Genomic DNA, 57,671 nt, shown 5'->3' on the forward strand with positions numbered 1-57,671 from the left:
CAAATGATGGAGGCTCCAGAGGTGGAAGAAGAGGAAGTTCAGATGAAGAAGGGGCCTATTCAAATGATGGAGTCAGGAGAGCAGGAAGAAGAAGAGTTGCAGATGAAAAAAGGTCCGGTTCAGAAGATGGAATCTCCTGAGGTTGAAGAAGAGGAAGTCCAGATGAAGAAAGATGGCGGTAATGCAAATGTTGCTTCTTCCCCTGCTGAAGTAAGCGGAAGCCAGATGCCTCATGCTGTGAAGGCTAAGATGGAAGCAGCTTTCAATGCGGATTTTTCCAATGTTAAAATACATGAAGGTGATAAAGCAGCTTCTATGGGTGCATGGGCTTATGCCCAAGGTGAAAATATTCACTTTGCACCTGGAAAATACAATCCGAATTCTACAGGTGGTCAGGAGCTATTAGGGCATGAGCTTGCTCATGTGGTGCAACAAAGAGAAGGAAGGGTAAAAGGTACAATGCAGGCAAAAGGTCCTACTGTCAATGATGATCCGGCTTTGGAAAATGAAGCCGATGAGCTTGGTTTCCTGGCTGCTCATTCACTTGAGGCGGAAGAAGAAGAGGAAGAGGTTGAACCATCACGTCCTGAATATGTGGTAAGTACATGGGGGGCTAACATACTTCAGGAGGCAGCGCCGCATAAGCCTACGGGAAAACAGATTCCGGTAGGTGAAAGACTTACTCTTTTAAGCACAGGTGACAAGGGAATTGGTAAAGTGAAAATCCAAAGTACTGGCGAAGAAGTTTGGACTTCAATGTCTAAAATGACTGAGGTGAAGTTGGAAATAGAAGATCAGTTATACAGAGTGTCAAAGGAAGGTACTAAAATTTATCCGAGTCCATTCAGCACCAAAGGCACCAGCGTTTCTTTAACACAAGTCCAATACCTTAAAATACGTGAATCCTGTGGGAAATTTGTAAGAGTAGAGGTCTCCCCAACTCAGTGGGGCTGGCTAAAGAAAGAAGAGTTACTCCATAAACCTAAGGATACAGAAGATAATTTCTCATCATTCACTGAAATTACTGATTGGACAACGCTTGATGAGGTTGATGAGGAGACATTTAAAAAAATAGAGGCAAATAGAAGTGCCATTAATGACAGAACTGATACGGAGACTTATGGAAAAGGTGGCGGGAACGTATTAAGCAAAAGTGGAAAAGGCTATATGTATACTGGTAAAAATCTTTATGATTCCCCTGTAACAGGTTCATCTGAAAAAGATACAGACGTTAAAACATCTATAAATACTGAGCTGAAAAGAGAAGGTGGTTATTCTTCCATCAATACCTGGGACGGGCAAGTCTTTACTTATGGTCGGGGTTTTGCAACAGGAGGTTCTCTTGTGAAGTTGCTTAAGATTATACTGGCGAAAGATCCTAAGTATAAGAACATTTTCCTGCAGGTGGGAATCGGCATTAAAGGAAATGATATCGTAGTTATTGGAAATGACAGAAAAGTTACCGCAAACGATGAATCGAAAAAGGCCTATGCAGCTTCTCAACTCATTCGTTCCGATGCAAGATTACAAAGCTTTTTTATAGAGCTTGGTGAAAAGAAAGAATATGGTCAGGATGTTGCAGATGCGCAGGTACAACTGCTCCAAACCAGTGGAGCATTCAATTATCCTTCATATGTAGTTGATACGGAAAATAATACTTATAAAGATAATTGGAATGCATCATCCGTAAGGTTGATGGCTCACCTGAAACATTGGGCTCCTGGAGGTGCAACCTGGAATACTACTGATTACAGCGATACCAAAGGTGACTTGATGCAGGTAATTTATAAATACATTACCGAAACCGCTAAAAAATCTGTTTTTGTTAAAGCTACTCATTCAAACAATGTTATAGAATGGTCGGCGTCTCTGCTTGTGTTAAGTAAACTAAAAGAGTTTTCCGAACCGCAGGGAATAGGTTATTCTACATTTATTTCCACCTATAATGATGATTATTATAAGGATCTTGAAATAAAGAATAAGAAGGTGTACCTGAAAGGGGAGAATAAAGTATTAAGCAATGCTATTATATTAAAGGATGGTAGTAAATACAGAATTGTGGTGCCAATGGGAGCTAAGCTTGATGCACATTTAACCGAAGAAAAATAAGTATGTCTCAGTTGAAGTTCCTTATAGTTTTTTTTATTGTCTGCTTAAACTCGTTAATTACTTTAGGACAGAATAATAACAGTCTTCCTTCAGATTCAAGGATACATAAAGATCTCAATACATTCTTTAGAAAATATTATTCAAAGCAGTTCCTTGATCCTAAAGTTTACCAGACCCAAGACCTGGATATGGTTGCCTTTGATTTTGAAAGAGAGGATACATTGCGACCGGATCAGATATCAGTTCAGAAATTTTCCGGATACTTTATGGATACCGTTTCCCGGGAATGTCTTGTGCTGATCTCTCCTGCAAACACCTACCCAACCGGCCCTATCTGGGGAGTTCCCTATTCGATGCTGTTTGTCTATAAGTATCAAAGTAATAAATGGAGGCTTATATATGCAGAGAATTTTTTTGGAAGGCTTGAACTCCTATCACTTAATAAGACTAACAAGCTTAACCAGATACACGTGAATATTGATTACTGCAATCAAGGCCTTTGTCAGTGGCTGACTTCTATATATAGTTTTCAAAACAACAAGTTGGATACAATCTTCTATAATAATTCCTATAATGATCTTATGTCACTTGCTTCGAGGATTGAGACTAAAGACGAATATCTCACCAGTCCTCTTCACGGAGATACCTTAGGAAATGAGATTCATCTGGATGAAATCAAAGATTTAAATGGAGATAATATAAATGAGGTTATTATGAAGGAAGAAATTACTTTGTTTAATGCAATAAGAAAGGATGGTTTGTATTATGAAACATTAACAAGAAAAAAAGTCTACCAATACCTCAATGGTAAACTTAAACTTTCAAAAACTTTTCCATATGTTAAAGAAGAGTTAAGTTATCAGTTTAATAATGAATAGCCGGATGAATATTGCTTAATTCACCCGGCGTATTTTATTTATTTTTTTACATCATCATCTTCGTCTGCGAAATCATCCTCATCAAAATCGTCTTCATCAAAGTCTTCCTCATCAAAGTTCTCGTCTTCGTCAAAGTCCTCATCTGTATCTTCGTCACTTTCTAAAATCTCAAGTCCATCAAAGCTGGGGGCTATAGTCTCAGCTTCAGAATCAAGATATAAAACAACAGATGGGTTTTCTTCATCTTCGGCTACATCCAATAGAAGGAGCCCTGCATGGCCCATTTCGGCATAACTGTCAATGTTGTGAGAAAGACCTAGTATTCCAAAAGGAACCCATTCTTTATTCTCAACTTTTTCAATACAATCGTCATCCATGTAGTAATCATAAATGTCCATAAGGTCACTACCATTATGACTTAAAAAATCACTCATCTGATCTTCAGTCATGCCCTTAGTCTGGGCAATTATTTTGTCATGTTCTTTTTCTAATTTACCCCAGTCGAATACGTGCAGGTTTTCATCTTCATCATTGATGATTACTGTTAAGGGCTTTCCAACAAAGGGTTTTAATAACTTTGATATAGCTTCCATTTTCTGTCAGGTATTTTTTTTGTGTAATGATAAGAAATATTTTACAATCAGAAATTCTTTTAAAGAGACTTTTCTTCTGTATAGCTTTTGGAAATTTTAGTATTGAATTGCTTTTTTTAACTCACTTAGTTCTAACATACAGTATCTTTATTAATTTTTCCTTGAAATTTAAGCTATATTTCAGTAGAGGCTACTGACATCCTGTTGTCACCTATCCTTATCTTCTTTGTTTACTATAATTTTAATACAGATACCATAAAGAAGAAGAATTTTGAACTATTCAGTCTGAAGAATTTAATATTAATGGATTCTGCTTAGTAATTTAAGTTTTCCCAAATGCCAGATGTTTGCACTGTATGAAGAGATCAGAGATTTTCAGAGCAGCCTTTTGAAATGATTATTTTTGAATACCTAAATAACTCATTTATTAGATATAAAAATTAAATTTGAATAACTCTTAACTATAAAAAAATATGGCTGAACTACTGGAAACATACGTATCTTCTCCTGATAGAGAGGTTTTGAATACCAGAATTGTAAAAGGGACCAGAGAACAGGTTTTTAAAGCCTGGTCCAACCCTGATAATTTAAAGAGATGGTGGGGACCAAAAGGTTTTACAAATACTTTTAATGAATTTAATTTTCATCCCGGAGGTAAATGGTCATTTATAATGCATGGTCCGGACAAGAAGGACTATCCAAATGAAAGTGTTTTTGTGAAGATTGAAGAACCTGGGCTGGTCGTATTGAATCATATTTCGCAACCAAAATTTCAGATAGAAGCAACATTTGAAAAAATCTCTGAAGATGAAACAAAAGTATACTTCAGGATGATTTTTAAAACGCCGGAAGAATGTAACAATCTTAAAGGGTTTGTTACAGATAAGAATGAAGAAAATTTGGATCGACTTGAAGTCGTGTTGAAAGATTTGCAATAAATGTTTACTCATGAAGAAAAGGAACTGATTGGGTTCAAATAATGAATTAGTATTATTTTAGAATGATTTTTTGAATCTGATTTATAACTTTTAAAGCTAAGTTTGTACAACTAAATCTTTATTTATATGGGCTGGAAAGCATCAGCAATCATTGTACATTCAGGTAAGGAAACAGATCATAAATCCTTATTGACTGAATTAGGTTTTTCTAATTTGTCGAAGATTAAAGCTAGGACGGTGGAAGAGGTCATAAATCCGAATGACAATGAAGTCTATATTGGCAGATATAAAAACAATCTTATAATATGTGCTCCTGATATGCCCATGAGTTTCTTTGAGGAAACACCAGGACACGCGGAGAAGATATTGATAGATAAATTCCCGGGTGCAGAAATATGCGCTATTGTTTTGCATAGTGTTGTAAATCTTTGGGGATATTCTGTAACCAAAGATGGACAGAAGATACGTGCCAGAGCAGGAAGCGCAGATGATGGGACTTTTGTGGAATTTGGTGAACCTTTGAAAGAGGAGCTTGAATTATTATCTAAATCTCAGATTAATGCAGAAGGGAGACGTGAGTATATTTTTGAAGACTATCCTGATGAGCCTATGTCTGAAGATCAGGTAGGAGAAGAGTTTGTGTTTGAGATAACTGGCAAGTACCTGGGTGAACCACTTGATAGTTGTGAAGATTTTTTATTCGAGACAAGGCTGGAAGGTTATAGTTATTCCAAAATCATAAATTCTTTTTCAGCAAGTGGGGGCAAGCCTTGGTGGAAGTTTTGGTAAAAAGGTATAATATTTCCCATTAAAACCAATCTGTTGATGGCTAAATCAAAAACTGAAATGCCACTTGTTAATGCTGATTATATTCTTGAGAAGATTTCCGGCAAAGGAGGGTGGACATACGTTGTCATCAATGAAATTCCACCAGACAAAAGGGCAAAATTTGGGTGGGTAAAAGTTAAAGGTAGTATTGATAACTTTGAGCTAAGTCAATATAAACTTATGCCTATGGGAAATGGAAAGTTATTCTTACCTGTCAGGGCCGAGATAAGAAAGAAAATCAAAAAACAGAAAGGAGATAAAGTCAGGGTAATTCTTTATCTGGATGAGCGTCCATTAGGCATTCCAGAAGAGATAATGGAATGTTTTAATAATGAACCTAAAGAAGTCTTTCAAAATTTCTCAGCTTTTACAGAAGGTGAACAAAAGGTTTATCTTGATTGGATTTACGAAGCTAAAAAGGAAGATACCAAGGCTGAAAGGATCGTGAAGATGATGGATAGATTAGCAGAAAATAAGAGGTTACATGACCTTTAAAAGTTGTGGCATATGAATTGTTAAGTTTGAAAAACACATTTATGTAAACCTAAATTAAACATGAGAAAATTACTTTTATTAGGATTGATTATTTTTTTAGGTTGTAAAAAGGACAAGGACGTTTCATTAAATACTTCCTGCTCTTCAATTCCAGCAGGCAGTGATACACTTTATGTTGATAAATATAAGCTTGATCTCATTTGTCTATTAAATGATAAAATGAAGGGATCATTGGAGATATTTGATGAAAATGGGAATAAGATTAATGAATCTGCGGGGTTTTCTTTTAGCCTGGTCCAGCTCAGAAATGGAAGCGATTGTTGGGAGACTCACAATATAAAAGAGATGAAGGGGCAGGATGATACATTTGTCAGTGTTTTTTCTGGATATCCTTCAAAATTTAACAATAGTAATACAGAAGTTACCATTGGCTTTAAAATTTATGATAAAGAATATTATCTGAAAGATGTCAGAGTTTATTAATTAATATAAATAGATGATTACCACAACAGAGAAAGTTATACTAATTACGGGAGCCAGCAGAGGTATTGGAGCTGCAACGGCGCTTCTGGCAGCTTCTCGTGGATACCATGTTTGCGTAAACTATGTCAAAAATGAAGTAGCTGCCAATGCTATTGTTAAAAGGGTAGAAGAGGGGGGAGGCAAAGCTTTTGCCTGTAAGGCAGATGTTGGAGAGGAAGAACAGGTTAAAGAGATGTTTAGACTGATTGATCTTAAACTCGGTCCAATAACCGCTCTGGTCAATAACGCAGGCACTCTGGAGCATCAATCAAAGTTGGAGGGTATAAGTCATGAGCGATTTTTAAGAACACTTAAAAATAATATCCTAGGAACTTTCTTATGTTCTAAAGAAGCCATTTCACGAATGTCCATCCGTAATGGTGGTAATGGAGGCAGTATTGTGAATGTTTCTTCTATAGGATCAAAAACAGGCTCTCCTGGAGAATATATTGATTATGCTGCTTCTAAAGGCGCTATTGATTCTTTTACAACTGGCCTTTCCAAAGAGGTAGCGCCCGAAGGAATAAGAGTTAATGCGGTAAGACCTGGATTTATTTACACAGATATTCATGAAAGTGGGGGCGAGCCTGGAAGAATAGACAGGATTAAATCAACAATTCCAATGTTGAGGGGTGGGAATCCCGAAGAGGTTGCGAATGCAATTCTTTGGCTGCTATCTGAAGAGGCATCTTATACTACCGGAGCATTTATTGATATTGCAGGAGGCAGATAAAAAAAGAACCTTCCGTAAAGCAATTGCCGGATGGTTCTATATATACGTAGTCTTCAAATATTATTTCAGCGCAAATACTCCATCATCCTGCAGCTGTTTCATGTAAAGCAAGCTTCCTTTTTTATTCAGGTGAAGGTAATCTGAGTAGCATGTTTTATCATTGGTGAAGCGGCAATAATCTCTCACCTCAACACCTGTATGATTTTTAACTGCAGCAAGAAAATCTTTGATGTTATGAATTTTGTTCAGCCATATAGAATGGTATGGTGCTATTACAAATTCAACTCTGGCATTGTGCTTCTTAGCTACGTCAGCTATGGCCTTTAGATTATCAAGTCCTATTTGTTTAATTACTACATCAAGGCTATCGTCGAGGTTATCATGCGTTAAAAGCTCTTCTTTTATTTGTTTATTCAGGATCCAGTCTCCTTCCTGCTTTCCCAGATAATACAATGCTCTGTGGAATAGTTCAGAATTGTACTGGTAAAGCTTTGATATCTGGCATCCTCTGGCAGTTGCAGGGGATACACCTTGAATAAGAGCAGACATTTTTTCTGACTTGCTTATATATGGCCTGAAACTGGTGATTACCTGATCTTCAGTTCTCATGACCAGACTAATATCAACTATAACAAGCTTTGCTTTATATCTTTCAAAATAGTCTTCAATAAGTACTTGCCCAACTTCTCCTGGCAAAGCATTATAACTTAAGTTGAGTGTAGTCATTCCTGTGATCCTTCTTATCTCAGGCTCATAATACCCGTTTCCTCTGGAGTTTCCAAGTATGACGATATCTGCTTCACCTTTGCCATTGTACAACTTTGAATAACGAAGGTTGCTTGTCATGGTAAGATATTCAAGGAAGGAACCTATGCAACGGTCTCCAAGAAATATCAGAGGAATCAATACTAAATAAAACCAAAGCCTGTTCTTTTCTTTCTTTACAGCTTCAGATTTTATCTCAACTTCAATGGAAGGAGCTTTTATCTCGCTAATATTTTCAATAACAGATTCTTTCATTGCCCGCTGTCGATTTAAAATTGAATATAAATGAATTGAGAGTCACTGAATGTACCGAACAGTGCAATCAACCAGAGTATTAATGAAAATGTGATGATTTTAAATGATGGAGATTTTAAAACCAGATCTTCAAAATCATAGCTTTGATGAACATACTCCAGAATCATTAAGATAGATACCAGTCCTATATTTTTGATAATAACAAACTTATTAGGCAAATGCCCGAAAGACATGTCATTAAAAGCGAATATCCCTTTTATCATTTCAAATGCACTTTCAAAGTCATTGCTTCTGAAAAATATTCTTGAGAAACAGGTTAGTAGAAATACAATTATCATTGCAGTAGGAACGAATAATTGTTTTGGGACTACCTTTGCAATTCTGTCGGTTGTTGGCAGAATAAGGCGTTGAGCCACAAGGTATACTCCATTTAATCCACCCCAGACTACGAATGTCCAGTTGGCGCCATGCCAGAGCCCTCCAAGCAGCATAGTGATCATAAGGTTTCTGTAGGCATTGAATTTACCATTACGATTACCTCCAAGCGGTATATAAAGGTATTCTCTAAGCCAGCTGGAAAGTGACATGTGCCAGCGACTCCAGAACTCTGAAAAGTTTTTAGCTAGGTAAGGGAAGTTGAAGTTCTGAGGGAAACGATATCCCAGTATTCTCGCAAGTCCTATTGCAATATCGGAATACCCGGAAAAGTCGCAGTATATCTGGAAAGAATAAAATATGATTCCGATGATGAGATACAGCGACGAGTATTTTTCAGGAAACGCAAATGCAGTTCCCACAAAAGAACCGAGGGAGTCAGCAATGATTATTTTTTTTGCAAATCCTAAAAGTATCCTGGCAAGCCCGGTTTCAAAATTGTCCCAGGTGAATTTCTGATCTGTTTTAAGCTGTGGTAAAAAGTCATGGGCTCGCAATATTGGGCCAGCTGTAAGCTTCGCAAAGAAGATTGAGTAAACTGAAAACGCCGCAAAGTCAGTTTCTGCTTTTATCTTTCTTTTGTAAATGTCTGTTGTGTAGCTTATTGCCTGAAAGGTATAAAATGAAATACCAATGGGCAGAATAATATGAAGGGTGTTGTGAATGGTCCCGGTTCCGAATAAACCTAATACTCCATTGGTTGATTCTATAAAGAAATTGAAGTACTTGAAGAAACCTAAAGTAACCAGATTGAATATTATGCTGGTAATCAGTAGTCTCTTTCTCTTTTTCTCATCTTCTGTCTTCTCCAGGTACAACGCAAGGTTATACTCAAAAATCGTCGATGCAAGAACCAGTGCCAGAAAGCGATAGTCCCAATACCCATAGAAGAAATAACTTGCGCCCAGGGTAAACCATAATCTTAACTTTCCCTTGAAAAAGTAATATAATGGTATGAATATAAGAATGAATTCTAAAAAGTGGATGCTGTTAAAAATCATGCTCTTTTTTGTCGATAAATGAAGACAATAATAATGAATTTTAACTGTATTTCCAATCGAAAACCGGTTGGTTGGCAGGAAATTTAATCTTGAATAAATCCTAAATTGATTCAGTCTTGGATGGATTCCGACCAGTGAATTCAATTGGGTGTTGAATTAAGTCGTTCGTCCTATAATCTGTTTTGTTTAATAATTGAAAGAATAATTTTTATTGCTAATATTGAATCATGCCACATATAGCCATCATCTCAGCAAGCGTAAGAAGAGACAGAAAAAGTCATCGCGCTGCACTTTACTTTAAAAGTTTTATAGAGTCTAATAATCTTGCCACTGTTGAAATACTTGATTTACTGGAATATAATTTCCCTCTCTTTGATGAGCGTCTCAGGTTTCAGCCAAATCCTACCCCCCAAATGCTTGATTTTGTTTCAAAAGTAAAAAATGCTGATGGAGTATTGATTGTGACGCCGGAATATAATGGTGGCTATCCTTCCAGTTTAAAAAATGTAATAGATCTCCTTTATGATGAGTGGTATAGAAAACCTGTAGCTATCTCAACAGTATCCGGAGGGAGTTTTGGTGGTACACAGGTAATTACATCCTTACAGTTCACTTTATGGAAAATTAGGGCCTGGACTGTTCCTGCAATGTTTCCCGTACCAACTATAGATAAATCATTTGATGAACAAGGTATTCCTGTTGACAAAGCTGGAACAGATAAAAGAGCTACCGGATTTATCAATGAGCTTTTATGGTGCATTGAAGCTAAAAAAAGGATGGAATCTTAATCCGATTTAGGTTTGTCTTTAATTATTCTCCATACTACTATCAATGCTCCGCTTGAAGTTTGTTTTGACTTGTCAAGAAGCATTGAACTTCATCAGATTTCAACAAAAAAATCTGATGAGAAAGTTATTGCTGGCAAAATGTCTGGTCTTATTAGTCTTCACGAAACCGTGACCTGGAAGGCCAGACACTTTGGTCTCTGGCTCCAGCTTACATCAAAGGTTACGGAATACAATGCTCCCAATTTTTTTGTCGATGAAATGGTCAGCGGTCCATTTAAGTCATTCAGACATGAGCATATTTTTGAGATAAAGGAAGGCCACACAATAATGACCGATCGTTTTGAATTTCAGTCTCCGCTTGGGTTTCTTGGTAAATTTGTGAATGGGTTATTTTTGAAATCATATATGGAAAAATTACTAACTGAGCGAAACCTGGTAATTAAAGAATCTGCCGAGGGAGATGCCTGGCGGGAACTATTATCCAGAGTTGAAGTCTAGAAGATATTATTCTTTTAATAAATCTTAAATTAATATCCGTATGAAAAAATTTTTTACGCTGGTACTGATCCTGACAGTATATAATTCAGGGTCACTTTTAGCTTGCAGCTGGTTTACCCAATCTTTTTGCGAAACAATTAATAATAAATCCTTTGTTGCAAAAGGGAAAATCGTCTCTTATCAAGAAAAGTCTATCAGGGTAAAATTATTACAAACTCTTATAGGCGAAGAAAGCGCAGATACAATTATAGTATGGGATGAGAAAGATGAAACCTGTATGGATGAGGTTTATTCCATGTCTGCAAGAAATATGGGAGAAATAGGAGATACAATATTTTTTACTGTTGAAAAAATAGCTGAAAAGAAAAATGACTGGGATCAGATTAACGATTACAGGTATTTGGGGCATTATATAAGTACTACCTTTCTTCATGTTCAAAATGATACGGTAAATGGATTTATTAGTGGAGTAGATTTGGCGCCTGTTGAATATAAAGTGTTAAGGTTAGCTTTAAATATTTTTTTAGAGAGGTTTCAAGATTGCAAAGAGAAGGGAGCTATAGTTATAACCTCAAATATAAATGCAGAAGAAGCTAAGGCATTAAGTCTATTTCCCAATCCTGCAGAAAATCTGCTCAATATTGATTTTAGCCCAAGTCAAAAAGTATATCAGTCAATTGTAATCAAAAATCAGTGGGGGCATCAGGTAAAAACTATTGATATATCTGCGTCCTCAAATATCATTCAGATAGATATGTCTGATATAGCTCCGGGAGTTGTATTTGTTGAGCTTGTTGGTGATGGATTTACAGATCGGAGAAAGATTGTTAAGGTTCAATAGCTTTAGCAAGAATGAAATTTTAAGAGGCTGTTCTCAAGAGGGGCAGCCTCTTTTTATATATTAGAATGAAGAATTTAAAATCAAAAGATTTTAAACCCAAATTTCCAATGTTCGGATCTTTAGAGAAAGTAGCTCTTTGTTAATTCCCGAATCGGATCTTTAGGCAGATGCTTTAAAGGAAATTTGGGCAAATTATGAGCTCCAAGCTCGAAATTATGAGCTTTTTGCTCAAATCTCTGGCTAGGTTATAAATTTTAGATTATGGTAGTTTCACCTTAGGTAAACTTGAAAGGTAATTTTCTAGTAAACAGCAATAGGTACATGTGTAAAAGTAAATTGGCAGGATATATGCGCTTGAATAGAATGTTACCTAGTTGCTCGAAATAAAAGTAATTATTAGCTGTTGATTAATTTAGCAACGAAGAATAAAAACAAATTTTTATGACTTCAAAATCGAAATGAAAAAATCAAATAACTGGACTGTTACGAAGTAATGATCAAATCAATGAAATTCAAACTTATTTGTCTCTTAATTTTTTCAATATTCAATGCTTGTTCCATGAAGCAAACCATTGATGATATGTCCAAAAGAAATGGGAGGTGGATCTGGTGGGTTGACAAAGGTAGTTCTCAAGGAGTGTGGATTACGGCTAGCTCGAATGAACCACAAGTAGAGAATGGTGATTTTATATCCTTTTTCCCGAATGGAATATACAGTCAGAAAGGCACTTTGGTGAATGGTAAATTAAATGGAACCCTTAAAGTATATGATATTGAGGGGAAATTTATAAAGCAAGAATTTTATAAACAGGACAGCCTTATAAATGAAAAATTTGAAGAAGGATATAATCGTTTTTATAACGAGGAGGGAATAATGATTGAAGAGGGCGAAATTGTTGGTGGAAAAAAGAATGGAAGGTGGAAATATTACTTTGATGATGGAGTGCTTAGGAGAATAAATGATTTCAAACTAGGACAAAAGACGGGTTATATTATTACCTACTATCCATCTGGTATTGTAGCTGACAGTTCTTATAGAATTGATGGCAAACAAATAGGGGTAGCTAAGTTTTGGTATGATAATGGGGCACTTGAACAAATATCAAACTGGAAAGAAAATGTTCAAGTTGATAGTATGATACAGTTTCATCAAAATGGAAAAATAAAAGAAATCTCCTATTGGAGGAATGGAAAACAACATGGTGAAACAAACGGCTGGTTTGAAAACGGTAAACCTCATTACAAAAGGCATTATAAAGATGGCATTGAAGAATGTTTATATAAGGCATGGTATGCCAATGGAAATTTAAAAGTTATAGGATATGTAAGAAATGATAATCCAGAAGGAGAGTGGAATCTATACCATGAAAATGGTAAACTTAACTCAAAAGGTTCTTTTTTGAGAGGGGAAAAAAAAGGAAAGTGGGTGCAATATGATGCAAACGGACATCTTCAAACTCTAGACAACTTCTGACGAACACCACCTTCCCAACCCAATAGACGCATACAGAAGAGCTTATTACTTATTTTAAACATAAACTTCAAGGTGCGAATTATGACCTTTTTGCTCAACTTTCCGAGCTCAACTTATGAATTTTATTATTTGTATTTTATACTTCAGATTGAATTTGAAAAGTTATTTTCTGGTAAATTGCAATTAGGTGCATATAGCATGACATACGCACTTTGTGGTTTATAAACTAGTGGTGGTAATTTTTAATATGGATAGGAGACTTTAAAAAATATTAATCTTCACGGTTTCAGCCGAGATAATGGATGACATTAAAAAAGTAAATTGACATAAGGAAATAACAAAAATCTCGCTTAACAGCAGTAGGTAACCATTTATTAATTAGAAAGACACCCATGAAAACGAAGTACGCTCCTAAACAGACAACCACTAGCGGGCATACCGTTCAAATCAACAATATTGAGATGTACTACGAGGAGTACGGAGTCGGAAAGCCGCTCGTGCTCTTGCATGGTTTTGGCGGTTGTGCGCAGAATTGGCATCCCTTTATTGCCAAATTCTCAGAGCACCATCGACTGATCGTAGTGGACCTGCGTGGCCATGGTTACTCCACCAATCCCGATAACAAATTCACACATCGTGAAGCAGCCAATGATGTTTTCCTCTTGCTTGAAAAGTTGGGGATTGGTCAGTTCTCAGCAATGGGAATGAGTTCTGGTGGGATGACGCTACTGCACATGGCGACAAGTCAACCCAAACGCATCGACGCGATGGTATTAATTAGTGCAACAACCTATTTCCCCGATCAGGCAAGGGCCATTATGCGCAGAGCTTCGTTTGCCACCATGCCACAACAAGTGCAAGAAATGTATCGGGAATGCGCAAAACGTGGTGACGAACAGATTCGTCAACTCATTGCACAGTTCAATGCGTTTCACGAAAACTATGACGATATGAATTTCACCGCACAAAATTTATCAGCCATTACAGCTCGTACGCTCGTTGTGCACGGTGATCGAGATAACTTTTTTCCCATTGAAATCCCTGTAAGTATGTACCGTTCTATACCGGATGCTGCTTTATGGATTATTCCAGGCGGCGACCACGTTCCTATTTACGATTCAACGGTTCCATTCACCTCAACAGCCCTGCGATTTCTTGATGGGCTTAGCTGCAAGTAGCAATAGAGATGAAAAGGCGTTTAACTTGGAAATAAAATAAAAACGGTTGAAACACAGGGCCTATTTTATTGTAATTTACAAGCTCGCATCTCTTCCTAACGGGTTGATTGCGATTGATAATGAATTGTTGACTAGTAATTTTTAAACACTACCTAATGATTAAAGAACGAATTTATCCCAATTATTTATGGATCATCATTTCATTAATTACTTCAATATTTTTTTGTTGTTTAACGATAGCATGCATAGTTCTTTTTATCCTTTCGATAAAGTATTTAGAGTTTAAGTTCATTTTGTTTTCACTCTTCTGTATTCCATTTTTTGGATATATAGCCTATTTGAATTTATATACAAATGTTAATTACATAAGCTTTATTAAAATAGAACAGGATGATGAACTGATAATTACACATCCGCTTAAATATCAAAAATTACGAATTCCTAAAAGGCAGATTAAAGAATTTGCTCATGATTCAATATCGATAGGTAAGGTTGGGTCAACAAAAACAATTATATTACATATGACCCATGGTGATTCAATTGAATTCGCAAAAATATATCATTGGAATTTCAGTAGTTTAAATGAATTTCTAAAGCGTAATAAGGTAAAATACAATAAAGATATAGGTGGACATTGGACACTTTGGAGAAGGAACTACTAAAAGCTATGAGCATAAACTAATCCGAACATTTACAGGTCTTTCTAATAGATTTAGTTTTTTGTTATGATTTGATTCGACGTTGTAAGCTATCATGATGTGCCTAAAATATTTTTACTCTTACATAAGAGCAGTGAAAATACTCAACTTACTTAAAATGTCAGCATTAACAGTCTTTAATCAAAATGAAAATTCAATTAATAGTTTTTGTTGCGAGCATTTTATTGGGTTGCTCAAATGACAAAATTGTTCGGGTTGGTATTCAACCGTTAGGCAACTTTGATTCGAAAATAGTTGATACGATATCAATAACGATTCAAAGAAAATATGGCTTTAAGACCTTCATCTTGCCTAGAGCATCGGAGCCACAGGAGGCCTTTATAAATATTAAGTCTCTAAGGTATAGAGCTGATGTCTTAATCAAATACCTGAAAGAGAATAAAGCTGATACACTTGACTATATTATAGGATTGACAGATTATGATATCTCGGTAACTAAAAGAGATGTATTTGGAAATGTTAAAGCTCCCAAAGAGAAGTATGCCGATTGGGGAATCTTTGGACTTGGCTATAGACCTGGCCCAAGTTGCATCATTTCCAGTTTTAGATTACACAGCAAATCGAAGACACTTTATCTTGAAAGACTTAAGAAAGTCTCAGTCCATGAATTGGGGCATAATCTGGGATTGGATCATTGTGAAAATACCGGATGTGTGATGCAAGATGCTGTTGAGTCAATTCATACAACTGATAAAGCAAAGTTAGATTTATGCTCAAATTGTAAAAGGGAATTAAAGTCATGGCTACATCAACTGTACTCTAAAGTTGTTAGGTTTCAATAATTCATGAATTAAAATATAATCTTGAATTGGAATATATTGTAAAGTTTCCAAATGCATCATTCAGGATTTAATAAAGTAAACAAGTAAAAGAAAATACAAATGTTTATTGTTTCATTATCATACAAAAAAGAAATCAGCGAAGTAGAAAAGTTCATTGATCTTCATATCCGATTTTTAGATAAATATTATTCTGAAAAGAAATTCATCTTTTCAGGAAGGAAAAACCCTCGGACTGGGGGTGTCATATTGGTTCGTAATGTAAGTAGGGAAGCTTTAATGGAAATTATCCACCAAGATCCTTTTTATCAAAATGAAATTGCGGATTATGACATCACTGAAGTAATACCGACTAAATATGATGAAGACTTTGCTTGTTTTACAGAATAACCATTGTTTGTCTTTTGTAATATTCAGATAATTAAATGGTTGTGAAGTTTATTCAGAATGAAAGTTTTTCCTGATAAATTCGTTAGTATTGTGACTAAAATCAAAACTGAAATTTTAAAATAAAATCATGTTTAGAAATATATCCCTATCTCTTTTCCTATTTGCGGGAGTTTTAGCGACTTCTTCATGTTCTTCACCTGAAAAGAAGGCTGAAAAAATTGCATTGGAGGTATCATCATTAGCCTTAGATACCGACCCTGTCTGTAAAATGCCAATTGCGGGCCATCTGGCTGATACCTTAAATTTCAATGGCAAAGTATATGGCTTCTGCAATACGGCATGTAAAAAGGAATTTGAGAAAAATTCAGAGACTTATCTGAAATAGTCAAAATATACAGATCAAAGAGGCTCGCGAACGCGGGCCTTTTTGATTTTAAAGGGTTCTATAAAAGAATTTATTCCTCCTGACATAAGGTTGTCACTAAACCACTTTTTCTTTACAGAGTTAATCAAAGAAAATAAAAAATGAAAACAGACCTGATAGCTCAAGCTTCCATTGAAATCAAGACAGATGTTAGAACTGTCTGGGATGCTCTCGTTAATCCTAAAATTATTAAAGAATACTTGTTCGGTACGGACACCTATTCCGATTGGAAAGTAGGTAGCAGAATCTCTTTCAAAGGTGTCTGGGAAGGTAAGCCTTATGAAGATGGTGGGATTATTACTGCCATAGAGCCAGAAGAAACTTTTAAATACACCTACTGGAGTTCCATGTCAGGTACACCTGATGTTGAAGAAAATTATGCCCATATCTCTTATGATTTGGAGGAAGTTGCTACAGGAGTGCGCCTGACTATTAGTCAGGACAATATAAAGACTGAGGAGGCTAGGGAACATTCTGAAAAGAATTGGGGTATGGTACTCGACTCAATGAAAAAGTTATTAGAAAAAAAGTAACAGTATCAAATGCAGAGGCAGTGAAAGTGTTAGCCTTTTGCGGGTGCCTCTGCTTCTGTGCCCATTTCTCTTAGTTTCCACTTGGTGGCGTTCATCAATTTTCTTATATCATTCCAGATATTGAACGAGTACAGTCCCAAGGCTAAGCCTATTATCAGACGAACGATAATGTCCGTCCTTTGGCCTTTGGTCATGTCCCAACACATTTTACCATCAGGGTAAAAGCCTCCATAGTTGTATAGTCTGAACAATTCAAAAGCGATAAGGGAAAAGGGTAAGATAACGAGAAATGCTTGTAAAATCTGCGCAACTATTCTATAAGATGATTTCTTTTTAAAGTCTATTGTATCAACATCCGACCCAGTGAGGAAAACAGATTGATTTACAATTCCGAAGTAGAGGTATCTCTTAATATGTAAATTGTCTGAATTCCGTGATCTCTCAAGTAATTCTGAAACAACGTGATGTTGCCTTCTTGCTGAAAAGTAATACCAGGTAGCGATTACAACAAACCCAAGCATACCAACAAGTATGATATCACTGACTGAAAACTGAATACCTATAACAGGAATTTCTATTAGCTCAAATTTGTCATAAATAATATTTTGAAAAGATTCCTGCTGTGGGTCTTTAGCAAGTTTTTCGTTTTCTCTGAAATAATGAAGCCAGCTAAAAACTCTGTTAAATTCCGCAATAAAAATGATAATGCCAGCGATATTGAGAATAAGAAAAATCTGTCGGGTTCTTTTAGACGCATCTATATATGCGGTGATAAGGCTTTCAAGGATCTTCTCTTCAAATTTGTTAATGCTTTCCTCATCTGGTTTTCCAAAAAGGGACGAGATTTTTTTTCTTACTTTTCTAAGCATAACCGGGAAAAGACAAGGCAACCCTTATCTTATCCGGTAAAACAGGCTTTTGCTAAAGATGTTTACCTCCTGTGTAAACATTTTTAAGTATACTTAAGTCAGCAACGGTTTTATCAACCATGATAATCCATTCTTCTCCTTATCTCCTTGGCAGCTTCATCTCCTGCCCATTTTTTACAGAGATAAAGCCCAAGGTCTATGGATGCAGAAACAGCTCCGGCTGTAATTACATTGCCATCTTCAACAATTCTTTCTTTACTTACGGTTTTGCAATAAGGCGCTAGAGTTTCATACTCCATAAAATTTACAGTGGCTGTTTTGTCTTTTAAAAAACCTGCAGCCCCGAGAAGCAGACTTCCTGTGCAAATAGAAATCTTATTCTTTACTTTTTCTGAGGTCTTTAGCCAGTTAATAAAGTCTTTATCAAATTGAAGTTTTCTTGTGCCAAATCCGCCAGGGACTATGATGACATCGTATGCTCCAAGATCACTGTTGATTTTGGTAGCCTTTACTTCAAGTCCAAAGTTATCTTTATTACTTTCCGTGTAAGAGCAGATATCCCATTCCAAATCTGGAATATATTTAAGTGATTTGAGTCTGCTTAATGGGTCATAGATGCCAATAAAGTCAAGCCAGGTAATGCCTTCAAAAATTACGTATGCTATTTTCATATTTATGTATAGGTAAAAAATTATTGTAAAAATAATAAATCTCCGGTCAATTATAACCGGAGATTCAAGGGGTGGTTTTAATTATTTGGGAATAGGTTTAATGGCCATATTTCGCCTCACCCTAATTCCGTCTCCTGAAGGAGAGGACTTTAATTTATCTATAAATAGCTACATTAGTTTCTCGTCGACTGTTCCCTTCTCCTTCAGGAGAAAGGTTAGGGATGAGGTCTTTTTGCTTTGAGACTTGAACTAAATAAATAACCTCATTACTTTATTTAACCTTACTGGTATAAGCAATCAAATCTACAAGTTTGTTTGAGAAGCCCCACTCATTATCATACCAGCTAACCACTTTTACAAAATGATCATTAAGCGAGATACCTGCTTTGGCATCAAAAACAGAGGTTCTGTCATCTCCAAGAATATCTGTAGAGACAATTTCATCTTCGGTATAACCTAATATACCTTTAAGCTTACCTTCTGATGCGTTTTTTACAGCTTTCTTAATGGCTTCATAGGATGCAGGCTTTTCAAGACGGCATGTAAGATCAACAACAGAAACATCTGCAACAGGCACTCTGAAAGACATACCGGTAAGTTTGCCTTTAAGGGAAGGTATTACCAGTCCTACTGCTTTTGCTGCTCCAGTGGAGGCCGGAATAATATTCTGATAAGCTCCTCTTCCGCCTCTCCAGTCTTTGGCAGAAGGGCCGTCAACTGTTTTCTGTGTCGCAGTTACTGCATGTACGGTGGTCATCAAACCTTCAACGATTCCAAATGCATCATTCAGGACTTTTGCAATAGGAGCAAGGGCATTTGTGGTGCAAGAGGCGTTGGATATGATGTTAAGATCTTTTGTATAGGTTTCGTGATTAACACCCATTACAAACGTGGGTGTGTCGTCTTTCGCAGGAGCAGAGAGGATCACACGTTTTGCTCCCGCCTGTATGTGCTTTTGCGCTGTTTCCTTGGTTAGGAACAAGCCTGTCGATTCTACTACATATTCAGCATCCACCTCATTCCATTTTAATGCAGCAGGATCTTTTTCTGCACTGATTCTGATAGCTTTACCATTCACAACAAGCTGGCCATTTTTTACTTCAATGCTTCCGTCAAATTTTCCATGAGTAGAATCATATCTGAGCATATATGCCATGTAATCAGCATCTATAAGGTCGTTGATGGCAACGATTTCTACATCAGATCTTTTAATAGCTGCTCTGAATACAAGCCTCCCGATTCTCCCGAATCCGTTGATTCCGATTTTTATCTTAGACATACATTTATGTTTTATATTGAAAATAAATCTTTGCTTCTTTTAGGCAACCGCATCTCTGAAAGCAGTTTTAAAGCTTTTGCGGTAATGTCCCGGAGTAATCTTAAGATGTTTCAGAAAGAGCCTTCTAAGGGAATCCTGACTACCTATTCCGCAACTGTCTGCTATCTGATCCAGGGAAAGGTTAGAGTCTTCAAGACTCCTTTTTGCTTTTTCAAGTCGTACCTTCTCTATATATTTTCCAGGTGTTATGCCAGTTTCTTTGAGAAATACTCTTGCAAAATTCCTTGGACTCATAGCGCAGTGTTCCGAAAGTTGTTCGACCTTTAACTCATCTTTGATATGCTCTGAAATGTATTCCTGAACATCCCTGATCGGTCCGCTTTCTGTATGTTGCTGGGCCAGCACTGTGCTGAACTGAGACTGGTTGCCTGGCCTCTGAAGAAACAGGACAAGTTCTTTGGCAACAGTAAGTGCAAGATCTCTTCCATAGTCTTCCTCAACCATCGCAAGCGCCAGATCCATGCCAGAAGACACCCCGGCGGATGTATAGATATTGCCCTCTTTAATAAATATCGGGTCCGGATCTACAATTATATCAGGATACTTTGCCTGAAGCTCATTACAAGCCATCCAATGAGTTGTGGCTCGTTTTCCATTAAGAAGGCCTGCTTCAGCCAAAGCAAAAGTCCCTCTGCAGATGGATGCAATCCTTCTTATTTTTCCTGAGTTTTGGTCCAGCCACCTATAAAAGTCTTTGCTAAGTCTGAACTGACTTTTGGAGGCATATCCGGCGATGATCAAAGTGTCTATTTTCTCCTCTATTGCTTTATAGCTGATAGGGGTATTTATGGTGATGCCTGATAGGGAAGTACATGTTTTCCTCCCATGCTCAGGAGAAATTGTTATTACTTTGTAGGGTTCTTTTTTAGGAGCATTAGCTTTCAAGAAAATAGAGGCTCTGCTAAATACATCTGCTGGTCCAGCTATGTCAATCAGCATTGTATCAGGCATAGCAACTATGGCAATAAGCCTCTCTTTGATACCGGTTACAGGAGTCATATATTTTCCTTATTTTTAATATATAAGTCAAATATAGAAGAAAAGGATCTTGGCAGCAATGACAATTTTGCTGCACTTTCTGCCAATTGAAAAAGTGTTGAAGTAAAGCGGTTTAAGTTTAGCTCCTTTTTAGAAATTGATTACTTACTAATCTTTGGGCAGATCAATTGTGAATTCTGCACCACCTCCAATTCTGTTGGCGACTTTAATTTTTCCATTAAATTTTTCGACAATGCTTTTTACGATATAGAGTCCGAGTCCAGAGCCTTTGGAATTGACATCGCCTCTATAGAACATGTCGAATAGTTTGTCTATAATTTTTTCATTGATACCCTTGCCTCTGTCGGAAAATATTATTTGGATACTTTTTTCAAAATTATGGATACAAATATCTACCTCGGGAGGCTGAGAGGGTTGAAAGTATTTTAATGCATTGTCAATGAGTTTTTGAAAAATGGTTTTTAACATTTCTTTATCGGATGTTATTATTAAATCATTCGGAATATTTAAATGAAATTGTGCATGATAGGTGAAGTCTGCAGTGTACGAACCTTGTATGACTTCGCTTACGAGTTGTCCGACATCGACTTTAGTATAATAGAATTCATTGTTTTTGATTTGCATAATTCTCACAAGACCCATCAGTGATGTGTCCAGTTTGCGAGTGCTGCGTTCAATTAATTTGAAATAATCCAAAGCTTTGGAATCCTTGATGTCTTGCTTTGCGATCAGAGTTAACCCGATAATTGTGGCTAATGGTCCTTTTAGATCATGAGATGTCATGTATAAAAAAGTAGATAACTCTTTGGTTACTTTATAGGTTTCTTCTTTACTTTTCCTGAGCTCTGTAATGTCAATAGCAAAGGATACATGAAGATGAAGCATCCCATTGAGCTTTGCACCTCCTTCCAATACAGGAGTTCTGCTTCCGTCCTTACATACATATTCTCTTTCGTAGGGAGCCTGCCATTTGTTTTGTGCGGATTCATCGCTGGTTGTTTCGTCGTTAAATTTAAATTCATCCGGAGTTATTTTATCCCATGTGATCTTTTCAGTTTTAAGGTCTTCATTTGAATATTGAATTATGTTCAGAAAGCGTTCATTTGCATCAATGATTTTTTTATCATCATCAGAAAAAGCAATACCAATAAGATTTGAGTTAAAGATGCCACTGAATTTAGCCTCACTTGCAATAAGCGCTTTTTTGGAATTTATCTTGTCTGTTATATCTTTAAGCGAGAGGAAAAAAGCCTTCCCGTCAGATAGCTCAATTATTGTTACGTCATTTTCAAGATAAAAAGTTGAACCATCTTTTCGTCTGCCTTGAGATATATATGAACTGGGGACTGGTTTACCTTCATTTATTCTTGAAATTCTTTTATTAATAATCTGCACACTCTCCTCTGTATATAGCTGGTCAATGGAGACTTTCATAATTTCTTCAATTGAAGAATAGCCAAAGATTTTAGCAAAAGCTTCATTTGCTATGAGGATTTTAAAGCCCCTGGAGATAGCATTGGCTCTGTATGATTTCTCAAATAAGTTCCTGAAGCGATGTTCTGAGTTGATCAATTCCGCTTCAATTTTTTTCTTTTCAGTAATATCTATGAAGGCGCCGACAAGTCCGATAATCTTGCCAGACTGATCTGATAAGGGAGCACCATTAATCAGTACATTTCTTTTCTCTCCTTTGGCAGCTATTATTTCAGCTTCATAGTTGGAAGATATATTTTTAGATCTTTTTTGGTGTTCCTCATTCATTCGCTTAAGACTTTCTTTTGTAAAAAAAGAATGATAGGTCTTCCCTTTAAGATCATTGACGGATTCAATGCCCAGAATATTGCACATTGAAGGATTAGCAAATCTTGTAAAACCTTCTGTATCTATTTCCCATATTCCTACATCCGTATTGTTTGAGAATGTTCTGTATTTGTCTAATTCCAGCTTTTCTTGCGGAAGCATTTGAGAATTCAATTCTTTGATTTGAATCAGACACCCTGTGCTTTCCTCAGCTTTATTAGTTGATGTCGGAGAATATGTAAATTCAAAGCTACCTTTTAAGTCTATGTTAAGTGGTGATAGATTACTGAACACCTGAACAACCTTTTGACCAGTCAGGCATTTTTTTATGTTTATAAAATGGTCTGACGAAATAAGTTCGGGGAAGCTTTGAAAAATATTTTTCCCCAGAAAAGATTGCTCTTCTTTGCCAGTTAAATTGCTCAATCCTCTTGACCAAAAGGTACAGAGATAATGCCGGTCAATCGATAGCAGAATAAATTGATCAGAGTCTTTTATTGCATTTAGGATGTCATAATCTGTTGACATGTTATATGCTTGTATTTTAAGCTCTTTCTTAAATAAGAACAATTATGGGGTTGGTTTTCATTCAATAATCGAAAGCGCAGGAGTAATTCATTATCAGGTTTTTATTGATTCTGAAGTCTCTTGGGGGATGCAGATTTTTTTTGTATTTTAGATAAAGTTATAATGGTTCTTCTGAAGTGGAGTTCCTCTCAATATTAAATTATTACTTAAATGAATACCTGGGAGCATAGCCTGTTAGGTCAGCGAAAATTCGGAGGAAGACCGGAAGATTATCATTCTATACATAAATTTATTGACAGCAGTAAATTATTCTGTTATCATCTCAAACACCGTTTGCTCTTGCATAATCTATATGGGGTAGAGCTTGCAATCAATTTGTTCGGCGAGGCAATAAAAAATGCGGACGGAGCGATAATACTAGTCAGGGATATTGCTGTGGAACATGTGAGAGAAGATCTTGATGGTAAAATACCAACATTGACAGAATGGCTTGAAGAAGATAAAAGTATTTATCCCTTTGAGATTCCTGATCTTGAAGATGATAAGTTAAACAGTTTTATCTGGAAACCGTATCTCAGAAGTGGTCACAAAGCCGCATTGCATATTACCTGCAGTGATTTTGGAGTATTTCTCACAGAGCTTTTTTATGGGCCAGAGACAGCACTGAAATTAAGATCGAAGATCAATTCAGATTATAAGGTTAGCAGTTTCCTGGAGCGCTTTACGTTTACAAAATCCTGGCAGTACAGCCCTATGAAAGAAGAAATTGAATGGCTTAAAAATCAAAATAAATCCAAATGATTGCAAGATTTATAAAATGGATTTTCGGTAAAAAAAATAATGAACAGTTATCATGGCCAGAAATTCCTGAAAGAAATCCTGAAATTATCAGGCAAACTATGCTTGTTTTGAAAACTCTTCTGAGCGAAGGGAAGGAGATTAAAGCAGAGTGGAATGCGGGAGGTGATGATACATGTTGTGATGTTTTTATAAACGGAGAGCCTTCTTATAAGCATCAAGATTTTGATATTTGTGAAGTCGTAAGGCTCAGAATTATAGATCTGCTAAATCTTCCAAATGCAGGTGAGGAGTATCATATGGGCAAAGGAACTATTTGTCTAAATGAAAAGGAGGAAGTGGGCATGCGGTTTACATCACGGGAACATGCATTTGGGCATCACATTAATGAATTTACTCAGTGGAATATGGAAGAAACCCCTGAGTTAAAAAATAATCTTCACAAGGTAGAGGTATCTTTCAGTGGAAGTGTTGATCTAGAAAGTGAAAGAATTGCTGAAACCAAAATTGAAACTATTTATGGTGAGCCAATACTATTGAATGCAGAACAATTGGAGCCAATAAAGAATAGACTAAATGACCTTCTTGATAAATATGAATCTCAGTTAGGGGCAAAAGTGGATGGCCAGGAGCTTTCAAATATTTATGTTAAGGGGACGTTAGGGGCTGAACCTTTGACGTCTTTTCAAATTGAAAAATACTACGACAAGTCATTTCATCATAAAGATGAGTTTATTTCATTAATGTAGATTGATTTTGAAAATGAATTATTATGATAAGTAAATTTTTAAGGAAGTTTTTTTGGAATAAAGGTAAAGATGCCGATATCGTGGAAGCAGGAGAGATAGATAAGAAAGTTATTAAAGTGATAAAGAATGAGAGAGAAGTGTTATCGACATTGCTTAGTGATGGCAAAGAGATCAGAGCAACATGGGATGCAGGAGGAGATCAGACATGCTGCAATGTTTCCATTGATGGAGATTATGAGTTTAAATATAAAAATTGGAATCTTAGTGATTATTTAAGAGAGAGAATCATAGATGTATTGAATCTTCCTAACGCCAGTGAAAATTACCACAAAGGTGAAGGCGTTATTAGCCTGACAGAAAAGGGAGAAATCGGTATGCGTTTTACATCAAGAGAGCATACATATGGCGATAACATTGAGGAATTTATTCAATGGGATATGGGTGATATGCCTGAGTTGAAAAAGAATCTTCATAAGGTGGAAGTGTTCTTTTCCGGAAGAGTTGATTGGGGAGATGATAGGTGGATGAACTCTGGTGTTAACACTATTTATGGTGAACCTATCATTTTAAATGATCAACAGAAGCAGGTGTGCGAGAAAAAACTTAATGAGCTGTTGAATAAATATGAAGCCCAATTAGGCTCTGTTGAAGACGGCCAGGAGCTTTCAGGAGTTCATGTTGACGGAATCCTTGGACCTGATCCTTTGACTTCCTTTAGAGTGGATAAAAGCTTCGAAAAGACTATTTATCATAAAGATGAATTTGTAGTATTAATATAAAAGATGGATATATATTTTCATAAGATAAAATTTGATGATCTTGATCTCGTTCTGCGACTCTTCAAAAAAGAAGGAAGAAGTCTTGAACTGGTATTAAGCTATTTTGAAAATCCGGAAACGATAGCAAAGATAAAGGAAGTTTATCCTTCAGTTGAAGCAGTGAATGTTAGGGATATATTGAAGCTTACGAATGCTGAGCAAAGAATGATCGCACTAAGTACCATCCCTCATGAAGAAATTCTCGGACAGCTTGATGCTAAGTTGGTAAATCGTCAAACAGTAAAGAAGAAACAAACCCGCTGGGATGAGCAGTTAAAACCATATGTTTATGAATATGATGATTGTTATGAACTGTATTCATTTTCCGGTGAGGCATTAGGAATAAAAAGCAATCGGATGGGATCGAATAAAGTCCCTGAAATTTATATGGTCAAATGTAAATGCACTTCCACCGGAAGGACATATTACCAATATGTGCCGCATTATATCGGCGAAGAGAAGGATGCTATAAAAGCTATCGCATGGACTTTCAGTATTGGGTATTCCCATTTGACAAAGGAACAATATCTTCATTTTATGTACAGTGAAACCTAATTATTATGATAGACTTCGAACGCATATATCGTCATGGTGACGTAATACTTTTCAAGCTAAAAGAGGATGACAAACGGGCAAGTCAGAATGCCATAAAAAAGATGGATAACCTTGTGCTCGAAGAGGGTGAAGTGACGGGTCATGCACATAGATTAAGTGGTTCTATAGAAGTGCTTGAAGAAAATTTATCTGAAAGGCAAATTCTTTTCAGGATAGAAAAGAATGCTTTGCTAACTCATGAAGAACACGATCGTATGGTCCTTGATAGAGGAGTTTATCTTAAAGTCTCTCAGGTAGAATATGACCCTTTTTCTAATATGATACATTGGATAAGAGATTAAACGAAAAAAGGACTGTCTAATCGGATAGTCCTTTTTTATAATAAATGGAATGGACTTGCGTCTAATTTGGTGTTGTAAAAAAAGAAGTTAGCAAAGTGTCTTCATTCAAGGAAGTTCCTTCGTTTTTTTCATCTTTCAGCGTGTATATAGCAATGGTAGAAGCTGAAGGTAAAGATGGGACTGCTTGAAGTATTTTTTCTTCATGAACTATATTTTGTTCTTGTTTTAAAGTTTTTGTTAATTCTCTACCAATGGAAGTGTTTAGAATAGTGTCTTTAATATCGTCAAGAATCTCAGTTTGCTTGGCTTCTTGATTCATCTCTTTAGGCAGTGGTGCTGGTGATTGTGCAATTTGTTTTTTCTGGCCATTCTGATTATTAATGAAGAAATAAGCCAGCAGCATCAGTACAAAGGCCAAAGCAGGCTGATATGCAGGAATACGGTAATTCAGAATAGAAGCAAGAGAAAATGTAAAGCTTGGTCTCTGGTTTTTCTCTCTGAATTTTTCAATTAGAAATCCTTTTATTTCTTTATCCGGATTTATGTTTTGTCTATCCTGATCAAACTTTCTAGTCAAATTTAATGAGCTTTTACGAAGAGCATTAAATTCCTCCTCTGTAATGTATTGAAGTACTAATGACTTTTCTTCCAGGTTAAGTTCTTTGAAGTCTTTTTGGATTAATTGTTCCAATAGATCAGACTCTTTTTCTTTATGATTCATATTACTGAATTTTTATGGCTTGAATACTTTTAGTCTTTCTGATAATTTTTTTAACGTATAGAAAATCCTTGATTTTATTGTTCCCTCAGGACATCCAATTATCTGACTTATTTCTTTTACGGATAAATTTTCCTGAAATCGGAGAATGATAATTTCGCGCAGCTCATCATCAAGCAAGGATAGAGCCTCATTCAGATTGCTCTCTAACAGATCTTTGTCAATTTGAAAAGAAAAGGTTTCATCTTCTTTATAAAGCTCTGTAATATAGTCACCAGTTTTAACTTCCTTTCGGGTAGCAGATCTCCGATATTGATTCTTGCACATGTTAGATCCTATGCTGTAAATCCAGGTAGAGAACTTTCTTCCTTCTTCAAATGAGTGAGGTTTTTCTATAACTTTCAAAAACAAATCTTGCAGAAAGTCATCTGCAAGATCCGAATCATAGTTAAGCATTCTAAAGAAGTAGAAATGCATTTTCTTTTTATATCTTTCGAAGAGTTCCTCAAAGGCTTTCTCCTTGCCTTTTTTTATGAGTTGCATAAGCTCCTCGTCCGAATGATTTTTATATGTGCTTCTGAAAAAATGCATTGAAAGCTATTTTAACATTTCCGACACTTCTTTTTCTCTGTTGCCGTCAGCGGCTAATTTTAGAATAAGTTGTTTAAGCTCTTCAGCTTTTTCAGCTTCTTCAGTTGTCCGATAATGTTTATATAAAAGGGTAAATGGAGCAATATAATTCTGATTACATAAAGTTACGATGTTCTGTGATTTATCTGTTTCAAAGGATGCTTTTATGTAATCTAGCAGAAACTTCTTTTCGTAATTCTTTCTTATGAAAGAAATGTTATCCATCTTTTCTTCAGAGTATTTCATTCCAAGTCCAGTTATATAGAGCTTATCTTTTATCCCAGTGTAGGATTCTGAATTCCCCATTGTTAATGCCAGATATACTGGCTTGCCTCCCGAGTTCTCAACTATGGTTTCAATCAAACGTTTTTCCCAGGCCTTTTTGCTCTCAGCTGTAAATGGTTCAATTACTTGTAGCGCATTTGATTTTGCTGTGTTTTGCACTATGCCTGCTTTATTGAAAAGTTTTACTCTGTATTCATTTAAACCAACGAGACTTGTATTAATTATAGTCACATCCGTTCTGAATCCAAGTGCATCCTGTATCATCCAGGCAGGGTAAGTATCATTATCTCCAACGGTTAACAATATCGCGTCTTTTTCAAGAGAAGCAAGAACATTGTAGTTGTAATTCAGGAGGCCTTGTGATATATCACTTTTCTCGAACATTTTGATATGAAATTCTTTTCGCTTCTCATAATTCAGATCAACTTCGTATCGGACAGAAAGCTCATGGTAAGTAGCAGGGTTTTCTGGTTGCAGTTGATATGCTTTTTGTATATACTTCATTGATGCAGGATCCCAGCAACCCAACAGCCATCCTTTGGTCAGGTTGAATGTAAATGTTTCAGGAATGGCTTTCTCCATCCTATCTACTACCTCAGCTACCTTTTTATTTGTGGCTTCACTGTATTTATTAACTACCCACAAGGAACGATAGGCTGTGTATAGATTGAGCCAGGAGTCTTCATTCTTAGGATCTTTTTTTACTTCTGATTCCCAAAGTTCAGCTTGTGTATTATACCATTTTTCATCATGGATCTCCTGCGTGTACCTTGGAACTTTTTCAGGCTTGGATTGAGAAAATCCTTTAGAATTTGCTAATAGCGTAAGTAAAAGAAAGATCAGTTTTAAGTTTTTCATAATATAAAAAGTAAGTGTTTTGAAGAATGATACACGAGGAAGAGGTGGACGTTCAGGTTGGATGGTGAAATTTCTGAAAATAATTTTAAGCATAATAAGTTGGCCCGAGACTTTCAGTTATTTCATTATCTGTTTTAAAATATTAAATAAATTCTTCAACCTTGGAATGGGGGCTTAGATCCTTCCTTGAAATTTTTCGTTATTTTAGCAAAGCTTTCTAAATTTAAGATCTATGGCGACAAAATCTAAAAAAGGCAATTCAGGTAAAAAAAATGAAGATTTCAATGCCCGTTCCTATACAAAATTTTTGAAGGAGGTAGGAAAGCAAAGTGCACAGCGCTCTATTAGAGAGACAAAGGCATTGGGATTATCAATCACATATGTGGAAGGTGGCGAAATAATTAGGGAAGATGCTAATGGCAGGAAAGAGGTCATTGGGAAGATTTAATTGAATGGCTTCTAAAGAAAAGCGGTTAAGGATTTTTGCTGGACCAAATGGATCCGGAAAATCATCTTTATTTCATGATTTTTCCAATAAGGCAGATTTTAAAGTTGGATATTTTTTAAATGCTGATAATGTTGAAAAGGAGCTTCGTGAAAAAGGATTTATCAATTTATCAGAATTAAACCTGGAAGTTGATAAAAAGTCGTTCCAGGATTTTAATAAAAGTTCTTCACTCAAGAGGAAAGCAAAAAAAGAAGGGTATAAGATAGATATAAAGTTTAAAGATAATATTCTTGTTAACCTTCCCAAAGAAACTAATTCGTATGAAGCGGCATTTGTTACAGCTTTTATCAGACAGGAATTTATAAAAACAGGCATTTCTTATTCATTCGAAACAGTAATGTCCCATCCTTCAAAATTGGATGAAATGGTTTCTGCAAAAAATGCAGGTTATAAGACTTATCTGTATTATATCTGCACTGAATCTCCCATCATAAATAAAGATAGAATTGATAACCGTGTTGAAATGGGAGGACATAATGTTGATGAAGATAAAATCAGATCTCGATATTTCGCTTCTCTTAATTTGTTATATAATGCTATAAAATTGGTAAGAAGGGCATATATATTTGATAACTCAGGAAGGGAGTATAAATTAATTGCTGAGTTCTTTGAGGGTGAAGTTAAATATCATAATAAAACGTTTCCAAAATGGTTTCTCCGGGACGTTATTGAAAAAATGGATGTCTAATCTAAAAATAAATAGAAGAGGATTTTGAGAGTTTCCATTCATAAAATCAAAAAAGCCTTGCAATTTAAAATTGCAAGGCTTTCAAATTTAAGGGTGGCCAATGGGACTCGAACCCACGACCCTCAGAACCACAATCTGATGTTCTAACCAGCTGAACTATGGCCACCGTTTTACTTTAGGTGTGCAAAGATATAAGAACGAAATTTAATTTACAACAAAATATTTCATAAAATTATATTCTATTGAAAGATAGTCGTTTGCCAAAATTGCTTTCGTCAAATTTACCCTCTTCATACACAAGATTTCCACTTACAAGGGTATGAGTGACCTTAGAATGGAAGTTTACTCCTTCAAAAGGAGACCAACCGCATTGGTATAAAATGTTGTTTTTAGCTACTTCATAAGATGAGTCCAGGTCCACCAAAACAAGATCCGCCCAATAACCTTCCCTGATATATCCTCTTTTTTCTATTTGGAAACAAATTGAGGGATTGTGGGACATCTTTTCAACTATTTTTTCAAGACTGATTTTACCTTGTTTGTAAAACTCCAGCATGGCATTAAGACTATGCTGAACCAAAGGTCCTCCCGAAGGCGCTTTCCAATAGTTCTGACTTTTCTCTTCGGTTGTATGAGGAGCATGGTCTGTAGCAATTATGTCAAGATGGTCATCAAGCATGGCTTTGAAAAGAGCTTCCTTATGTCTTCTTTCCTTTACAGCGGGGTTCCATTTTATCTTGGTTCCAAGTCTGTCATAATCTCTGCTGTCAAACCACAAATGATGCACACAGACCTCAGCAGTAATTCTTTTTTCACTTAATGGTTTTGTATTGTCAAAAAGGCTGATCTCTTCTTCTGTAGAGATATGAAGTATGTGCAATCTTGAATTAAACTTTTTAGCCAAAGCCACAGCCATAGAAGAGGACTTATAACAAGCCTCCTCATTCCTTATAACAGGATGGATAGAAGCAGATGGATTTTCTCCATATTTTTCTTTTGCCAATGCAGTGTTTTTCAGAATAGTTTGTTCATCTTCACAATGCGTTGCGATGAGCATGCCTGCATTTTTAAAAATTTCTTCCAGCGTCTTTTCATTGTCAACCAGCATGTTGCCTGTAGAAGATCCCATGAAAACTTTTAATCCACATACATTTTTAGGATCCGTTTTCAAGGCTTCTTGTAGGTTGTCATTTGAAACACCCATGAAAAAAGAATAATTGGCTAAAGAAGTTTGTGCAGCTCTTGCATATTTTTCTGCCAATAATTCCTGAGTTAATGTATTCGGAACAGTATTAGGCATTTCCATGAAAGAGGTAATCCCACCTGCAACAGCTGCTTTAGCTTCAGAATAAATAGTTGCTTTATGAGTTAAACCCGGTTCTCTGAAATGCACTTGATCATCTATAACGCCTGGAATCAGATACTTCCCCTTCGCATCGATTATTTTATCCGCCGGTTTGGAAGATAGGTTTTGCCCAATTTCTGCTATAAATCCGTTTTCTATAAAAACATCACCTGAAGAGATACGCCCTTCATTTACTATATTTGCATTGAGGATAAGTATTTTTTTCATTCTTGAAAATATTTGTCACAAGATACAACCTGCTTCATCTTGGGGCAACAATAATATTGCTATAATAGATCATGTCCAATTTATTTGAAAATTTAAAGCTTAATAAGCAACTACTCAACGCCATTGAAGATGCCGGTTATGAGAAACCAACTGAAATCCAGGAAAAGGCTATTCCACAGATTATGGCAGGGCATGATATTCTTGGTATTGCCCAGACCGGCACTGGAAAAACAGCCGCATATTTATTGCCATTGCTGATGAAAATAAAATATGCGCAGGGAATGAATCCTAAAGCATTGATCCTTGCGCCGACCAGAGAGCTTGGAATTCAGATCAATGAGGAAATCAAAAAGCTGGCAACGTATACTGACATCAGAACTGTGGCGGTTTTCGGAGGTATTGGTCCTAAGCAACAAATTGAAGAACTCAGAAAAGGAGTGGATATCATCGTAGGTACACCAGGACGGTTTATGGACTTGTACAGGGCAAAAGAGCTGATTGTAAAAGAAATCAAGACGCTCATACTGGACGAAGCCGATAAGATGATGGATATGGGATTTATGCCCCAGATCAGGCAGATTCTTGAAGTGGTACCGACCAAGCGTCAGAATTTATTGTTCTCTGCAACAATGCCGGCAAGGGTTGAAACATTAACAGCAGAGTTTCTGGAGTATCCTATGAAAATAGAAGTCGCCCCACAGGCTACTACAGTAGAGGCTATCGAACAGGAACTATATAAAGTCCCTAATTTTAAAACCAAAATAAACCTTCTTGGGCATTTACTCAGGAATCAGGAGTTGAACAGGGTCATTATTTTTGTCAAGACAAGGGAAACGGCAGAGAATGTTTTCAAATTTATAGAAAGAAAGATTTATACTGAAGTTAAGGTTATCCACGCAAATAAAGGACAGAACACGCGAATTAATTCAATAGAAGCATTTAAGGAAGGCAATGTAAGGATACTTGTGGGAACTGATGTGGCGGCAAGGGGGATAGATGTTTCTAAAGTAAGCCATGTAATCAATTTTGACGTTCCTCTGATCTATGAAGACTATGTACATAGGGTAGGAAGAACAGGAAGGGCGAGTGAAAGTGGTGTTGCCATTACTTTTGCATTGCCTAATGAAGCTTATCATATCGAGCAAATTGAGAAACTGATACGTAAAAATATTTCTGTCAAAGAAATTCCGGATAAAGTTCTTATAGAAGAAACTCCATTTGAAGAAAAGCAGACTATGGATCGGGAATTGGATGATCTTAAAAAGAGACTCAATCCAGAATTTAAAGGTGCATTTCATGAGAAAAAACATCCCAGAAAAGAATTTCCCGGAAGAAAGGATTCCGGTAAAAAAAGCCCTGCGCAGAAAGGGAAAAAAGATGTTAAAAGTAAATCTGCTGGCCCAAGAGATAAAGCAGGACCTAAAGGTAAGTCTGCTTCAAAAGGGAAGTTTAAAAAATGATTTTTTTAAACTTGACTAATAAAATTTTACAATAATCGAGATTATGTTTTTATTAATCTAAAAAGATAGCGTTGTAAAAGATATTTGTATATATTAGTATTATAGTTTTCTGGTTGAATAATTATTAACAACTTTCCATAGCTGGTTGAAAGATCTTGGGGTTGAGTCGGGGAGCCCTCCTCGCTTGCCCCAAGTTTCCTTTATAAGGAATCCTAAAAGCCACTTCTTTAATTTCCCTCCGATTTTATTACTGATATTGGTTTTAAGCATTGCCAACCTGAATATATTAGCTATGAAATGTTTCTTTTTCGATTCGGTAGCAAAGACATCTTTCCTTTTCATTATTAACAAGGTTTGAAGGTCTATTTTAACGGGACAGGCAAGTGTGCAATTTCCACAAAGTGTGCATGAATAAACAGGATGTTGTACATTTACTTTGTCAGGCGTTATAATAGAATTTACTGGGAACTGTATTACTCGACCATCCTGATTTATCGGGCAGACTGAAACACATTGCATACAATCTATGCAAGAGGCTAACTGCCTTTTTAGCGGATCTGGCAAAAGATCTGTTTTACCTCCATCTACCAGAATGACTATTAGTCGTTGGGCTGGAGATAATGGACCCGACAAAATTTGGAAGGGTTGAGGTTTTTCAGCTGAATGGAAAAAATCAAGGAAAAGAGGAAGGTCTTTGCCTGACGGGATTACCTTGTTGATGTCAGCTATAAGTATGGTAACCTGACCGGCTGCAAAGAAATTTAAAGCATCACCCGTAGTAATTGCATTTCCGGATTCAGAAATTAGAAAGCTAGCTTCTGAGATACTCAATACCCGTTTTTCTTCTGTTATAGGATTTTTTTTGCCAATTATTTCCAGCCCAAGATTTTCAAGCTTGCCGGAAAGGCTTTGAGGAAGCTTGGTAGCAGCTTTTCCAGAGATATTAAACTTCTTAAGAGAAAATTTTTCTGCAAGTCTTATGATTTCATTCTGGACATCATCATATGTAGCGGCCCAGATCACATGGCCGCCTTTTTTTGAGAAATTCGTTTCAAAATCTTTGAGGTGCTTTTCCAGATTTGAGACAGTAATCTCTCTGATATAAGACGCTCTTTTCCTGGCCAGCGAAGGATTGCTGAAGTTTGTTAAATACGAAGCTCGCGTCATTGTTTATTTCTTTCCTCCGTCAACTTTGATTGTTTCCTCTCTGTTCGCAAGTTCCCATGCAGTTGCAAAGATCAACCTTGTGATTTTGGCAGCTTTTTCAAAAAGAATTTTATCTACTGTATCTGTAGGCTGGTGGTAGTCTTTGTGCACTCCGCTAAAATAGAATATCACCGGAATGTTGTTTTTTGCAAAATTATAGTGGTCAGATCTGTAGTAAAATCTATTTGGATCATCAAATCTGTTAAACTTATAATCCAGGTCTAGTTGAACGCCATTTTTATTGGCATTTTCATTGATTGTATGAAGATCGGTTGAAAGGCGGTCACTACCAATAATATAGACATAGTTTTCATTGTTGGCATGATCTTCATCTAACCTTCCGATCATATCAACATTAAGATCTGCAACAGTTTTATTAAGAGGGAAAACGGGATGATCTGTATAGAACTCAGACCCCATAAGACCTTTTTCCTCTGCTGTTACAGGCATTATCAGAATACTTCTTCTCGGGCCTTGTCCGTTTTTCTTTGCAAGTGCAAATGCCTCTGCCATCTCAAGGAGAGCAGCTGTACCACTGCCATCATCATCTGCTCCATAGTAAGTCTTGCCACCTTCAATTCCAAGATGGTCATAGTGAGCAGTAAGAATTATTACCTCATCTTTTTTGTCGGTGCCTTCTATTAAGCCAAGGACATTTTCTGTCTCCACTGCGGACTCAATGACATCGGCCTTGTATGAAAATTTTGCAGACTTGAATGAAGGTTTATAATCATTACCTGCTTTTGCTATTTCTTCCTTCTGTGCCAGAAGTTCTTCTTCAGTAGTTTTAAGCATTTCAGCAGCAAGTTTGGTGCTGATAAACAGGGCGCTTCCGCCTCTTAACTTATCTGAGAAACTAAGATATGGCTGAGCGATGTGGCTTTTCAGCTGATTCAGTCTTGCTTCATAATCATTGAAGTTATTTCCCACAATAATGAATACTTCCTGAGCTCCAAGTTTTCTGGCTTCTGAAGCTTTTTTTCTCCAGTCATTCCCCCAGTCAGAAGCTTGTGAAGTGCCTGTCACTAAGGATTTCCCATCTCTCACAGGTTCTCCCATAAATATTATTACTGCCTTTCCTTTTAAATCTTTATTCCTGTAATCCGAGTATTCAGAAGTGTTGATTCCATAGCCACCAAAGATTACGGGAACTTTTATCTCTTTAGGAACTTTTATATCTCCATAGGCATAGAAGTCTTTCAGGAAGACTTTCTTTTCCTTTCCGACTTTCAGATATACATCCCCCCAGGACCTCTTTACCAGGATAAATTTCTGAAAATAAGATTTTTGTCCATTGTCGGTGGTTACAGGGGCTTGTAATCCAAGCTGTTGAAAATGGTTTTTAATATATTCAGCAGCCTTCTTTTGACCAGACATTCCGGTTTCTCTTCCTTCGAGGCTGTCTGACGCCAGAATATGCAGATGTCTGGAAAGGTCATTGGCTGTTATGGTTTTTTCATATGTGGCAACCTGGCCAATGGCCTGGTGCATGAAGGAAAAAAGACTGAAAATAATGAGTAATCTGTTCATTCGGTAAATTTAATTATAGGCATGGCGTAAAAAAAGAAACTAGTGAATATAATTGACAGAACAGCAAAAAGGTTCTTTCAAATTAGTGTAAATATTTAATTGTTGATAATCAGTAAGAAATTAGGAAAGCGACTCTGTAATAGTTATCCACACCCTTTTCTTTTACTTATTATCTCACTTTAAATTTGAGTACTTTTGTAACATAGAAAAGCATAATTGGAATCCTTTTTATGAAAATTAACCTTAACCAAAAATCAGGCTTTAACGAAAGACATATAGGACCTTCTAAAAATGATCAGAAGGAGATGCTGGATCTGATAGGCGTTAAAAGTCTGGATCAATTGATCAACGAAACCATCCCTGAGTCTATTCGTCTGAAAAAAGAGCTTAGCCTTCCTGAGCCGCTAACCGAATTTGAGTTCCTTAAGCATTTCGGTGCATTGGCAAATGAAAATAAAATTTTCAAATCATATATTGGTTTAGGTTATTATGCATGTATTACACCTCCGGTCATTCTGAGAAATATTCTGGAAAATCCGGGCTGGTATACAGCTTATACTCCATATCAGGCGGAGATTGCACAAGGTAGACTTGAAGCATTGATCAATTATCAGACAATGGTTACTGATCTGACTGGAATGGAGCTCGCCAATGCATCTCTTCTTGATGAAGGCACGGCAGCTGCAGAAGCAATGAACCTGATGCATGCAGGCCGCGCAGGTTCAAAGAAGAATGCAAATACTTTTTTCGTTTCGGAAAATTGTTTTCCTCAAACTATAGATGTACTTAAAACAAGAGCAACTCCTCTTGGAATAACTCTTAAGATCGGTGATATCAATACAGCGGAAGCCTTAGGTGCTGATATCTTCGGTATTTTACTTCAATATCCTGACGCTAACGGAGAGGTTCTTAATTATAAAAATCTTACCGATACTGCACACAAGCAGGATATTATGGTAGGTGTTGCTGCAGATCTTTTAAGTCTTACGCTTTTAACACCTCCAGGTGAGTTTGGTGCTGATGTTGTTGTAGGCTCTACTCAACGATTCGGCGTACCAATGGGATATGGTGGTCCTCATGCTGCATATTTTGCTACTAAAGATGAATTCAAAAGAAGTATTCCAGGAAGGGTAATAGGAGCGTCGGTAGATGCTCAAGGAAAGCATGCCTATCGTATGGCATTGCAAACAAGAGAGCAACATATCAGAAGAGAGAAAGCAACTTCAAACATCTGTACAGCTCAGGTACTCTTGGCTGTAATAGCAGGAAGCTATGCTGTATATCATGGACCTCAGGGCCTAAAAAACATAGCATTAAAAGTTGCAGGATTGACTAAGGTTCTGAATAATAGCATTGCAGAGCTTGGGTTTAATCAATCTAATAAGCAGTTCTTCGATACTCTGAAGATTGAAACAGGCAATCAAACGGAGGCTGTAAAGAAGGCGGCAGAATTAAAAGAAATTAACTTCCGTTATTCCGGAACCAGCACATTTATTACGTTTGACGAAACGGTTGATATTGCGGCGCTTAAAGATATTATCACTGTATTTGCAGAAGTAAAAGGGAAGAAGGTTGAAGATGTTCTTTCAAAACTTTCAGTAGACGTTGATATTACCTTCCCGGGATTAGAAAGAACTTCAGCTTACCTTCAACATCCTGTTTTCAACTCTTACTATTCAGAGCATGAAATGCTGAGATATCTTAAGAGATTGGAAAACAAAGACCTTTCTTTAGCTCATTCCATGATTTCATTGGGATCATGCACAATGAAGCTGAATGCTACTACTGAAATGATCCCAGTAACCTGGGAAAAGATAGGACAGATACATCCTTTTGTTCCGGCAGCTCAGGCTGAGGGATATAAGAAGATATTTACAAACCTTGAGAACTGGCTTTCTGAAATAACTGGGTTTGCTGGTGTTTCCCTGCAGCCAAACTCCGGTGCTCAGGGTGAATATGCGGGTTTGATGGTTGTCAGAGCTTACTATGAAAATAAAGGGGAGACACATAGAAATGTTGCTCTGATCCCGAGCTCAGCTCATGGTACTAACCCAGCTACTGCAGTAATGGCAGGTATGAAGGTAGTTACTGTGAAATGTGATGAGAAAGGAAATATTGATATCTCTGATTTAAGAAGTAAGTCCGAGCAATACAAAAATAATCTTTGTGTGCTGATGGTGACTTATCCTTCTACTCACGGTGTTTTTGAAGAGGGTATCAAAGAGATTTGCCAGATTATTCATGATGCAGGCGGACAAGTATATATGGATGGTGCAAACATGAATGCACAGGTTGGTCTTACCAGTCCTGCAAATATCGGAGCAGATGTATGCCATTTGAATCTTCATAAAACATTCTGCATACCGCACGGTGGTGGTGGTCCAGGCGTTGGCCCGATTGGTGTAGCTGCCCATCTTAAACCGTTCCTTCCAGGAAATCCCGTAGTAAAAACCGGAGGCGAAAAAGCAATACATGCAGTATCAGCAGCTCCTTGGGGTAGTGCTAGCATATTGCCAATTTCATATGCCTACATTGCAATGATGGGAGCAGAAGGTTTGAAAAGCTCTACTCAACATGCAATACTTAATGCGAATTATATAAAGGCAAGACTAGAGAAGTTCTTTCCGATATTATATACAAACACTAAAGGTCGCTGCGCTCACGAATTTATTCTTGATTGCAGAGAATTCAAGCACACAGTGGGAGTTGAGGTAGAAGACATTGCCAAAAGGCTAATGGACTATGGTTTCCATGCTCCGACAGTTTCATTCCCTGTGCCAGGAACATTGATGATTGAGCCTACAGAAAGCGAGTCTAAAGAAGAGCTTGATAGGTTCTGTGAGGCTATGATTCAGATCAGAGAAGAGATCAGAGAAATTGAAAACGGAAAAGCTGATAAAGCAAATAACGTTCTTAAACATGCTCCTCATACTGCAGAGGTAATTATGGCTGATAATTGGACAAGGCCATATTCAAGAGAGAAAGCCGCATTCCCCATAGAGTGGATCAGACTTAGAAAGTTCTGGCCTTCTGTAAGCAGAGTAGATAATGCTTATGGTGACAGAAATCTTGTTTGCACCTGCCTTCCGGTTGAAGATTATGCTTCACACGAAGAAGTGGTTCAATAAATTATTTAGCTCTTTTTTTAGAGAAGGATAAATAAATAAAGGGAAGTTTTCCATTGGATAACCTCCCTTTATTGGTTATTTGCTGAAGCTATTTACATTTTGAATTATAGAACTTGACTATCAAATCCATATCACTTTCACTAAATTCTTTATTTTCTATTTTCTCTACCAATTTTGTACAATCGCTAAAATATTCAGGCATATCTTTTTTAAATCTTTTGATTTTTTTTAATTCAGTATTCTCTTTCTGAAGAATAAATCCCTCTGAACTATATGCAGATCCGCTACTTACAGTACCCGTTCCTGAATTATATCCCCCGCCAATATGCTGCGTATGGTAGTACTTAAACAACTTTAATCTTCCATCGATTTCAAGTTTAAGAAATATATGAGAACCTCTTGAGAATGGATTTCCTAATAAAAGGGAATTTTCTCTGGATAACATTCTGATATTTTCAAACTCATATTTGAACCTTATTTCTTTTGCATCCTCAGGGTGTAGGACTTTTTTATTTCCGGTAGAATCAATGTATTTAATTCTCTGTTGGAGGCTTTCATAATTAATCTCTAGAGAAAAATAATCGACTGGAATATCAAAAGTTACATCAATGGTATCGTTCTCCAATATGATTTTTCCTTTAACCTTTTCGGCTAGTAGTTTTGATGATAATATCAATGCGAAAAAAACTACTAAGAATATCTTTTTTGTCATGATGTTTAAGGCTTTGAGCCTTATTTTAATTGAATGTAATGAAACTATGTAGCGACTAAGCTAATTTACTTTGGATTTAATTATTGGAAACGTTATTGTTTAAGCCTTTCTTACATGAAAAAAAAATAGAAAAAGCTTCGAGGGCAAAAGGATATTTCTTCAAAAGTAAAGTTGATTTTATAGTTAGTTTATCTGTAATGCATCACTTTTGGGCTTTGTATAAATACTCCATAATTGTTGTTGTCCAGTTTTTATCATTTTCATGAATGATGATCGTTCTAAACTGAAATCTTTCCCCTTCAATTTTCAAGCCTGGTGAATCATCTATATGAATGTCTATATTAAATGCAGGTGGGAACTTTGAGGCCATTGTTCGTTGCTCTCTCAGTTTACTGTTATGCCTTTGTTGGTTTATTATTTTATCTACTGGAATTCCGTACGAGATAAACATAAGTTTTATTCCTGTAATTGATCGCAGTGATGTTGTATAAATATATATTGAATGTCCTCTTTTACGTAATTCCTTGAATAGAATAAGCGTTCCTAATCTTATTTTTTCCTGACCTGTCAGCTGCTGAAATATATTTTGCTTTTCCGTTTCAAATTGTTTGGCTCCGGGAATCAGTGTGTCATCCAGATCAAATGATATTATCATATAGTTGCAGGTTCAATTATAAACATCAGTCTATAGTTGAATATGCACTGGATTTTGTGAAAATGCAAAGTGTTAAAAAATGGTATGAAGTTCAAATATCAAGGCATATTTGATAGATATCTTAAGATGAGTGTTACAGCATCTAAATTTTTTTTGTTGTACTTTTTAATGAATTTTATTTTTTGTACAAAACCTGGAATAGGACTCTGCCGCCCTTTATTTTTCGAGTTATTTAAGCTGTTGAAAAAATAAAATAAAATATTTCTATAATTATAATTTTAACAATTCGGGCGGTTGTTGAGTTTTTTAATTATAATTTTTTATAAAAATATTTATATTTTTGGTTTGATGATGCATACGAAATAAGTATTGTTCAGGTTTCGGATTTTGCATTTAAGTAATAGTTTCTTTACCGCATGAAAAACACATAAACTATGAAAAGAAAAATTTTACTCTTTTTATCGCTGGCCATTCTGGGGAATGTCTGGAATGTTAATGGGCAGAATATGCCTTTCCCCCAAAATAAAATTTACCCCAATGGTATAATGCCTACAAACAGAAATGCCTCCGACGCTTCATCTAACTATAGCGTCTGGAAGTCCAACTGGACCGCAGCCTGTGGAGATGGCAAATACAGAGTGAAATTTGATACTCCAAACCAAACAGTTTCTGAAGGTATTGGCTATGGGATGTTGATGGCAGCTTATGCCGGCGATAAAACTTATTTCGATGGTTTCTGGAATTATTATAAATCATTTAGAAATTCCAATGGTGTCATGCATTGGAAAATAAACGAATGTTCTTCAATAATAGGATCCAATGGAGCTTCCGATGCAGAATTTGATGCTGCAATGGCACTCATTGTTGCTCATAGTCAATGGGGAAGCTCTGGTAGTATTAACTATCAGAATGATGCTAAAACTCTTATCTCAGCTATTAAAACTCATGAACTTGAGATTGGTACTAAAGTAGTAAAGCCAGGAGATCAGTTTGGTGGAAGTAACCTGACTAATCCTTCTTATTTTACACCAGGGTATTTCAGAGTATTTGGAAAGTTTACCAATGACGAATCATTCTGGAACTCAGCTGCTGATAAATGTTATGAGGTCATCAATGCAAATCTTTCAAAAAATAATGCTGCCGGTGGTTTTGTTTCTGACTGGTGTAAAGCTGACGGAACATATTCCTCTAATGCAAGCGGATATTATTCAGGAGGAACCAAGTTCCACTATGATGCAGTAAGGACTCCCTGGAGGATCGCTGTAGACTATTTGTGGTTTGGTACACCAGAAGCAAAGGCCTATGTTAAAAAGACTTCTGATTTTATAAGAAATAATGGTGGTACCAAAAATATAAAAGACGGCTACAACCAGAATGGTTCTGCTTATGGAACTGCCCACAATTGTACCTTCGTTGGGACTTTTGCATGTGCAGCGATGGGTGGTGAAAATCAATCTCACCTGGATGATTCTTATTCTGACTTGAAAGGAATTAACGAAGCAAGCTGGTACTTCAATCAGACTTTAAAAACACTCTATCTTTATTTGCTGTCAGGAAATTTCTATAATCCTCTTAGTACTGAAAGTGTAAATGTTTCTCCAACAGTTTCATTAACAGCTCCGACAGGTAATGCTGTATTTACGGTAGGAGAAACGATCACTATTAACGCTAATGCCACCGATTCTGATGGCTCAGTTTCCAAAGTTGAGTTTTATCAGGGAACCACCAAACTGGGAGAAGATGCAACAAGTCCATATTCATTCAGCTGGACAAATGCTGCAGCTGGTTCTTACGTAATCACAGCAAAAGCGATAGATGATAAAGGCGCTTCAACGACTTCTTCTTCAGTGACGATTACAGTTAATGTAAAAGAAAATGTTGCTCCAACAGTTTCATTGACAGCTCCGACTGCTAATGCAGTATTTATGGTAGGAGAAACGATCACTATTAACGCTAATGCCACCGATTCTGATGGCTCAGTTTCCAAAGTTGAGTTTTATCAGGGTGCCACTAAACTGGGAGAGGATGCAACAAGTCCATATTCATTCAGCTGGACAAATGCTGTAGCTGGTTCTTACATAATCACAGCAAAAGCCACAGATGATAAAGGAGCTTCAACGTCTTCTTCTTCAGTGACAATTACAGTTAATGTAAAAGAAAATGTTGCTCCAACAGTTTCATTGACAGCTCCGACTTCTAATGCAGTATTTATAGTAGGAGAAACGATCACTATTAATGCAAATGCCACGGATTCTGATGGCTCAGTTTCCAAAGTTGAGTTTTATCAGGGAGCCACCAAACTGGGAGAGGATGCAACAAGTCCATATTCATTCAGTTGGACAAATGCTGCTGCTGGTTCTTATGTAATCACGGCAAAATCAACAGATGATAAAGGAGCTTCAACGACTTCTTCTTCAGTGACGATTACAGTTAATGTAAAAGAAAATGTGGCTCCAGCAGTTTCATTGACTGCTCCAACCGCCAATGAAGTATTTACTGTTGGGGATGTTATTACTATTAGCGCAAATGCATCAGACGCAGATGGTTCTGTAGCTAAAGTTGAGTTTTATCTTGGAGACCTTAAAATAGGGGAGGATGTTTCAAGTCCTTTCAGCATAAGTTGGACCGATGTGGCTATAGGTGGTTATACCATTACAGCAAAAGCATTTGACGATAAAGGTGCTTCCACAATTTCTGCTGCAATAAATTTTACAGTTAATGCTAAAGATAATGCATTACCAGCTGTTTCAATTGTTACACCTGTTTCGAATGCTGTATTTGGAGAAGGAGAAGTGATTAATATCTCAGTAAATGCATCGGATGCAGATGGCTTTATTTCAAAGGTTGAATTTTATCAAGGAACAACGAAGATAGGTGAAGATGCTTCAAGCCCATATTCATTTAGCTGGACTGGTATTGCTGCAGGCAACTATTCAATTACAGCAAAAGCAACAGATGACAAAGGAGCTTCAACTACATCTTCTATTGTCTCAATATTTGTTCAGGAAAAAGAAAATCTATCTCCTGCAGTCTCAATTATTTCTCCTGTTGCCAATGCTTCATTTGATGCAGGAGCTACAATTACTATTTCGGCAAATGCTTCTGACACTGATGGAAGTATTTCTAAAGTTGAGTTTTATCAAGGAACAACTAAGATAGGCGAAGATGCTTCAAGCCCATATACATTTAGCTGGGCAGAAGTAGCTGCAGGCAACTATTCAATTACAGCAAAAGCAACAGATGACAAAGGTGCTTCGACTACATCTTCTATTGTCTCAATATTTGTCCAGGAAAAAGAAAATCTATCTCCTGCGGTCTCAATTATTTCTCCTGTTGCCAATGCTTCATTTGATTCTGGAGCTACAATTACCATTTCCGCGAATGCTTCTGATGCAGATGGAAGTATTTCTAAAGTTGAATTTTATCAGGGAGCAACAAAGTTAGGTGAAGACGCAACAAGCCCATATTCTTTCATCTGGACTAATGTGGTTTCGGGGAATTATTCTATAACAGCAAAAGCGATTGACAATAAATATGCGGAGACTACTTCTTCTGCTATTAGTATTGTTGTTAAGGCTCTGGATGGAAAGGCTCCTGTAGTTGTTATAACTTCGCCAGCTAACAATGCGTCATTTGTGAAAGGTAAAACAATCACTATCAATGCAGATGCTTCTGATGCAGATGGAACAATTGCCAAAGTTGAATACTATGAAGGCAATGTTAAAATCGGAGAGGAATTACTTGAGCCTTATTCACTATTGTGGAATAGTGCTCCTGTAGGAACACATACCATAACAGTAAAAGCAATAGATAATTCAGGACTGTCTTCTGTTGCAGGGCCTCTTACAATCATTGTTTCAGAAAACACAGCTCAAAAGGAGCCTTATAAAGGTTCACCGGCGATAATCCCCGGAAAAATTGAGGCTGAGAATTTTGATCTCGGAGGATTGGACGTTGCTTACTATGATGATACAAAAGACAATAAAGGTGGCCAGTATAGAACAGATGAATATGTTGATATAGAAAATTGTTCGGAAGGTGGTTATGATATTGGTTATATGGATATCGGTGAATGGCTGGATTATACTGTAGAAGTAAAGGAAAGCGGAACATATGAACTGGGCGTGAGAGTGGGTTCTCCGAATTCAGGAAAAGTACTGCATGTTGAGATGAATGGTATAGATATTTCTGGTCCTGTAACAGTAACAAATACAGGAGACTGGCAGAAGTATGCGACAGTGAAGGTCTCCAATATTCAACTTACCGCTGGTGTTCAAACTATGAAGATCGTAATGGATTCTGCAGAATTTAACCTTAACTATGTTGAATTTAAAAAGACATCTTCTCCGACAGTATCTTCTCCATACAAAGGAGTTCCAGCTTTAATCCCTGGAAAAATCGAAGCAGAGAATTTTGATCTTGGTGGATTGAATGTTGCTTACTATGATGATACAAAAGACAATAAAGGTGGCCAGTACAGAGCAGATGAATATGTCGATATAGAAAATTGCTCTGAAGGCGGATATAATATTGGTTATATGGATATCGGTGAATGGCTAAACTACTCAGTAGAAGTAAAAGAAACAGGAACTTATGAACTGGGAGTGAGAGTAGCTTCTCCGAATTCAGGAAAAGTTTTGCATGTAGAGATGAATGGAGTAGATATTTCTGGTTCAGTTACAGTGCCAAATACAGGAGACTGGCAGAAGTATACAACAGTGAAGATTTCAAATGTTCAACTTACTGCAGGCGTACAATCTATGAAGATAGTAATGGATGAAGCAGAGTTCAACCTAAACTATGTTGAGTTTAAAAAGACAACTTCCCCGACAGTATCTTCTCCATATAAAGGCACTCCAGCTTTAATCCCTGGAAAAATCGAAGCAGAGAATTTTGATCTTGGTGGATTGAACCTTGCTTATTATGATGATACAAAGGATAATAAAGGAGGCCAGTACAGAACAGATGAGTATGTCGATATAGAAAGTTGTTCTGAAGGTGGCTATGATGTCGGATACATGGATATTGGCGAATGGCTGAACTATTCAGTAGAAGTAAAGGAAACCGGGACATATGAACTGGGAGTGAGAGTTGGTTCTCCTAATACAGGAAAAGTACTGCATATTGAGATGAATGGTGTAGATATTTCAGGTCCTGTAACAGTGCCAAATACAGGTGATTGGCAAAAGTATACAACAGTGAAGATGTCTAATATTCAGCTCGCTGCGGGTCTGCAAACTATGAAAATAGTGATGGATTCAGCAGAGTTTAACCTTAATTATGTAGAGTTCAAAAAGACATCAACTTCGACAGTATCTTCTCCATATAAAGGTGTTCCAGCTATAATCCCTGGAAAAATCGAAGCAGAAAATTTCGATCTTGGAGGATTAGATATTGCTTACTATGATGATACCAAGGATAATAAAGGAGGCCAGTACAGAACAGATGAATATGTCGATATAGAAAATTGCTCTGAAGGCGGTTATAATATTGGTTATATGGATATCGGCGAATGGCTAAACTACTCAGTAGAAATAAAGGAAACAGGAACTTATGAACTGGGAGTGAGAGTAGCTTCTCCGAATTCAGGAAAAGTATTGCATGTTGAGATGAATGGTGTAGATATCTCTGGGCCTGTAGCAGTGCCAAATACAGGAGACTGGCAGAAGTATACAACAGTGAAGATTTCAAAAGTTCAACTTACAGCTGGTCTTCAAACTATGAAGATAGTATTGGATTCAGCGGAGTTTAACCTTAACTATGTGGAGTTCACTCCTGCATCAACTCCAAGTGCACCAGTCGGAGATTGCCAGTTTACTGCAGTTCCTGACGCTTCAAAATTTGTGGTAAGAAATCAATTTACGGATCAATACCTCGGAGCTGTTGTAAGTAATGAAAATGACGCTCTGAAAATAACTCAGAGACAATGGGGGCAATCATACCTATATGTTATTGAAAGTGGATCAAAGCATTCTGTTGAAGCAGGAAAGTCATACACTGTATCATTTGATTTTAAAGATGATGCTGCGGTTGGTATTGCTTCTATAGAAACAGGATTTGCAAAGTCTATCGAATGGTATGGTGCAGAAAATATACAGCCACTAGCAAAGATTGAAGGTGATTTTTCTTCAACTGACTTTTCAAATAAGTCAATTAGCTTTAATGCACTTTCAACAGGAAGTTATTATCTGGTACTTAAGTTAAATTGGAATGGACAACCAAATAATCAAGTTGTTAATTATGTCAAAAATATCTCTATATGCGAAGAAATAGCTATGCCTTCTGCAGCCAGAGCAGCACTTGGCATGACCATTGCAGGCCCTAATCCATTTAATGATGAAACATTGATTTCAATTCCTTTCGCTGGTAATGGTGTATCTGAAGCAACAGTTAGTATTAATGATGTATATGGGAAGCCGGTAACAATTTATGAAACTAAGTTTGAAGGCCAATTATTGCCAATAGGCAAAGGGCTAGCAATAGGAACTTATATTGTTACAGTGACTTATGAAGAGAACAGTTATACTACAAGAATTATAAAGAATTAGTGTTTTAAGTAGGTTACAGTAAGGTTAATTTTTTTAGTGAAACACGGAGAGCTGCTCGAAAGGGCAGCTCTTTTTTTAAAGCGTAAAGCTCAAAGTAAATGGTATTTCCTATAAAGACGATGTACATAAGCTTTCCGCTTTTCGCCTTGTGCTTTATGCTTAAAAAGAACCTAATTAAATCAAGCCCGGTTATTTGAAGAGGATATAAAGAATTGAAAATATGATTGATCAGATATTAAAACTGGCCAAAGACAATCTGGGACCGGTACTTCAGCAAAAGGAACAGTTGAATTCGCAGCAGGTAGATAAGACTATGGAAGTTGCAGGTGAGTCTTTTAAAGGTGGTTTGCAAAGTATGGCAACATCAGGAAATGGAAATCAACTATTGAACTTGTTTAACGGAAAAAGTGATCCGGAAGGAAAACAGGAATTCTCAAATTCAATCATGAAGAAATTCGTTCCTTCAATAGCTTCCAAGTTAGGTGTTGATGAATCCAAAGCTCAGTCTATAGCCAATTCTGTAGTACCGTTTTTGCTGGAAAAATTTTCTTCTGAAGGTGGACAAGCAAAAGATAGTGGAGATTTACTAAATAAGCTAGGTATAGGAGGAGTGAGCTCGATTACAGAAAAAATTGGAGGGTTCTTCAAATAAGAAAAGATATTCCGGATGTCTAATAAAAATGAATGTTGAATTTCAGGTAATAGATATTCAACATTCATTTTTTATACAATAATCAGATATGTTTTTCAGCATGGTAAGAAGACCTTACCAATGGTCCGGATTCAACATAGTTAAATCCTTTTTGAAGGCCTACTTCTTTATATTTTTTGAATTGATCCGGATGTATAAAGTTAACTACACCCAGGTGCATCTTGGTAGGCTGAAGATATTGTCCAAGTGTTAATACGTCAAGTCCATGAGCAAGAAGATCATCCATCGCTTCATAAACTTCTTCTTCTGTTTCACCTAATCCTAGCATTATACCGGACTTAGTTCTTTTTCCAAAATTCTTTATTCTTTGTATCTGTTCAAGGCTTCTTTCATATTTGGCTTGTGGTCTCACAAGTCTGTACAGCCTCTTTACTGTTTCCATGTTATGAGATACAACTTCCTGACCTGCGCTGATCATTCTTTCAAGCGCTTCCCAGTTGCCTTTTACATCTGGAATAAGTGTTTCAATGGTTGTCTGAGGAGAAACTTCTTTGATTGCTTTTACTGTCTGGTACCATACCTCAGCACCGCGATCTTTTAGCTCATCTCTGTTTACCGATGTGATCACGCAATGCTTTACAGTCATCAATTTTACTGCTTCAGCAACCCTTCTTGGTTCATCGATATCATATTCGGTGGGTCTTCCCGTTGCTACGGCACAAAAAGAACAACTTCTGGTACATACATTACCAAGGATCATAAACGTGGCCGTTCCTGCTCCCCAGCATTCACCCATATTTGGGCAATTTCCGCTCTGACAGATTGTATGAAGTTTATGATCATCAACAAGCTGCCTTACTTTTGCATACTCTTTTCCAACAGGAAGCTTTACCCTCAACCAATCGGGTTTGCTTTTTCTCGTTGGTTCTGAGTTATTTACAACTTCTTCGGCCATTCTATTACTATTTGAAATTTACGAAAAATAAGAAAGATTTTTGCCAAATCCTAAGCACAGACCTGCTTCTCCCTAACAATGCAGAGAATCAATTAATTTGGTAAAAAGTAATTATTTTCTTCTTCCGTAAAATATTGTCACGTATAAAGACGTGAATACAGATTTATTTTGATAGGAATGATTGATGTCGTCAAGTATGATCATTTTCTGGGGATAAGCCTCTATCAACGTTCCTATTTCTATGCCTGATACATTGCTGATAAAACTTCCGAATTCAAAGCTGATACCTGCTTTTACATTCAATCCGGGAATTATTTTCATTTGATCAAAACCTGAGAAAATCCCCCCGGTACCCAGAATTTTATTAGTATTGGTATGCTTTTCAGGGTCATATGGCTCTATTGCAGTGTAGGAATCATAATCATATTCAATTGTATAAGGCTTTAGGATTCCAAGTGTGAGACCTCCTGAGAACACTGCATCGACTTGCACACCTTCTTCAGGAGCTTTATGGAATAAAATTATAGTTCGGCCATATTGTAATCTCACAGGAAAAAGATAGTTTTTCTTTTGCTGCACGTAAGGACTACCATTTGAGCTTGCATATTTGGCCTCTTTGGGATGTTTTACATTTACAATTTCAAGTCCGAATGTTTCGTATATGTTGTTCTTTTTTAACCTTGAAAATCTTCCATTTAATCCACCTATAAATCCGGCATTGGTATTAAAATTCAAGCCAATAAGAAATTCCCTTTTATAGGGTGGTTCCAGCACCTGAGCCTTAGTTTCTGATATACAAATAGAAACAAGCATTAGGATATAAAAAACTACCTTTATAAATTTCATTTTAATTAATTTTCTATTTTTAAACTTAACTTAAAAATCAAGTTTTGGTCTGATGTTTTCAATAAAAAATAAATATCTGGGAGATTTGAGAACCGAAGCGGTTCATCTGAAGTCTGGTAATACGATTATTACTGATGCTCCTCTTGACAATAACGGAAAAGGGGAAGCTTTTTCACCCACAGATTTGGTTTCTGCTGCGCTTTGCAGTTGCATGATGACAATCATGGGAATTACTGCAAGAAAGGAAAACCTTCTTATTGATGGAGTGCAAGCGGAGGTAACCAAGGTTATGACTGCCAATCCTAGAAAGATTTCCGAAATTCATGTAAACTTTACTTTCCCTGCTGGATTAAGCCTGAGCGATGAATTCAAAGGAAAACTTGAATACGCCGCTCATACCTGTCCGGTTGCATTAAGCTTAGATCCTGCAATTAAGCAGATAGTTACTTTCAATTACTAAGCGGAAAGCTGTTTTTTAATTTCCTCGTAATTTATTCCCATATGTGAGGCATGGTACACGCAGTTGCCATTTTTAATAATCAGCAATTGTGGTGATTCATGCCTTACTTTGAACACATCCTCAATTTTATTAGAAATATTTCTGAAAGATATCAGGTCAAGATAAAATGGTTTAATTCCTTTTACTTCCTCTGATTTCCAGGATCTTTCCAGTCGGTTCAAAGCCGTTGAGCTTATTGAACATCTGGTACTATGCTTGAAAATAACCACAGGCTCTCCTGAGGATAAATCCTTAATATGGTTTAGTTGCTGCTCTTCTTTTAATTCCTGCCATTCCATAATTAATACCAAATTTCGCCTTCTTTTTTATCGTGTCTAGGTTTTCTATCCTTCTTCTTCATGTAATTCGCATCCTCGACACCGCTGTTTCTTCCATATTTTTTCAACATGCGTTTTCTATATCTTTCTTTGGCCTGGTATGAATTTTTAACCTTGCCACCTCTATACACAGAGCTTGGATGCATTCCTTTTCTCTTTCCTCTTACAACAATGTCTCCCTGGTAGTTAGCAATATCCTTTTGCTTCTTCCTTATTTTTCTCGCCTTCTGGTTTAAAGATCTAACTAAGATATCGCCTTTATAGTTTGACATCTGTCTGCTCTTCTCTACACGCATGGCTGTGCGTTTTTCAAGAAAATTGTTTGCAAGGTCTCCTTTATAATTAGCAATCTGTTTACCTTGTTTTCTGTCAATTTCTCTCACTTCCACTAAAGCATCAGAGTTCCTTGGGCCTTGCATTCTGGATTCTCCAGGAACTATATCGCCTTGGTATTTGGACATTTGCTTGCTAAGCTTGCGCTCCTTTTTATGATTAACTACTACATAGTTATCATGAATAGGAGGTTTCATCCTGGATTGAGGTTGTGCTAAATCTCCTTGGTATTTAGCCATTTGCTTATTCAGCTTTCGGTCTTTTTTGTCATTAACCAGTACCGTTGTACCTGCAGTATTTCTGGGAGCTTGTTGTCTGGATTCCATTGGCCTTACATCTCCGCCGGACCCTTTATTGATATTTTGTGAAGTTCTTTTCCCTCCATCCCTTGCCTTTACAGTTCCATCACCGTTCCTGGGTGCCTGCTGTCTGGATTCTGAGGGTTTTACATCTCCTCCCGAACCTTTATTGATATTTTGAGAAGTTCTCTTTCCTCCGTCTCTTGCTTTTACGGTACCATCTCCACTTTTAGGTGCCTTCTGTCTGGATTCTGAAGGTTTGGTGTCTCCTCCGGAACTTTTGTTAATATTCTGTGAAGTTTTTTTGCCTCCGTCTCTTGCCTTTACTGTTCCGTTACCATTTCTCGGACCTTGTTCCCTGGATTCGGTTGACTTTGATTTCGTAGATTTTTTCAGTGATTGTTTATCACCCTTTCCTGTTCTTTGTTTTACTTTAACAGTTGGTCCTCCATCTGAGCTCTGAGAACGAGCTATTTGGGGCGTGCTGTATGCCAATAACAAAGAAAACAGGCATGCCAGAAGGTACCTGTTAGAATATTTTTGGATTTTATTTGAGCGGAGTAAGTTCAAGGCAGGAAGATTTAAATATGCGTTTTCCTCGGAGCGTTAAGTCTCTTATGTTTTTTCTTATTTACAAGACCAGTGGTTTTGTCGATTCTGCCCCTTTTCTTTTTGGCAAGCTTAGGATCTTTCACTTCTCCGCTTTCATCAAACATGCTGAAGTCAGCCTCGTTGTTTTTGCCCAAACCAGGGCATGGATAGTCTTTTTTTCTACATCCTGTTCCAAGGATTAATCCGACAAAAAGAACTATTAACGAGAAATAATGTAATTTTTTCACCATTTAATTATAGGATAAAATAAAGAAATCTAAAGTAAGAATCAAATCTTTCAAAAGCAACCCTTTAGCGCTTTTAGTAAAGAAGTAGCTCTTCTATCTTCTCTTTCATACGTTTTTTAGGCAGAAAGTTTTCTTCCAAAGCCGGAGAAAATGGAACAGGTGTATCCAGACTACCGACCCTTACCACCGGAGCATCCAGGTATTGGAAACATTTTTCCCCAATATAAGCTGCAATTTCTGAAGCTATACTTCCTGTAAGCGTATCTTCTGTAATAATAATTGCCCTTCCGGTTTTCTTAACGCTGTTTTCTACCATTTCCTTGTCCCAGGGCAATAAAGTTCTTAAATCAATAAGGTCTGCAGTGTAATTTCCAAGATTTGCAACAATTTCTTTAGCCCAGATTACCGGAAGGCCATACGTAATTATAGATATATCATTACCCTCAGTTACCATTCGGGCTTTACCAATAGGCTCTGTATAATAGCTTTCCGGAATCTCTTCTGAAACAGAACGATAAAGGAATTTGTGCTCAAAGAAAAGAACGGGATTCGGATCTTCAATTGATGCGTTAAGAAGACCTTTTGCATCATAAGGTGAAGAAGGAAAAACTACTTTGAGTCCGGGTGTATGAACAAACCAGGCTTCATTGGACTGTGAATGAAATGGTCCCGCCGCCGTACCTGCTCCAGTTGGCATTCTCACCACCACATCAGCATTTTGTCCCCAGCGGTAATGAATTTTTGCAAAATTATTAACTATCTGATTAAAACCACTTGTCACAAAGTCGGCAAATTGCATTTCTATAATTGCTTTGTAATTATTAATTGATAATCCCAATCCTGCACCAAGAATTGCTGATTCGCAAAGGGGGGTATTGATGATTCTTTTTTTGCCGAATTTTCCAACAAGCCCTTCGGTAACTTTAAATACTCCTCCATATTCTGCTACATCTTGTCCCATGAGCACCAGTTTTGGGTACTTTTCCATGCTTTCCCTGATGCTGTCGGAAATTGCATCTACATATCGTCTTTTAACCTTTTTTTCATTTGATGGCTTAATCACAACCTGGTTAAAGGGAGCATAAACGTCACCTAATTCCACAGAAGTGTCTGCACTTACAGAAGGGGCTTTGGCTACCTGAGACCAGGCGTCGTCAATCTCTTTTTTAATTTCTTTTCTTATTTCCTGTAAATCAGAATAGGTGAGAACATTCTGTTCTAGCAGGTATTTTTCATAATTCTCCACAGGGTCCTTTTGTGACCATTTTTCAAAAAGTTCTTGAGGTACATACTTCGTTCCGGAAGCTTCCTCATGTCCTCGCATTCTAAAAGTAAGAGCTTCGATAAGGATCGGACGAGGTTTATTGCGGATGCTTGACGTTGCCTTTTTTACAGCATCATAAACTTCAAGAATGTTATTACCATCAATTTGCAAAGCATCGATGCCGTAAGCAGGACCTTTATCAGTAAAGCTTTTGAATCGGAATTGCTCGTTATTTGGAGTAGATAAACCATAGCCATTGTTTTCTATCATGAAAATAACAGGCAGATTCCAAACTGCAGCCACATTTAGAGCTTCATGAAAGTCTCCCTCGCTGGTTCCTCCGTCTCCGCTAAATACAAGGGTAGCTTTATTTTTATTTTCAAGCAAATCTGCCAATGCAATACCATCTGCCACAGCGAGCTGAGGGCCAAGGTGGGAAATCATCCCAACAATGTGATGCTCTTTTGTGCCAAAGTGAAATGAGCGGTCCCTGCCTTTTGTAAAACCTGAAAGCTTTCCCTGGAATTGAGAAAATAGTCTGAACAAGGGTACTTCCCTTGAGGTGAAAATTCCAAGGTTTCGGTGTAGGGGAAGAATATATTCATCCTTTTCCATGGCCATTGCAGAGCCAACAGCTATCGCTTCCTGTCCAATTCCGGAAAACCATTTGCTTATTTCGTTCTGTCTAAGCAGAATAAGCATTTTTTCTTCTATAAGTCTAGGTTTCAAAAGCCCTGAATAAAGGCTTTTCAGTATATCGTCGGAATATAATTTCCTGTTGAAATTCATATTTTTAAAAAGTAGATTAGCAAAAATAAAGTATTCGTAATTTTCCTGTTATTAAATGGGAAGGTTTTTTTATTTTTCGCCACAAATATGATCATTAATGATTAAAGAGGGTTATTGTTTAAAATCAGGAGTGTGAGATGATAGAATATAAGAGTTTTGTGTTGGAAAATGGATTGAAGGTTTTTGTGCATGAAGATCCATCCAGCCCCCAAGCGGTAATTAATATTTTGTATAATGTAGGCTCCAGGGATGAGTCGGAAGAAAAAACTGGATTTGCACATTTGTTCGAACACTTGATGTTCGGAGGGTCAGTAAATATTCCTTCCTATGATGGACCATTGGAAAGGGCGGGGGGAGAAAATAATGCTTTTACCTCAACAGATATTACAAATTATTATATCACAATCCCATCTGTAAATATTGAAACAGCTTTCTGGCTGGAGTCCGACAGGATGCTTTCTCTTTCTTTTGAACAAAAGACACTGGATGTTCAGAAAAGTGTGGTGATTGAGGAATTTAAGCAAAGATACTTAAACCAGCCTTATGGAGATGTTTGGCTGAAGTTAAGACCACTTGTCTACAAGGAACATCCTTATAAATGGGCTACTATTGGGAAAGAAATCAGTCATATCGAAAGTGCGGAGATGCAGGATGTGAAAGATTTTTTTTATAAGTTTTACATTCCTAATAATGCCATTCTTGTTATTGCTGGTGATATTACTTTTGATCACGCAAAAACATTAACTGAAAAATGGTTCGGACCTATACCTGCAGGAAAGCCTTATTTGAGAAATTTGCCGGCTGAGCCTATTCAAAAAAAAGAAAGAAGGGAGGAAGTTATTGCTGATGTGCCTCTGGATGCTCTTTATAAAGTATATCACATGCCGGGGAGAAAAGATCCCGAATATTATTCTTATGATCTTCTCAGTGATATTCTTGGTAGAGGAAAGTCTTCAAGGCTTTACGATAAACTTGTGAAAGGAAAAGAAATATTTAGCTCTATATCTGCTCATGTATCGGGAACAGCAGATCCGGGGTTAATTATTATTGAGGGAAAGCTTAACGGCAATTATACATTGGAAGCTGCAGAAGCTGAAGTACAGAAAATAATAGATGAGCTGGTGGCTGGCAATATTACAGATGATGAGGTAACAAAGGTGAAAAATCAGTCGGAAGCATCAGTGTTATTTGGAGAAGTTGAATTGCTAAATCGTTCAATGAATCTTGCGTTTGCTGCATTTTTAGGAGACCCGGAAATAGTAAACAAAGAATCTGAAATGATTCAGAATGTTACAAAAGAGTCAATTATAGCAGCTGCTAAAAGAACATTCAAACCTGAAAATAGCAGCACTCTTTATTACAGAGCAAAATCAAAAGTAAATGAAAATTAAAGTTGGGTTTGGGTATGATGTACACCAACTTACCGAAGGACGCGACCTTTGGCTAGGTGGTGTAAAGATAGATGCGAAGTTAGGTTTGCTTGGTCACAGTGACGCAGATGTGTTGATTCATGCAATTTGCGATGCTATCCTTGGCGCAGCCAATATGAGAGATATTGGTTTTCATTTCCCCAATACCGATCCTCGATGGAAGGGGGCAGATAGTAAAATTCTTCTAAAGGAAGTGTGCAGACTGATAAGAGAAAAAGGTTGGGAAATAAGCAATATAGACGCTAGTCTTGCAATGGAAAAGCCTAAGATTAATCCTCATATTCCTAAAATGCAGGAAATCCTGTCAGAAACAATGAATATCCCGGAAGAGGATATTTCAATCAAAGCAACTACGAATGAAAAGCTTGGCTATATTGGCAGAGAAGAAGGAGCTAATGCTTTTGCAGTAGCCCTTATTTTTAAAAGCTGAAAGCGAAAAGCATAAGGCACAAAGCGAAAAACTGAACTTTAACGTTCAGCTTTTCGCTTTGTGCTTTCAGCTTATAAATGTGGTATCGGATCTGCTGATCCGTCAGGGTCTTTTTTTACAGAACCATCTTTCTTAAAGTTCTTTCCTCGCATAACAAGTATTCCTGCCATATGTGGAGCCGCCATAGAAGTACCACTTATCGTTGCATAACCTCCATTCTTGTATGTAGAGAGAATTTTTACCCCCGGAGCACAATAGTCTACAGTTTTTCCATAGTTAGAGAATGATGCAAAAGTGTCCGTAGAATCCATTGCCGAAACAGTGTAGATATTTGGATGGTCAACTCTGGCAGGAGAAGAACTGTCTGCTTTAATGGCTGAATTTCCTGCCGCTATTGAAAAAACAAAGCCTTTATTAGCAGCATTAAGTACTTCTTTGTCCAGAGAAGGAGAAAATCCTCCACCTAAGCTCATATTTACCACATCTCCTGCTTTTCCATTCTGTTCAATATGCTGTACAGCTGCGATAATATTTGAAATACTTCCTTTACCCTGAGCATCCATAGATTTCAGAGCAATTACAGTAGCTCCTGAAGCAACTCCGACAACTCCAAATCCATTGTCTTTAGCTGCGATGATACCCGCAACGTGCGTGCCATGACCATGGTCGTCATTAACAGTTGTGCCGGCGATGAACGATTTTGATTTATATGCATCCACCACAAGATCGGGATGGCTAAGATCAACTCCTGTATCTATAATCCACACATATTTTCCGGATCCTTCGGCATGACCAACCCTCTTTGCTCCCCAGCCTGGGGCCTGATATTCAACGCGGGCAGGACAATCGCTGATAGATACAATTTTATCTTGTTCAAGGTATTCTATATTGGGATCCTTTTTTAATTTTTCTACTTCACTGGATTCAAGCTTTATGGCAACACCTTTAAGATTGCCATCAAAAGTACGAAGTATCTTTTCGGGAGCAATTTTGTTTGATCTTAGTACTTTGTGAAAAGCTCTCGTACCCAGTTTTTCACCTGTTTCAGCATATTTTACAATATACTGGCCTGGAATGACTTGTCCATTGTCCAATGCGGATGCAGTAAGACATTCGTCCTTGTTTCCGCTTGATGGAGGCGTAGTGGGTGAAGAAGGTGTTTGCGTTGTAGGCTCCACTTCTTTCTCTTTTTTACAAGCAGAAAATAGCAGTGTCAATGCAAATGAATAGGGGATGAGTTTTTTTCCTTTTCTTAAAAGATTTGAAAACATAGAGGATATTTGAAGTTTGAATCAGGCTGTGATAAAAGCCTGAATTAATTTATAAACCTTAAACATAATCCTTCTGCGCTATGGTTCAGTTGCGTAAAAAATTGTAAAGCTAAAAGTTGATAGCATAAAGCTAAAAGTTAAAAAAAATGACAAGAGAAGAAAAGTATCCCCCTGATTAGGATCTTTGGGCCCGACTCATTTGACTGAATTCTTTAGATGGTGATTTGGTATGAAGTTGTTTAGACTAGCATAAAAAAAGCGAAGAGGTTATCTTCGCTTTCCGATATGTATTGAATCAGTTAATTAGATAATCATTCCGGCACCAACTGTTTCATTGGTAAACTCGTCTACTAGTATTACGCTTCCAGTAGATCTGTTTTTCTTATAGCTATCGAAGAATAAAGGATTGGTAGTTCTTATAAGAATTCTTCCAATATCATTAAGTCCAATTGTTTTATCATCTTCAATTTTGTGCAGGGTATTGATGTTAACTTTGTAACGAACATCTTTCACAACACATTTAGCTTCTCTTGAAGTATGTCTGATGATATATTTCGATGCAGGGTTTAATTTTTTGTCATTCA

The 57,671-nt window shown here is 36.9% G+C and carries 55 protein-coding genes and 1 tRNA gene (1 of these 56 only partly in view); 31 read left to right on the forward strand and 25 right to left on the reverse strand.

Features of this window, described 5'->3' with window-relative positions; genetic code table 11:
- Nucleotides 1-2,109 (forward strand): eCIS core domain-containing protein (locus tag K350_RS31515; RefSeq protein WP_081671084.1); only part of this gene is annotated, 2,109 nt, incomplete at its 5' end.
- Between the two features lie 2 nt (nt 2,110-2,111).
- Nucleotides 2,112-2,987 carry a hypothetical protein gene (locus K350_RS0120065; protein ID WP_028981420.1) on the forward strand — a complete coding sequence of 292 codons (876 nt, stop codon included), beginning with the start codon at nt 2,112-2,114 and terminating at the stop codon, nt 2,985-2,987.
- A 38-nt stretch (nt 2,988-3,025) separates the two neighbouring features.
- Here the strand turns inward: K350_RS0120065 and K350_RS29670 are convergent, their stop codons facing one another.
- Nucleotides 3,026-3,580 (reverse strand): hypothetical protein, encoded by a 555-nt coding sequence (locus K350_RS29670; RefSeq protein ID WP_037576468.1) that lies wholly within the window; start codon nt 3,578-3,580, stop codon nt 3,026-3,028.
- Nucleotides 3,581-4,053: 473 nt separating this feature from the next.
- On the opposite strand from K350_RS29670, the gene K350_RS0120075 reads away from it, so the two are divergent.
- The 5 genes from K350_RS0120075 (at nt 4,054) to K350_RS0120095 (ending at nt 7,096) form a co-directional block, all read left to right on the forward strand.
- Complete coding sequence (locus K350_RS0120075; RefSeq protein ID WP_037576471.1) at nt 4,054-4,518, forward strand: SRPBCC family protein; 465 nt, start codon at nt 4,054-4,056, stop codon at nt 4,516-4,518.
- A 126-nt stretch (nt 4,519-4,644) separates the two neighbouring features.
- On the forward strand, nt 4,645-5,307 hold the full coding sequence (locus K350_RS0120080) for a DUF6928 family protein (RefSeq protein WP_028981422.1): 663 nt from the start codon (nt 4,645-4,647) through the stop codon (nt 5,305-5,307).
- A 36-nt stretch (nt 5,308-5,343) separates the two neighbouring features.
- Nucleotides 5,344-5,841: a YdeI/OmpD-associated family protein gene (locus K350_RS0120085; protein ID WP_245598683.1), complete on the forward strand. Its 498-nt coding sequence runs from the start codon at nt 5,344-5,346 to the stop codon at nt 5,839-5,841.
- 60 nt (nt 5,842-5,901) lie between these two features.
- On the forward strand, nt 5,902-6,324 hold the full coding sequence (locus tag K350_RS0120090; protein ID WP_028981424.1) for a hypothetical protein: 423 nt from the start codon (nt 5,902-5,904) through the stop codon (nt 6,322-6,324).
- 13 nt (nt 6,325-6,337) lie between these two features.
- Entirely contained in the window at nt 6,338-7,096 is a 759-nt protein-coding gene (locus tag K350_RS0120095) for an SDR family oxidoreductase (RefSeq protein ID WP_028981425.1), read from the forward strand.
- Between the two features lie 60 nt (nt 7,097-7,156).
- Here K350_RS0120095 and K350_RS0120100 read toward each other — a convergent pair whose 3' ends face one another.
- Both K350_RS0120100 and K350_RS0120105 read right to left on the reverse strand, forming a co-directional pair.
- A complete protein-coding gene (locus K350_RS0120100) occupies nt 7,157-8,116 on the reverse strand; it encodes a hypothetical protein (protein WP_028981426.1) in 960 nt (319 codons plus the stop codon).
- Between the two features lie 14 nt (nt 8,117-8,130).
- On the reverse strand, nt 8,131-9,552 hold the full coding sequence (locus tag K350_RS0120105; protein WP_028981427.1) for an MBOAT family O-acyltransferase: 1,422 nt from the start codon (nt 9,550-9,552) through the stop codon (nt 8,131-8,133).
- 227 nt (nt 9,553-9,779) lie between these two features.
- On the opposite strand from K350_RS0120105, the gene K350_RS0120110 reads away from it, so the two are divergent.
- The 10 genes from K350_RS0120110 (at nt 9,780) to K350_RS0120155 (ending at nt 17,176) form a co-directional block, all read left to right on the forward strand.
- Nucleotides 9,780-10,340, forward strand: coding sequence for an NADPH-dependent FMN reductase (locus K350_RS0120110; RefSeq protein WP_028981428.1), 561 nt, complete (start codon nt 9,780-9,782; stop codon nt 10,338-10,340).
- 12 nt (nt 10,341-10,352) lie between these two features.
- Nucleotides 10,353-10,838 carry an SRPBCC family protein gene (locus K350_RS0120115; RefSeq protein ID WP_028981429.1) on the forward strand — a complete coding sequence of 162 codons (486 nt, stop codon included), beginning with the start codon at nt 10,353-10,355 and terminating at the stop codon, nt 10,836-10,838.
- Nucleotides 10,839-10,878: 40 nt separating this feature from the next.
- On the forward strand, nt 10,879-11,679 hold the full coding sequence (locus K350_RS0120120) for a T9SS type A sorting domain-containing protein (RefSeq protein ID WP_028981430.1): 801 nt from the start codon (nt 10,879-10,881) through the stop codon (nt 11,677-11,679).
- A 559-nt stretch (nt 11,680-12,238) separates the two neighbouring features.
- Nucleotides 12,239-13,153: a toxin-antitoxin system YwqK family antitoxin gene (locus K350_RS0120125; RefSeq protein ID WP_028981431.1), complete on the forward strand. Its 915-nt coding sequence runs from the start codon at nt 12,239-12,241 to the stop codon at nt 13,151-13,153.
- Nucleotides 13,154-13,545: 392 nt separating this feature from the next.
- Nucleotides 13,546-14,331, forward strand: a complete 786-nt coding sequence (locus K350_RS0120130) for an alpha/beta fold hydrolase (protein WP_028981432.1) — start codon at nt 13,546-13,548, stop codon at nt 14,329-14,331.
- Nucleotides 14,332-14,486: 155 nt separating this feature from the next.
- Nucleotides 14,487-14,993 carry a hypothetical protein gene (locus K350_RS32450; protein WP_156027113.1) on the forward strand — a complete coding sequence of 169 codons (507 nt, stop codon included), beginning with the start codon at nt 14,487-14,489 and terminating at the stop codon, nt 14,991-14,993.
- Nucleotides 14,994-15,175: 182 nt separating this feature from the next.
- Nucleotides 15,176-15,832: a matrixin family metalloprotease gene (locus tag K350_RS31520; RefSeq protein ID WP_051313400.1), complete on the forward strand. Its 657-nt coding sequence runs from the start codon at nt 15,176-15,178 to the stop codon at nt 15,830-15,832.
- A 99-nt stretch (nt 15,833-15,931) separates the two neighbouring features.
- Nucleotides 15,932-16,219: a YciI family protein gene (locus tag K350_RS0120145; protein WP_028981434.1), complete on the forward strand. Its 288-nt coding sequence runs from the start codon at nt 15,932-15,934 to the stop codon at nt 16,217-16,219.
- Nucleotides 16,220-16,346: 127 nt separating this feature from the next.
- Nucleotides 16,347-16,604, forward strand: coding sequence for a YHS domain-containing protein (locus K350_RS29680; protein WP_051313402.1), 258 nt, complete (start codon nt 16,347-16,349; stop codon nt 16,602-16,604).
- A gap of 140 nt (nt 16,605-16,744) precedes the next feature.
- The gene (locus K350_RS0120155) at nt 16,745-17,176 is read left to right on the forward strand and encodes an SRPBCC family protein (RefSeq protein WP_028981435.1); all 432 of its coding nucleotides are present in this window, start codon (nt 16,745-16,747) and stop codon (nt 17,174-17,176) included.
- A 29-nt stretch (nt 17,177-17,205) separates the two neighbouring features.
- On the opposite strand, the gene K350_RS0120160 is transcribed toward K350_RS0120155, so the two are convergent.
- The 5 genes from K350_RS0120160 to K350_RS0120180 form a co-directional block, all read right to left on the reverse strand.
- A complete protein-coding gene (locus tag K350_RS0120160) occupies nt 17,206-18,045 on the reverse strand; it encodes a hypothetical protein (protein WP_028981436.1) in 840 nt (279 codons plus the stop codon).
- Nucleotides 18,046-18,158: 113 nt separating this feature from the next.
- The gene (locus K350_RS0120165; protein WP_028981437.1) at nt 18,159-18,716 is read right to left on the reverse strand and encodes a DJ-1/PfpI family protein; all 558 of its coding nucleotides are present in this window, start codon (nt 18,714-18,716) and stop codon (nt 18,159-18,161) included.
- A 271-nt stretch (nt 18,717-18,987) separates the two neighbouring features.
- Nucleotides 18,988-19,995, reverse strand: coding sequence for a type I glyceraldehyde-3-phosphate dehydrogenase (gap, locus tag K350_RS0120170; protein WP_037576474.1), 1,008 nt, complete (start codon nt 19,993-19,995; stop codon nt 18,988-18,990).
- Between the two features lie 39 nt (nt 19,996-20,034).
- Nucleotides 20,035-21,054 carry a GlxA family transcriptional regulator gene (locus K350_RS0120175; RefSeq protein WP_028981439.1) on the reverse strand — a complete coding sequence of 340 codons (1,020 nt, stop codon included), beginning with the start codon at nt 21,052-21,054 and terminating at the stop codon, nt 20,035-20,037.
- A 147-nt stretch (nt 21,055-21,201) separates the two neighbouring features.
- On the reverse strand, nt 21,202-23,382 hold the full coding sequence (locus K350_RS0120180; RefSeq protein WP_028981440.1) for a PAS domain-containing sensor histidine kinase: 2,181 nt from the start codon (nt 23,380-23,382) through the stop codon (nt 21,202-21,204).
- 210 nt (nt 23,383-23,592) lie between these two features.
- On the opposite strand from K350_RS0120180, the gene K350_RS31525 reads away from it, so the two are divergent.
- From K350_RS31525 to K350_RS0120210, 5 genes are read left to right on the forward strand one after another with little or no spacing between them, the layout of a single operon-like run.
- Nucleotides 23,593-24,183: a DUF6915 family protein gene (locus K350_RS31525; RefSeq protein ID WP_051313405.1), complete on the forward strand. Its 591-nt coding sequence runs from the start codon at nt 23,593-23,595 to the stop codon at nt 24,181-24,183.
- The gene (locus K350_RS0120195; RefSeq protein ID WP_028981441.1) at nt 24,180-24,929 is read left to right on the forward strand and encodes a hypothetical protein; all 750 of its coding nucleotides are present in this window, start codon (nt 24,180-24,182) and stop codon (nt 24,927-24,929) included. The genes K350_RS31525 and K350_RS0120195 overlap by 4 nt, the downstream gene beginning before the upstream one ends.
- 23 nt (nt 24,930-24,952) lie before the next feature.
- The gene (locus tag K350_RS0120200; protein ID WP_028981442.1) at nt 24,953-25,708 is read left to right on the forward strand and encodes a hypothetical protein; all 756 of its coding nucleotides are present in this window, start codon (nt 24,953-24,955) and stop codon (nt 25,706-25,708) included.
- Nucleotides 25,709-25,711: 3 nt separating this feature from the next.
- On the forward strand, nt 25,712-26,302 hold the full coding sequence (locus K350_RS0120205; RefSeq protein WP_028981443.1) for a hypothetical protein: 591 nt from the start codon (nt 25,712-25,714) through the stop codon (nt 26,300-26,302).
- 5 nt (nt 26,303-26,307) lie between these two features.
- The gene (locus K350_RS0120210) at nt 26,308-26,643 is read left to right on the forward strand and encodes a hypothetical protein (RefSeq protein WP_037576477.1); all 336 of its coding nucleotides are present in this window, start codon (nt 26,308-26,310) and stop codon (nt 26,641-26,643) included.
- A 61-nt stretch (nt 26,644-26,704) separates the two neighbouring features.
- Here the strand turns inward: K350_RS0120210 and K350_RS0120215 are convergent, their stop codons facing one another.
- Genes K350_RS0120215 through K350_RS0120225 form a run of 3 tightly spaced genes read right to left on the reverse strand, consistent with a single transcriptional unit; the run spans nt 26,705 to nt 29,134 of the window.
- Entirely contained in the window at nt 26,705-27,364 is a 660-nt protein-coding gene (locus K350_RS0120215) for a hypothetical protein (RefSeq protein ID WP_028981445.1), read from the reverse strand.
- Nucleotides 27,365-27,376: 12 nt separating this feature from the next.
- Nucleotides 27,377-27,952, reverse strand: coding sequence for an RNA polymerase sigma factor (locus K350_RS0120220; RefSeq protein WP_028981446.1), 576 nt, complete (start codon nt 27,950-27,952; stop codon nt 27,377-27,379).
- A 6-nt stretch (nt 27,953-27,958) separates the two neighbouring features.
- Nucleotides 27,959-29,134 (reverse strand): hypothetical protein, encoded by a 1,176-nt coding sequence (locus K350_RS0120225; RefSeq protein ID WP_156027114.1) that lies wholly within the window; start codon nt 29,132-29,134, stop codon nt 27,959-27,961.
- A 232-nt stretch (nt 29,135-29,366) separates the two neighbouring features.
- Here K350_RS0120225 and K350_RS0120230 point away from each other — a divergent pair, with 232 nt between their 5' ends.
- Together K350_RS0120230 and K350_RS0120235 are read left to right on the forward strand one after the other, a co-directional pair.
- Complete coding sequence (locus K350_RS0120230; protein ID WP_028981448.1) at nt 29,367-29,582, forward strand: hypothetical protein; 216 nt, start codon at nt 29,367-29,369, stop codon at nt 29,580-29,582.
- A gap of 4 nt (nt 29,583-29,586) precedes the next feature.
- The gene (locus K350_RS0120235; RefSeq protein WP_028981449.1) at nt 29,587-30,330 is read left to right on the forward strand and encodes an ATPase; all 744 of its coding nucleotides are present in this window, start codon (nt 29,587-29,589) and stop codon (nt 30,328-30,330) included.
- Nucleotides 30,331-30,422: 92 nt separating this feature from the next.
- Here K350_RS0120235 and K350_RS0120240 read toward each other — a convergent pair.
- Nucleotides 30,423-30,496, reverse strand: a tRNA-His gene (locus tag K350_RS0120240).
- A 66-nt stretch (nt 30,497-30,562) separates the two neighbouring features.
- Nucleotides 30,563-31,903: a dihydroorotase gene (locus tag K350_RS0120245; RefSeq protein ID WP_028981450.1), complete on the reverse strand. Its 1,341-nt coding sequence runs from the start codon at nt 31,901-31,903 to the stop codon at nt 30,563-30,565.
- A gap of 71 nt (nt 31,904-31,974) precedes the next feature.
- Here K350_RS0120245 and K350_RS0120250 point away from each other — a divergent pair, with 71 nt between their 5' ends.
- Nucleotides 31,975-33,363: a DEAD/DEAH box helicase gene (locus tag K350_RS0120250; protein ID WP_028981451.1), complete on the forward strand. Its 1,389-nt coding sequence runs from the start codon at nt 31,975-31,977 to the stop codon at nt 33,361-33,363.
- A 99-nt stretch (nt 33,364-33,462) separates the two neighbouring features.
- Here the strand turns inward: K350_RS0120250 and K350_RS0120255 are convergent, their stop codons facing one another.
- Nucleotides 33,463-34,530: a 4Fe-4S dicluster domain-containing protein gene (locus tag K350_RS0120255; RefSeq protein ID WP_028981452.1), complete on the reverse strand. Its 1,068-nt coding sequence runs from the start codon at nt 34,528-34,530 to the stop codon at nt 33,463-33,465.
- Between the two features lie 3 nt (nt 34,531-34,533).
- Nucleotides 34,534-36,099 (reverse strand): M28 family peptidase, encoded by a 1,566-nt coding sequence (locus K350_RS0120260; protein WP_028981453.1) that lies wholly within the window; start codon nt 36,097-36,099, stop codon nt 34,534-34,536.
- A gap of 230 nt (nt 36,100-36,329) precedes the next feature.
- Between K350_RS0120260 and gcvP the strand changes: the two genes are divergently transcribed.
- A complete protein-coding gene (gene gcvP / locus K350_RS0120265; RefSeq protein WP_028981454.1) occupies nt 36,330-39,227 on the forward strand; it encodes an aminomethyl-transferring glycine dehydrogenase in 2,898 nt (965 codons plus the stop codon).
- Nucleotides 39,228-39,315: 88 nt separating this feature from the next.
- Here the strand turns inward: gcvP and K350_RS0120270 are convergent, their stop codons facing one another.
- Entirely contained in the window at nt 39,316-39,939 is a 624-nt protein-coding gene (locus K350_RS0120270) for a hypothetical protein (RefSeq protein WP_028981455.1), read from the reverse strand.
- Between the two features lie 202 nt (nt 39,940-40,141).
- Nucleotides 40,142-40,594: a hypothetical protein gene (locus K350_RS0120275; RefSeq protein WP_028981456.1), complete on the reverse strand. Its 453-nt coding sequence runs from the start codon at nt 40,592-40,594 to the stop codon at nt 40,142-40,144.
- A 434-nt stretch (nt 40,595-41,028) separates the two neighbouring features.
- Here K350_RS0120275 and K350_RS29690 point away from each other — a divergent pair, with 434 nt between their 5' ends.
- Together K350_RS29690 and K350_RS29695 are read left to right on the forward strand one after the other, a co-directional pair.
- The gene (locus tag K350_RS29690) at nt 41,029-47,142 is read left to right on the forward strand and encodes a glycosyl hydrolase family 8 (protein ID WP_037576483.1); all 6,114 of its coding nucleotides are present in this window, start codon (nt 41,029-41,031) and stop codon (nt 47,140-47,142) included.
- 220 nt (nt 47,143-47,362) lie between these two features.
- Nucleotides 47,363-47,794: a hypothetical protein gene (locus tag K350_RS29695; RefSeq protein WP_051313407.1), complete on the forward strand. Its 432-nt coding sequence runs from the start codon at nt 47,363-47,365 to the stop codon at nt 47,792-47,794.
- Between the two features lie 82 nt (nt 47,795-47,876).
- Here K350_RS29695 and lipA read toward each other — a convergent pair whose 3' ends face one another.
- Both lipA and K350_RS0120295 read right to left on the reverse strand, forming a co-directional pair.
- The gene (gene lipA / locus K350_RS0120290) at nt 47,877-48,749 is read right to left on the reverse strand and encodes a lipoyl synthase (protein WP_028981457.1); all 873 of its coding nucleotides are present in this window, start codon (nt 48,747-48,749) and stop codon (nt 47,877-47,879) included.
- A 111-nt stretch (nt 48,750-48,860) separates the two neighbouring features.
- Nucleotides 48,861-49,595, reverse strand: a complete 735-nt coding sequence (locus K350_RS0120295) for a hypothetical protein (protein ID WP_028981458.1) — start codon at nt 49,593-49,595, stop codon at nt 48,861-48,863.
- Nucleotides 49,596-49,647: 52 nt separating this feature from the next.
- Here K350_RS0120295 and K350_RS0120300 point away from each other — a divergent pair, with 52 nt between their 5' ends.
- On the forward strand, nt 49,648-50,055 hold the full coding sequence (locus tag K350_RS0120300; RefSeq protein WP_028981459.1) for an OsmC family protein: 408 nt from the start codon (nt 49,648-49,650) through the stop codon (nt 50,053-50,055).
- Here K350_RS0120300 and ytxJ read toward each other — a convergent pair.
- The 4 genes from ytxJ to K350_RS0120320 form a co-directional block, all read right to left on the reverse strand.
- A complete protein-coding gene (gene ytxJ, locus K350_RS0120305) occupies nt 50,052-50,393 on the reverse strand; it encodes a bacillithiol system redox-active protein YtxJ (RefSeq protein ID WP_028981460.1) in 342 nt (113 codons plus the stop codon). The two genes, K350_RS0120300 and ytxJ, sit on opposite strands and share 4 nt — an antisense overlap.
- 2 nt (nt 50,394-50,395) lie before the next feature.
- Nucleotides 50,396-51,634 carry a hypothetical protein gene (locus K350_RS31530; protein WP_051313409.1) on the reverse strand — a complete coding sequence of 413 codons (1,239 nt, stop codon included), beginning with the start codon at nt 51,632-51,634 and terminating at the stop codon, nt 50,396-50,398.
- A gap of 11 nt (nt 51,635-51,645) precedes the next feature.
- Complete coding sequence (locus K350_RS0120315; RefSeq protein WP_037576486.1) at nt 51,646-51,906, reverse strand: hypothetical protein; 261 nt, start codon at nt 51,904-51,906, stop codon at nt 51,646-51,648.
- A 70-nt stretch (nt 51,907-51,976) separates the two neighbouring features.
- Entirely contained in the window at nt 51,977-53,956 is a 1,980-nt protein-coding gene (locus K350_RS0120320; RefSeq protein WP_028981462.1) for an alpha-ketoacid dehydrogenase subunit alpha/beta, read from the reverse strand.
- A gap of 137 nt (nt 53,957-54,093) precedes the next feature.
- Here K350_RS0120320 and K350_RS0120325 point away from each other — a divergent pair, with 137 nt between their 5' ends.
- Nucleotides 54,094-55,347: a M16 family metallopeptidase gene (locus K350_RS0120325; protein ID WP_028981463.1), complete on the forward strand. Its 1,254-nt coding sequence runs from the start codon at nt 54,094-54,096 to the stop codon at nt 55,345-55,347.
- Entirely contained in the window at nt 55,337-55,816 is a 480-nt protein-coding gene (gene ispF, locus K350_RS0120330; RefSeq protein ID WP_028981464.1) for a 2-C-methyl-D-erythritol 2,4-cyclodiphosphate synthase, read from the forward strand. The genes K350_RS0120325 and ispF overlap by 11 nt, the downstream gene beginning before the upstream one ends.
- A gap of 71 nt (nt 55,817-55,887) precedes the next feature.
- On the opposite strand, the gene K350_RS29705 is transcribed toward ispF, so the two are convergent.
- Entirely contained in the window at nt 55,888-57,087 is a 1,200-nt protein-coding gene (locus K350_RS29705; RefSeq protein WP_037576489.1) for a S8 family peptidase, read from the reverse strand.
- Nucleotides 57,088-57,390: 303 nt separating this feature from the next.
- On the reverse strand, nt 57,391-57,671 hold the 3' end of the coding sequence (gene cysN / locus K350_RS0120340) for a sulfate adenylyltransferase subunit CysN (RefSeq protein ID WP_028981465.1). It continues 997 nt past the right edge of the window; only the last 281 of its 1,278 coding nucleotides appear in the window; its start codon lies off the right edge, out of view — the gene reads right to left on this strand; the stop codon is at nt 57,391-57,393.

The sequence above is a fragment of the Sporocytophaga myxococcoides DSM 11118 genome, assembly GCF_000426725.1.
Taxonomy (GTDB): Bacteria; Bacteroidota; Bacteroidia; order Cytophagales; family Cytophagaceae; genus Sporocytophaga; species Sporocytophaga myxococcoides.

Bases quoted from the DNA above. Each gene is read 5' to 3' on its own strand.
- K350_RS0120315 (WP_037576486.1), bottom strand. From the start codon at position 51,906: ATGGTGAAAAAATTACATTATTTCTCGTTAATAGTTCTTTTTGTCGGA.
- K350_RS29670 (WP_037576468.1), bottom strand. From the start codon at position 3,580: ATGGAAGCTATATCAAAGTTATTAAAACCCTTTGTTGGAAAGCCCTTA.
- K350_RS29705 (WP_037576489.1), bottom strand. From the start codon at position 57,087: ATGTTTTCAAATCTTTTAAGAAAAGGAAAAAAACTCATCCCCTATTCA.
- K350_RS0120250 (WP_028981451.1), top strand. From the start codon at position 31,975: ATGTCCAATTTATTTGAAAATTTAAAGCTTAATAAGCAACTACTCAAC.
- K350_RS0120270 (WP_028981455.1), bottom strand. From the start codon at position 39,939: ATGACAAAAAAGATATTCTTAGTAGTTTTTTTCGCATTGATATTATCA.
- K350_RS32450 (WP_156027113.1), top strand. From the start codon at position 14,487: ATGATTAAAGAACGAATTTATCCCAATTATTTATGGATCATCATTTCA.
- gap (WP_037576474.1), bottom strand. From the start codon at position 19,995: ATGTCTAAGATAAAAATCGGAATCAACGGATTCGGGAGAATCGGGAGG.
- gcvP (WP_028981454.1), top strand. From the start codon at position 36,330: ATGAAAATTAACCTTAACCAAAAATCAGGCTTTAACGAAAGACATATA.
- K350_RS0120160 (WP_028981436.1), bottom strand. From the start codon at position 18,045: ATGCTTAGAAAAGTAAGAAAAAAAATCTCGTCCCTTTTTGGAAAACCA.
- K350_RS0120065 (WP_028981420.1), top strand. From the start codon at position 2,112: ATGTCTCAGTTGAAGTTCCTTATAGTTTTTTTTATTGTCTGCTTAAAC.
- K350_RS0120120 (WP_028981430.1), top strand. From the start codon at position 10,879: ATGAAAAAATTTTTTACGCTGGTACTGATCCTGACAGTATATAATTCA.
- K350_RS0120220 (WP_028981446.1), bottom strand. From the start codon at position 27,952: ATGCATTTTTTCAGAAGCACATATAAAAATCATTCGGACGAGGAGCTT.
- K350_RS0120245 (WP_028981450.1), bottom strand. From the start codon at position 31,903: ATGAAAAAAATACTTATCCTCAATGCAAATATAGTAAATGAAGGGCGT.
- ispF (WP_028981464.1), top strand. From the start codon at position 55,337: ATGAAAATTAAAGTTGGGTTTGGGTATGATGTACACCAACTTACCGAA.
- K350_RS0120320 (WP_028981462.1), bottom strand. From the start codon at position 53,956: ATGAATTTCAACAGGAAATTATATTCCGACGATATACTGAAAAGCCTT.
- K350_RS0120075 (WP_037576471.1), top strand. From the start codon at position 4,054: ATGGCTGAACTACTGGAAACATACGTATCTTCTCCTGATAGAGAGGTT.
- K350_RS29690 (WP_037576483.1), top strand. From the start codon at position 41,029: ATGAAAAGAAAAATTTTACTCTTTTTATCGCTGGCCATTCTGGGGAAT.
- K350_RS0120225 (WP_156027114.1), bottom strand. From the start codon at position 29,134: ATGAAAAACTTAAAACTGATCTTTCTTTTACTTACGCTATTAGCAAAT.
- K350_RS0120195 (WP_028981441.1), top strand. From the start codon at position 24,180: ATGATTGCAAGATTTATAAAATGGATTTTCGGTAAAAAAAATAATGAA.
- K350_RS0120325 (WP_028981463.1), top strand. From the start codon at position 54,094: ATGATAGAATATAAGAGTTTTGTGTTGGAAAATGGATTGAAGGTTTTT.
- K350_RS0120080 (WP_028981422.1), top strand. From the start codon at position 4,645: ATGGGCTGGAAAGCATCAGCAATCATTGTACATTCAGGTAAGGAAACA.
- K350_RS0120165 (WP_028981437.1), bottom strand. From the start codon at position 18,716: ATGAAAATAGCATACGTAATTTTTGAAGGCATTACCTGGCTTGACTTT.
- K350_RS0120145 (WP_028981434.1), top strand. From the start codon at position 15,932: ATGTTTATTGTTTCATTATCATACAAAAAAGAAATCAGCGAAGTAGAA.
- K350_RS0120255 (WP_028981452.1), bottom strand. From the start codon at position 34,530: ATGACGCGAGCTTCGTATTTAACAAACTTCAGCAATCCTTCGCTGGCC.
- K350_RS0120100 (WP_028981426.1), bottom strand. From the start codon at position 8,116: ATGAAAGAATCTGTTATTGAAAATATTAGCGAGATAAAAGCTCCTTCC.
- K350_RS29680 (WP_051313402.1), top strand. From the start codon at position 16,347: ATGTTTAGAAATATATCCCTATCTCTTTTCCTATTTGCGGGAGTTTTA.
- K350_RS0120130 (WP_028981432.1), top strand. From the start codon at position 13,546: ATGAAAACGAAGTACGCTCCTAAACAGACAACCACTAGCGGGCATACC.
- K350_RS0120110 (WP_028981428.1), top strand. From the start codon at position 9,780: ATGCCACATATAGCCATCATCTCAGCAAGCGTAAGAAGAGACAGAAAA.
- K350_RS0120275 (WP_028981456.1), bottom strand. From the start codon at position 40,594: ATGATAATATCATTTGATCTGGATGACACACTGATTCCCGGAGCCAAA.
- K350_RS0120215 (WP_028981445.1), bottom strand. From the start codon at position 27,364: ATGAATCATAAAGAAAAAGAGTCTGATCTATTGGAACAATTAATCCAA.
- ytxJ (WP_028981460.1), bottom strand. From the start codon at position 50,393: ATGGAATGGCAGGAATTAAAAGAAGAGCAGCAACTAAACCATATTAAG.
- K350_RS0120200 (WP_028981442.1), top strand. From the start codon at position 24,953: ATGATAAGTAAATTTTTAAGGAAGTTTTTTTGGAATAAAGGTAAAGAT.
- K350_RS29695 (WP_051313407.1), top strand. From the start codon at position 47,363: ATGATTGATCAGATATTAAAACTGGCCAAAGACAATCTGGGACCGGTA.
- K350_RS0120210 (WP_037576477.1), top strand. From the start codon at position 26,308: ATGATAGACTTCGAACGCATATATCGTCATGGTGACGTAATACTTTTC.
- K350_RS0120295 (WP_028981458.1), bottom strand. From the start codon at position 49,595: ATGAAATTTATAAAGGTAGTTTTTTATATCCTAATGCTTGTTTCTATT.
- K350_RS0120155 (WP_028981435.1), top strand. From the start codon at position 16,745: ATGAAAACAGACCTGATAGCTCAAGCTTCCATTGAAATCAAGACAGAT.
- K350_RS0120260 (WP_028981453.1), bottom strand. From the start codon at position 36,099: ATGAACAGATTACTCATTATTTTCAGTCTTTTTTCCTTCATGCACCAG.
- K350_RS0120085 (WP_245598683.1), top strand. From the start codon at position 5,344: ATGGCTAAATCAAAAACTGAAATGCCACTTGTTAATGCTGATTATATT.
- K350_RS0120300 (WP_028981459.1), top strand. From the start codon at position 49,648: ATGTTTTCAATAAAAAATAAATATCTGGGAGATTTGAGAACCGAAGCG.
- K350_RS0120205 (WP_028981443.1), top strand. From the start codon at position 25,712: ATGGATATATATTTTCATAAGATAAAATTTGATGATCTTGATCTCGTT.
- K350_RS0120105 (WP_028981427.1), bottom strand. From the start codon at position 9,552: ATGATTTTTAACAGCATCCACTTTTTAGAATTCATTCTTATATTCATA.
- K350_RS0120095 (WP_028981425.1), top strand. From the start codon at position 6,338: ATGATTACCACAACAGAGAAAGTTATACTAATTACGGGAGCCAGCAGA.
- K350_RS31525 (WP_051313405.1), top strand. From the start codon at position 23,593: ATGAATACCTGGGAGCATAGCCTGTTAGGTCAGCGAAAATTCGGAGGA.
- K350_RS0120230 (WP_028981448.1), top strand. From the start codon at position 29,367: ATGGCGACAAAATCTAAAAAAGGCAATTCAGGTAAAAAAAATGAAGAT.
- K350_RS0120175 (WP_028981439.1), bottom strand. From the start codon at position 21,054: ATGACTCCTGTAACCGGTATCAAAGAGAGGCTTATTGCCATAGTTGCT.
- K350_RS31520 (WP_051313400.1), top strand. From the start codon at position 15,176: ATGAAAATTCAATTAATAGTTTTTGTTGCGAGCATTTTATTGGGTTGC.
- K350_RS0120125 (WP_028981431.1), top strand. From the start codon at position 12,239: ATGAAGCAAACCATTGATGATATGTCCAAAAGAAATGGGAGGTGGATC.
- K350_RS0120180 (WP_028981440.1), bottom strand. From the start codon at position 23,382: ATGTCAACAGATTATGACATCCTAAATGCAATAAAAGACTCTGATCAA.
- lipA (WP_028981457.1), bottom strand. From the start codon at position 48,749: ATGGCCGAAGAAGTTGTAAATAACTCAGAACCAACGAGAAAAAGCAAA.
- K350_RS0120235 (WP_028981449.1), top strand. From the start codon at position 29,587: ATGGCTTCTAAAGAAAAGCGGTTAAGGATTTTTGCTGGACCAAATGGA.
- K350_RS0120090 (WP_028981424.1), top strand. From the start codon at position 5,902: ATGAGAAAATTACTTTTATTAGGATTGATTATTTTTTTAGGTTGTAAA.